At 67.3% G+C, this 47800-nt stretch carries 51 protein-coding genes and 1 riboswitch; of the genes, 23 read left to right on the top strand and 28 right to left on the bottom strand.

What is annotated here, in order from left to right; genetic code table 11:
* The first annotated feature begins 118 nt into the window (after nucleotides 1-118).
* The 11 genes from I9P22_RS06720 to I9P22_RS06670 all read left to right on the top strand — a co-directional run bounded on the left by I9P22_RS06720 (nucleotide 119) and on the right by I9P22_RS06670 (nucleotide 9006).
* Nucleotides 119-1285 carry a nucleotide sugar dehydrogenase gene (locus I9P22_RS06720; protein WP_199258587.1) on the top strand — a complete coding sequence of 389 codons (1167 nt, stop codon included), beginning with the start codon at nucleotides 119-121 and terminating at the stop codon, nucleotides 1283-1285.
* A 66-nt stretch (nucleotides 1286-1351) separates the two neighbouring features.
* Nucleotides 1352-1456, top strand: a riboswitch (TPP riboswitch).
* Nucleotides 1457-1526: 70 nt separating this feature from the next.
* On the top strand, nucleotides 1527-2354 hold the full coding sequence (thiD, locus tag I9P22_RS06715; protein ID WP_199258586.1) for a bifunctional hydroxymethylpyrimidine kinase/phosphomethylpyrimidine kinase: 828 nt from the start codon (nucleotides 1527-1529) through the stop codon (nucleotides 2352-2354).
* On the top strand, nucleotides 2351-3331 hold the full coding sequence (locus I9P22_RS06710) for an FAD-dependent oxidoreductase (protein WP_199258585.1): 981 nt from the start codon (nucleotides 2351-2353) through the stop codon (nucleotides 3329-3331). Before thiD ends, I9P22_RS06710 begins: the two co-directional genes overlap by 4 nt.
* Nucleotides 3315-3512 (top strand): sulfur carrier protein ThiS, encoded by a 198-nt coding sequence (gene thiS / locus I9P22_RS06705; RefSeq protein ID WP_024842860.1) that lies wholly within the window; start codon nucleotides 3315-3317, stop codon nucleotides 3510-3512. Before I9P22_RS06710 ends, thiS begins: the two co-directional genes overlap by 17 nt.
* A 1-nt stretch (nucleotide 3513) precedes the next feature.
* Entirely contained in the window at nucleotides 3514-4278 is a 765-nt protein-coding gene (locus I9P22_RS06700) for a thiazole synthase (protein ID WP_199258584.1), read from the top strand.
* Complete coding sequence (locus I9P22_RS06695) at nucleotides 4275-4871, top strand: thiamine phosphate synthase (protein ID WP_199258583.1); 597 nt, start codon at nucleotides 4275-4277, stop codon at nucleotides 4869-4871. The genes I9P22_RS06700 and I9P22_RS06695 overlap by 4 nt, the downstream gene beginning before the upstream one ends.
* Nucleotides 4868-5845 (top strand): HesA/MoeB/ThiF family protein, encoded by a 978-nt coding sequence (locus I9P22_RS06690; protein ID WP_199258582.1) that lies wholly within the window; start codon nucleotides 4868-4870, stop codon nucleotides 5843-5845. Before I9P22_RS06695 ends, I9P22_RS06690 begins: the two co-directional genes overlap by 4 nt.
* Nucleotides 5842-6813: an ABC transporter substrate-binding protein gene (locus I9P22_RS06685; protein WP_199258581.1), complete on the top strand. Its 972-nt coding sequence runs from the start codon at nucleotides 5842-5844 to the stop codon at nucleotides 6811-6813. Before I9P22_RS06690 ends, I9P22_RS06685 begins: the two co-directional genes overlap by 4 nt.
* Nucleotides 6810-7487 (top strand): thiaminase II, encoded by a 678-nt coding sequence (gene tenA / locus I9P22_RS06680; RefSeq protein WP_199258580.1) that lies wholly within the window; start codon nucleotides 6810-6812, stop codon nucleotides 7485-7487. Before I9P22_RS06685 ends, tenA begins: the two co-directional genes overlap by 4 nt.
* Nucleotides 7484-8278: an ABC transporter ATP-binding protein gene (locus tag I9P22_RS06675; protein ID WP_199258579.1), complete on the top strand. Its 795-nt coding sequence runs from the start codon at nucleotides 7484-7486 to the stop codon at nucleotides 8276-8278. The genes tenA and I9P22_RS06675 overlap by 4 nt, the downstream gene beginning before the upstream one ends.
* On the top strand, nucleotides 8275-9006 hold the full coding sequence (locus I9P22_RS06670) for an ABC transporter permease (RefSeq protein WP_199258578.1): 732 nt from the start codon (nucleotides 8275-8277) through the stop codon (nucleotides 9004-9006). Before I9P22_RS06675 ends, I9P22_RS06670 begins: the two co-directional genes overlap by 4 nt.
* On the opposite strand, the gene mobA is transcribed toward I9P22_RS06670, so the two are convergent.
* From mobA to I9P22_RS06635, 7 genes are read right to left on the bottom strand one after another with little or no spacing between them, the layout of a single operon-like run.
* The gene (gene mobA, locus I9P22_RS06665) at nucleotides 9003-9605 is read right to left on the bottom strand and encodes a molybdenum cofactor guanylyltransferase MobA (RefSeq protein ID WP_199258577.1); all 603 of its coding nucleotides are present in this window, start codon (nucleotides 9603-9605) and stop codon (nucleotides 9003-9005) included. The genes I9P22_RS06670 and mobA overlap by 4 nt on opposite strands.
* Entirely contained in the window at nucleotides 9602-10204 is a 603-nt protein-coding gene (locus I9P22_RS06660) for a hypothetical protein (RefSeq protein ID WP_199258576.1), read from the bottom strand. The genes mobA and I9P22_RS06660 overlap by 4 nt, the downstream gene beginning before the upstream one ends.
* Complete coding sequence (locus I9P22_RS06655) at nucleotides 10201-11019, bottom strand: ABC transporter permease (protein ID WP_199258575.1); 819 nt, start codon at nucleotides 11017-11019, stop codon at nucleotides 10201-10203. The genes I9P22_RS06660 and I9P22_RS06655 overlap by 4 nt, the downstream gene beginning before the upstream one ends.
* The gene (locus tag I9P22_RS06650) at nucleotides 11016-11735 is read right to left on the bottom strand and encodes an ABC transporter ATP-binding protein (RefSeq protein ID WP_199258574.1); all 720 of its coding nucleotides are present in this window, start codon (nucleotides 11733-11735) and stop codon (nucleotides 11016-11018) included. Before I9P22_RS06650 ends, I9P22_RS06655 begins: the two co-directional genes overlap by 4 nt.
* A gap of 32 nt (nucleotides 11736-11767) precedes the next feature.
* The gene (locus I9P22_RS06645; RefSeq protein WP_199258573.1) at nucleotides 11768-12334 is read right to left on the bottom strand and encodes a cupredoxin domain-containing protein; all 567 of its coding nucleotides are present in this window, start codon (nucleotides 12332-12334) and stop codon (nucleotides 11768-11770) included.
* Between the two features lie 27 nt (nucleotides 12335-12361).
* A complete protein-coding gene (locus I9P22_RS06640; protein WP_199258572.1) occupies nucleotides 12362-13333 on the bottom strand; it encodes a YVTN family beta-propeller repeat protein in 972 nt (323 codons plus the stop codon).
* A gap of 8 nt (nucleotides 13334-13341) precedes the next feature.
* Entirely contained in the window at nucleotides 13342-14535 is a 1194-nt protein-coding gene (locus tag I9P22_RS06635) for an ABC transporter substrate-binding protein (protein WP_199258571.1), read from the bottom strand.
* A gap of 198 nt (nucleotides 14536-14733) precedes the next feature.
* On the opposite strand from I9P22_RS06635, the gene I9P22_RS06630 reads away from it, so the two are divergent.
* Nucleotides 14734-15285, top strand: a complete 552-nt coding sequence (locus I9P22_RS06630; RefSeq protein WP_199258570.1) for an SRPBCC family protein — start codon at nucleotides 14734-14736, stop codon at nucleotides 15283-15285.
* Entirely contained in the window at nucleotides 15282-16202 is a 921-nt protein-coding gene (locus tag I9P22_RS06625; protein WP_199258569.1) for a YncE family protein, read from the top strand. Before I9P22_RS06630 ends, I9P22_RS06625 begins: the two co-directional genes overlap by 4 nt.
* Here I9P22_RS06625 and I9P22_RS06620 read toward each other — a convergent pair.
* The 14 genes from I9P22_RS06620 to rph all read right to left on the bottom strand — a co-directional run bounded on the left by I9P22_RS06620 (nucleotide 16183) and on the right by rph (nucleotide 27538).
* The gene (locus I9P22_RS06620; protein WP_199258568.1) at nucleotides 16183-16725 is read right to left on the bottom strand and encodes a PQQ-dependent catabolism-associated CXXCW motif protein; all 543 of its coding nucleotides are present in this window, start codon (nucleotides 16723-16725) and stop codon (nucleotides 16183-16185) included. The two genes, I9P22_RS06625 and I9P22_RS06620, sit on opposite strands and share 20 nt — an antisense overlap.
* Nucleotides 16722-17540, bottom strand: a complete 819-nt coding sequence (locus tag I9P22_RS06615; RefSeq protein ID WP_199258567.1) for a substrate-binding domain-containing protein — start codon at nucleotides 17538-17540, stop codon at nucleotides 16722-16724. Before I9P22_RS06615 ends, I9P22_RS06620 begins: the two co-directional genes overlap by 4 nt.
* Entirely contained in the window at nucleotides 17540-18172 is a 633-nt protein-coding gene (locus tag I9P22_RS06610; protein WP_199258566.1) for a c-type cytochrome, methanol metabolism-related, read from the bottom strand. The genes I9P22_RS06615 and I9P22_RS06610 overlap by 1 nt, the downstream gene beginning before the upstream one ends.
* 102 nt (nucleotides 18173-18274) lie before the next feature.
* Nucleotides 18275-20077, bottom strand: coding sequence for a methanol/ethanol family PQQ-dependent dehydrogenase (locus I9P22_RS06605; protein WP_199258565.1), 1803 nt, complete (start codon nucleotides 20075-20077; stop codon nucleotides 18275-18277).
* 175 nt (nucleotides 20078-20252) lie between these two features.
* On the bottom strand, nucleotides 20253-21092 hold the full coding sequence (gene fghA / locus I9P22_RS06600; RefSeq protein WP_199258564.1) for an S-formylglutathione hydrolase: 840 nt from the start codon (nucleotides 21090-21092) through the stop codon (nucleotides 20253-20255).
* Nucleotides 21089-21607 carry a GNAT family N-acetyltransferase gene (locus I9P22_RS06595; protein WP_199258563.1) on the bottom strand — a complete coding sequence of 173 codons (519 nt, stop codon included), beginning with the start codon at nucleotides 21605-21607 and terminating at the stop codon, nucleotides 21089-21091. The genes fghA and I9P22_RS06595 overlap by 4 nt, the downstream gene beginning before the upstream one ends.
* A 13-nt stretch (nucleotides 21608-21620) precedes the next feature.
* Nucleotides 21621-22256 carry an ATP-dependent Clp protease proteolytic subunit gene (locus I9P22_RS06590; RefSeq protein ID WP_199258562.1) on the bottom strand — a complete coding sequence of 212 codons (636 nt, stop codon included), beginning with the start codon at nucleotides 22254-22256 and terminating at the stop codon, nucleotides 21621-21623.
* Between the two features lie 75 nt (nucleotides 22257-22331).
* Nucleotides 22332-23459: an S-(hydroxymethyl)glutathione dehydrogenase/class III alcohol dehydrogenase gene (locus tag I9P22_RS06585; protein ID WP_199258561.1), complete on the bottom strand. Its 1128-nt coding sequence runs from the start codon at nucleotides 23457-23459 to the stop codon at nucleotides 22332-22334.
* Nucleotides 23460-23579: 120 nt separating this feature from the next.
* Complete coding sequence (gene gfa / locus I9P22_RS06580) at nucleotides 23580-24164, bottom strand: S-(hydroxymethyl)glutathione synthase (RefSeq protein WP_199258560.1); 585 nt, start codon at nucleotides 24162-24164, stop codon at nucleotides 23580-23582.
* A gap of 128 nt (nucleotides 24165-24292) precedes the next feature.
* Nucleotides 24293-24646 carry a YbaN family protein gene (locus tag I9P22_RS06575; RefSeq protein ID WP_199258559.1) on the bottom strand — a complete coding sequence of 118 codons (354 nt, stop codon included), beginning with the start codon at nucleotides 24644-24646 and terminating at the stop codon, nucleotides 24293-24295.
* A 4-nt stretch (nucleotides 24647-24650) separates the two neighbouring features.
* Nucleotides 24651-25859 (bottom strand): radical SAM family heme chaperone HemW, encoded by a 1209-nt coding sequence (gene hemW / locus I9P22_RS06570; protein WP_199258558.1) that lies wholly within the window; start codon nucleotides 25857-25859, stop codon nucleotides 24651-24653.
* Entirely contained in the window at nucleotides 25856-26230 is a 375-nt protein-coding gene (locus tag I9P22_RS06565; RefSeq protein ID WP_199258557.1) for a RidA family protein, read from the bottom strand. Before I9P22_RS06565 ends, hemW begins: the two co-directional genes overlap by 4 nt.
* Nucleotides 26223-26828, bottom strand: a complete 606-nt coding sequence (rdgB, locus tag I9P22_RS06560; protein WP_199258556.1) for an RdgB/HAM1 family non-canonical purine NTP pyrophosphatase — start codon at nucleotides 26826-26828, stop codon at nucleotides 26223-26225. The genes I9P22_RS06565 and rdgB overlap by 8 nt, the downstream gene beginning before the upstream one ends.
* Nucleotides 26816-27538 (bottom strand): ribonuclease PH, encoded by a 723-nt coding sequence (gene rph, locus I9P22_RS06555; protein WP_199258555.1) that lies wholly within the window; start codon nucleotides 27536-27538, stop codon nucleotides 26816-26818. Before rph ends, rdgB begins: the two co-directional genes overlap by 13 nt.
* 86 nt (nucleotides 27539-27624) lie before the next feature.
* Here rph and hrcA point away from each other — a divergent pair, with 86 nt between their 5' ends.
* Together hrcA and I9P22_RS06545 are read left to right on the top strand one after the other, a co-directional pair.
* Nucleotides 27625-28680: a heat-inducible transcriptional repressor HrcA gene (gene hrcA, locus I9P22_RS06550; protein WP_199258554.1), complete on the top strand. Its 1056-nt coding sequence runs from the start codon at nucleotides 27625-27627 to the stop codon at nucleotides 28678-28680.
* A 7-nt stretch (nucleotides 28681-28687) separates the two neighbouring features.
* Nucleotides 28688-29233 (top strand): nucleotide exchange factor GrpE, encoded by a 546-nt coding sequence (locus I9P22_RS06545; RefSeq protein ID WP_199258553.1) that lies wholly within the window; start codon nucleotides 28688-28690, stop codon nucleotides 29231-29233.
* 86 nt (nucleotides 29234-29319) lie between these two features.
* Here the strand turns inward: I9P22_RS06545 and I9P22_RS06540 are convergent, their stop codons facing one another.
* From I9P22_RS06540 to I9P22_RS06510, 7 genes are all read right to left on the bottom strand, one after another.
* Entirely contained in the window at nucleotides 29320-30198 is an 879-nt protein-coding gene (locus tag I9P22_RS06540) for a ParB/RepB/Spo0J family partition protein (protein WP_199258552.1), read from the bottom strand.
* Between the two features lie 9 nt (nucleotides 30199-30207).
* Nucleotides 30208-30984: a ParA family protein gene (locus I9P22_RS06535; protein ID WP_199258551.1), complete on the bottom strand. Its 777-nt coding sequence runs from the start codon at nucleotides 30982-30984 to the stop codon at nucleotides 30208-30210.
* On the bottom strand, nucleotides 30977-31561 hold the full coding sequence (gene rsmG, locus I9P22_RS06530) for a 16S rRNA (guanine(527)-N(7))-methyltransferase RsmG (protein WP_199258550.1): 585 nt from the start codon (nucleotides 31559-31561) through the stop codon (nucleotides 30977-30979). The genes I9P22_RS06535 and rsmG overlap by 8 nt, the downstream gene beginning before the upstream one ends.
* Nucleotides 31561-33420 (bottom strand): tRNA uridine-5-carboxymethylaminomethyl(34) synthesis enzyme MnmG, encoded by a 1860-nt coding sequence (gene mnmG / locus I9P22_RS06525; RefSeq protein ID WP_199258549.1) that lies wholly within the window; start codon nucleotides 33418-33420, stop codon nucleotides 31561-31563. Before mnmG ends, rsmG begins: the two co-directional genes overlap by 1 nt.
* Nucleotides 33421-33428: 8 nt before the next feature.
* A complete protein-coding gene (gene mnmE / locus I9P22_RS06520; protein WP_199258548.1) occupies nucleotides 33429-34688 on the bottom strand; it encodes a tRNA uridine-5-carboxymethylaminomethyl(34) synthesis GTPase MnmE in 1260 nt (419 codons plus the stop codon).
* Nucleotides 34689-34704: 16 nt separating this feature from the next.
* Nucleotides 34705-35976, bottom strand: a complete 1272-nt coding sequence (rho, locus tag I9P22_RS06515; RefSeq protein WP_199258547.1) for a transcription termination factor Rho — start codon at nucleotides 35974-35976, stop codon at nucleotides 34705-34707.
* 120 nt (nucleotides 35977-36096) lie between these two features.
* Entirely contained in the window at nucleotides 36097-36543 is a 447-nt protein-coding gene (locus I9P22_RS06510; protein ID WP_199258546.1) for a CopD family protein, read from the bottom strand.
* Between the two features lie 584 nt (nucleotides 36544-37127).
* Here I9P22_RS06510 and I9P22_RS06505 point away from each other — a divergent pair.
* From I9P22_RS06505 to selB, 8 genes are all read left to right on the top strand, one after another.
* The gene (locus I9P22_RS06505) at nucleotides 37128-38366 is read left to right on the top strand and encodes an aromatic ring-hydroxylating oxygenase subunit alpha (protein ID WP_199258545.1); all 1239 of its coding nucleotides are present in this window, start codon (nucleotides 37128-37130) and stop codon (nucleotides 38364-38366) included.
* A complete protein-coding gene (locus I9P22_RS06500) occupies nucleotides 38366-39442 on the top strand; it encodes a hybrid-cluster NAD(P)-dependent oxidoreductase (RefSeq protein WP_199258544.1) in 1077 nt (358 codons plus the stop codon). Before I9P22_RS06505 ends, I9P22_RS06500 begins: the two co-directional genes overlap by 1 nt.
* Before the next feature lie 164 nt (nucleotides 39443-39606).
* Nucleotides 39607-42690 carry a formate dehydrogenase-N subunit alpha gene (gene fdnG, locus I9P22_RS06490; protein ID WP_269846632.1) on the top strand — a complete coding sequence of 1028 codons (3084 nt, stop codon included), beginning with the start codon at nucleotides 39607-39609 and terminating at the stop codon, nucleotides 42688-42690.
* The gene (gene fdxH / locus I9P22_RS06485) at nucleotides 42687-43679 is read left to right on the top strand and encodes a formate dehydrogenase subunit beta (protein WP_269846631.1); all 993 of its coding nucleotides are present in this window, start codon (nucleotides 42687-42689) and stop codon (nucleotides 43677-43679) included. Before fdnG ends, fdxH begins: the two co-directional genes overlap by 4 nt.
* Nucleotides 43679-44365, top strand: a complete 687-nt coding sequence (locus tag I9P22_RS06480) for a formate dehydrogenase subunit gamma (RefSeq protein ID WP_199258542.1) — start codon at nucleotides 43679-43681, stop codon at nucleotides 44363-44365. The genes fdxH and I9P22_RS06480 overlap by 1 nt, the downstream gene beginning before the upstream one ends.
* 42 nt (nucleotides 44366-44407) lie before the next feature.
* On the top strand, nucleotides 44408-45316 hold the full coding sequence (fdhE, locus tag I9P22_RS06475; RefSeq protein ID WP_199258541.1) for a formate dehydrogenase accessory protein FdhE: 909 nt from the start codon (nucleotides 44408-44410) through the stop codon (nucleotides 45314-45316).
* Nucleotides 45316-46650 (top strand): L-seryl-tRNA(Sec) selenium transferase, encoded by a 1335-nt coding sequence (gene selA / locus I9P22_RS06470; RefSeq protein ID WP_199258540.1) that lies wholly within the window; start codon nucleotides 45316-45318, stop codon nucleotides 46648-46650. The genes fdhE and selA overlap by 1 nt, the downstream gene beginning before the upstream one ends.
* The coding region (gene selB, locus I9P22_RS06465; protein ID WP_199258539.1) for a selenocysteine-specific translation elongation factor at nucleotides 46647-47800 on the top strand (1154 nt) is incomplete at its 3' end. The genes selA and selB, both read left to right, overlap by 4 nt.

Below are 47800 nucleotides of genomic sequence, written 5' to 3'. Positions count from 1 at the left end.
ATTGCGTGCCAAGGTCACCTCCCACGTAGAGATGATCTTGAATCACAGCCAGGCGCGCAGGGGAATCCTTTTTGTCAACACAACCTAAGCCGGTCCGAAACGCAGGAAGGCTGGACAGATGACGATTGCGGTTGCCGGGCTGGGCTATGTGGGCATGTCGATCGCCGTGCTGCTGGCGCAGCATCACCAGGTCATGGCGCTGGACGTGGATGCGGCCAGGGTGGCGCAGGTCAATGCCCGCCGCTCGCCCATCGAGGATGCCGAAATCTCGGCCTGGCTGGCCGAAAAGCCGCTGATGCTGCGCGCGACCTGCGACGCGGCCGAGGCGCTGGCCGGCGCGGAATTCGTCATCATCGCCACGCCGACGAATTACGACCCGCGCTCGAACCGCTTCGACACCTCCAGCGTGGAAAGCGTGATCGCGCTGGCCCGCCGCCACGCGCCGCAGGCCACCATCGTCGTCAAGTCCACCGTGCCCGTGGGCTTCACCCAGCGCATGCGGGACGAGACCGGCCATGCGGGCATCCTGTTCTCGCCCGAATTCCTGCGCGAGGGCCGGGCGCTTCACGACAACCTGCACCCCTCGCGCATCGTGGTGGGCGACCATGGCCCGGCCGCGCATCGGCTGGCCGAGCTGCTGGCCGAGGGCGCGATCCGCAAGGACATGCCGGTGCTGTTCACCGGCTCGACCGAGGCCGAAGCGATCAAGCTGTTCTCGAACACCTACCTTGCCATGCGCGTGGCCTATTTCAACGAGCTGGACAGCTATGCCCTGGCGCGCGGCCTCGACCCGCGCGAGATCATCGAGGGCGTGGGCCTCGACCCGCGCATCGGCGATCATTACAACAATCCCAGCTTCGGCTATGGCGGCTATTGCCTGCCCAAGGACACCAAGCAATTGCTGGCGAACTACGACCAGGTGCCGCAAAGCCTGATCGCGGCGGTGGTGGACAGCAACCGCACCCGCAAGGATTTCATCGCCGACGAGATCATCGCCCGCAAGCCCCGGCTGGTCGGCGTCTACCGGCTGGTGATGAAGGCCGGCTCGGACAATTACCGCGACAGCTCGATCCAGGGCATCATGAAGCGGATCAAGGCCAAGGGCATTCCCTGCATCGTCTACGAACCCGTGCTGGCGCAGGACGATTTCTTCAACAGCCCGGTGGTGCGCGACCTGGACGCCTTCAAGGCCCAGGCCGACCTGATCATCGCCAACCGCCAGTCGCCCGAACTGGCCGACGTGCAGGACAAGCTTTATACCCGCGACCTGTTCGGCCGGGACTGACCGGACCTCGGCCCCGGAACCGGCCCTTGCAAAGCCTGCGGCCAGGGCCTAGTGTCTCGCGCACGACTTATACACTTGGGGAGTCCCGCAACGGGGCTGAGAGGTGCCGGGCACCGACCCATCGAACCTGATCCGGGTCATGCCGGCGTAGGGAAGGGTAGAGTGTCGCGGCAGGACCCGTGCATCAGCCGCCACCCGTCCCTTTCCCGAAACCGGCAGCCCGGCGCATGAAAGGCGGGCCATGTCGGGATTGCAGCCCCATCCCATCGCGCTGACCATCGCCGGCTCGGACAGCGGCGGCGGCGCCGGTATCCAGGCCGACCTGAAAAGCTTCTCGGCCCTCGGCGTCTATGGCGCCTCTGTGATCACAGCGATCACCGCGCAGAACACCCGCACCGTCGCGGCGGTCGAGGCGGTCAGCCCGGCCATGGTCGCGGCGCAGATCGACGCGGTTTTCGGCGATCTCGAAGTGCGTGCCGTCAAGATCGGCATGGTCGGCGGCGCGGATGTGATCACAGTCGTCGCCGACCGGCTGGCGGCGCTGCTGGCGGACAATCCGGTGCCGATGGTGCTGGACCCGGTGATGGTGGCGAAATCCGGCGACGCGCTGCTGGCGGATGATGCCGTCGCGGCGCTGCGCGAGCAGTTGATCCCGCTGGCGACGGTGCTGACCCCGAACCTGCCCGAGGCCGCGCGGCTTCTGGGCCACGACCCCGCCGCGACGCCCGAGGAGATGCGCCGGCAGGGCGAGGCGCTTTGCGCCCTGGGCGCCGCCCATGTGCTGATGAAGGGCGGCCATGCGACCGAGGACACATGCACCGACCTGCTGGTCGGGCCGCAGCCGCTGGTCCTGACCGCGCCGCGCCAGCGCACCCACAACACCCACGGCACCGGCTGCTCGCTGTCCTCGGCCATCGCGGCGGGGCTGGCGCAGGGCATGACGGTGCCCGATGCCGTGACCCGCGCCCATGGCTGGCTGCAAGGTGCCATCGCCAGGGCCGACGAGCTGTCGGTCGGGCTGGGCCACGGCCCGGTGCATCATTTCCATGCGCTGTGGAGCCGGACATGACCGCGATCACCATCCTGGGCGCCGGGGTGATGGGGCTGTGCATCGCCACCGAACTGGCGGCGCGCGGCACCACCCTGCCCCGCATCATCGACCCGGCTGGCAAGCCCGGCGCGCAGGCCTGCAGCTGGCGCGCCGGCGGCATGCTGGCACCCTATTGCGAGGCCGAAAGCGCCGAGCCCGTGGTGCTGCGCCTCGGCCTCGACGCCGCCGACTGGTGGCAGGCGAATGGCGCCGAGGTCGTCCGCCGCGGCACGCTGGTCCTCGCCCCCTCGCGCGACCGGACGGAACTCGACCGCTTTGCCCGGCTGACCCAGGCGCATCGGCCGGTGAACGGCGACGAGATCGCGGCGCTGGAACCGGAACTGGCCGGCCGCTTCCCGCGCGGGTTGCATTTCGCCACCGAGGCGCATCTGAACCCGCGCGCCGCCCTGCTGGCCCTGCGCGACCGGCTGGAGGCGCAGGGCGTCGCCATCGAAACCGAGGGCACGCCCGCCGGCCTGATCGTCGATGCGCGCGGTCTGGCCGCGCGCGACCAGCTTCCCGACCTGCGCGGCGTGCGCGGCGAGATGCTGGTGATCCGCTGCCCCGAGGTGACGCTGACCCGCACCATCCGCCTGCTGCATCCGCGCATACCCCTATATCTTGTTCCACGCGGGGACGGCATATACATGATCGGCGCCACGATGCTGGAGACCGGGGGAAAGTATCGCGTCACCGCGCGCTCGGCCGTCGAGATGCTGTCGGCCGCCTATGCGCTGCATCCCGGCTTTGCCGAGGCCGAGATCCTCGAGCTTGGCTCGGACGCCCGCCCCGCTTTCCCGGACAACCTGCCCCGTCTGCGCCGGCGCGGCGGCACGCTTTACGCAAACGGCCTTTACCGCCACGGCTATCTTCTGGCCCCCGCCGTGGCCCGCATGGCCGCCGATTACCTTCTCGAGGGCCGGAAACCGGAGTTCATGGATGAAGATCACCCTTAACGGCGCGGCGCGCGACCTGACTGGCCCGACCGTGCAGGATGCGCTGGCCGAGATCGGGCTGGGCGCGGCCAAGGTGGCGACGGCGCTGAACGGCGCCTTCCTGCCCGCCGCCGCCCGGCCCGCAACCACGCTGAAGGATGGCGACGCGCTGGAAGTCGTGGCGCCGATGCAGGGGGGCTGAGATGCCGGTCTTTTACGGAACCGAAGTCGCAAGCCCGCTGATGCTGGGCACGGCGCAATATCCGTCGCCCGCGATCATGGCCGAGGCGTTCCGCGCCGCGCGCGCCGGCATCGCCACCGTCAGCCTGCGGCGCGAAGGCGGCGAGGGCCAGGATTTCCACCGCCTGATCAAGGAGCTGGGCATCCCCGTCCTGCCCAATACCGCCGGCTGCCATTCGGTGCGCGAGGCGGTGACGACCGCGCAGATGGCGCGCGAGCTGTTCGAGACGCCCTGGATCAAGCTCGAGGTGATCCGCGACGACGACACGCTTTGCCCCGACGTGATCGCGCTGGTCGAGGCGGCGCGGCTGCTGTCCGAGGACGGCTTCCAGGTCTTTCCCTATTGCACCGAGGACCTGTCGGTCTGCGGCCGGCTGCTGGACGCGGGTTGCCAGGTGCTGATGCCCTGGGGCGCGCCCATCGGCTCGGGCCGGGGGCTGAACAACCCTTACGGGCTGCGCAGCCTGCGCGCGCATTTCCCCGATGTGCCGCTGGTGGTGGATGCCGGCATCGGCCTGCCCAGCCACGCGGCCCAGGCGATGGAGCTGGGCTATGACGCCGTTCTGCTGAACACCGCCGTCGCCAAGGCCGGCGATCCGGTGGCCATGGCCCGCGCCATGGCGCTGGCGATCGAGGCCGGGCAGCTGGCGCATGGCGCGAACCCGATCGAGGCCCGAGACATGGCCGCGCCTTCCACCCCCCTTTTCGGCATGGCGGTGCTGGCATGAAACTGCCGCGCTTCTATCCGATCTTCGACAGCAGCGACTGGCTGCGCCGCGCCCTGCCGCTGGGCGTGAAGCTGGTGCAGATCCGCATCAAGGACCAGCCTCCCGCCCGACTCTTGGGCGAGCTGGCGCTGTGCCAGGAGCTGTGCCGCGAACATGGCGCCACGCTGGTCGTCAACGACCACTGGCAGGCCGCCATCGACCTGGGCTGCGACTTCATCCACCTGGGGCAGGAGGATCTGGACACCGCCGACCTGCCCGCGATCCGCAGGGCCGGGCTGCGGCTGGGCGTCTCGACCCACGACCACGAGGAACTGGACCGGGCGCTGGCGCTGAGGCCCGATTACGTCGCGCTGGGGCCGGTCTGGCCGACGATCCTGAAGAAGATGAAATGGGACCAGCAGGGGCTGGACCGGGTGCGCGAATGGCGCCGGCTGGTCGGCACGACGCCGCTGGTCGCCATCGGCGGCGTCACCCCGGACCGCGCGCGCGAGGCCTTTGCCGCCGGCGCCGACCTGGCCTCGGCGGTGACCGACATCACGCTCAACCCCGATCCCGAGGGCCGCATCCGCGAATGGCTGCGGGTGGCGGCATGAACCGCTATGTCCGCCAGACGGTTCTGCCCGAAATCGGCGCCGAGGGGCAGGAGCGCATCTGCGGTGCCCATGCGCTGGTCGTCGGCGCCGGGGGCTTGGGCGTGCCGGTGCTGCAATATCTGGCGGGTGCCGGCATCGGCCGCATCACCCTGATCGACCCCGACACGGTCGAGGAAACCAACCTGCACCGCCAGCCGCTCTACCGCATGAAGGATATCGGCCAGCCCAAGGTCCGCGCCGCCGCGCAGGCCGTGGCCCGGCTGAACCCCGCGGTGGAGCTCGAGGCACTGGCGGACCGGCTGACCCCCCTGAACGCGCCGGCGCTGGTGGCGGCGGCGGATGTGGTGCTGGATTGCGCCGACAGCTATGCTGCCAGCTACACGCTCTCGGACGTCTGCCTGGCGGCAAGCAAGCCGCTGATCTCGGCCTCGGCGCTGGGGCTTGCGGGCTATGTCGGCGGCTTCTGCGGCGACAAGCGGCAGGGGGGCGCCCCCAGCCTGCGCGCCCTGTTCCCCGACCCGCCCGACAGCGGCCAGACCTGCGCCACCGCCGGGGTGCTGGGCCCGGTGGTCGGCATGCTGGGCTGCCTGCAGGCGCAGATGGCGCTGCGGCTGCTTCTGGGCACGACGCCCTCGCCGCTGGGCGAGTTCATCCGCTTCGAGAACGGCCGCTTCACCCAGTTCCGTTTCGACGCCGCGCCCGAGGCCATCGGCCCGCGCTTCATCGCCCGCGAGGAGATCCGCGAGGCCGACCTGGTCATCGACCTGCGCCCCGAGGAGGAGGCGCCGCGCAAGGCCACGCCGCAGGCGCTGCGCATCCCCGGCTACGGCGCCACCGGGCCCCTGCCCGAACCCGGCCAGCGCGCGGTGCTGGCCTGCCGTTCCGGCCTGCGCTCATGGCGCGCCGCCGATGCGCTGTCCCGCCGCTGGGACGGCGAAATCACCCTTCTTGCCCTTGGAGACGACAACCGATGAAACATCTGACCCTTGCCGCCGCCTTCGCCGCGCTGGCCTTGCCCGCCCATGCCCAGGACAAGGTGACGCTGATCCTGGACTGGTTCGTGAACCCCGACCACGCCCCGATCATCGTCGCCCAGGAGAAGGGCTTCTTCGCCGAGGAAGGGCTGGAGGTCGAGGTCGTCGCCCCTGCCGATCCCGCCGACCCGCCGAAGCTGGTTGCCGCCGGCAAGGCCGATTACGCCATCAGCTACCAGCCGCAGCTGCACCTGCAGGTGCATGAGGGCCTGCCGCTGAAGCGCGTCGGCACGCTGATCGCCACGCCGCTGAACTGCCTGATGGTCAAGGCCGACGGCCCGGTGCAAGAGATCGCCGACCTCAAGGGCAGGAAGATCGGCTATTCCGTCTCGGGCGTCGAGGAGGCGCTGGTCGGCCAGATCCTCAAGACCGCCGGCCTGACCATGGCGGATGTCGAGATGGTCAACGTGAACTGGTCGCTGTCGCCGGCGCTGATCGCCGGCCAGGTCGATGCCACCATCGGCGCCTATCGCAATTTCGAGCTGACGCAGATGCGGCTGGAAGGCGCCGAGGGCAAATGCTTCTTCGTCGAGGAACAGGGCGTGCCGACCTATGACGAGCTGATCTTCGTCGCCAATCCGGCCGATCTGGACCTGGACCGCACCCGCCGCCTGCTGCACGCCGTCGAACGCGGCGCGCAATACATGGTCAACCACCCGGAGGAGGCCTGGGAACTGTTCTCCTCCACCGCGCCCGACCTCAAGGACAAGCTGAATGCCGAAGCCTGGAAGGACACGCTGCCGCGCTTCTCGCAAAGCCCTGCGGCGCTGGACCAAGGCCGCTATGCCCGGTTCGAGCAATTCCTGCACGAGGCCGGCCTGATCGACAGCGTGCTGCCGGTCTCGGACCTGGCCCTGGACGTGGGAGCGGCAGACGCGGAAGCGGCGGACATGGGGGCGGCGGAATGAGCGTCGCCTATGGCCATGCCTTCGCGACCTGGCGGGCCGCGGCGCAGCCCGACTGGGACGCCTATACCCGGCACCCCTTCGTCGAGGGTCTGCGCGACGGCACCCTGCCGCAATCCGGCTTCCTGACCTATCTGGTGCAGGATTACCTGTTTTTGCAGAACTTCGCGCGCGCCTGGGCGCTGGCCGTGGTCAAGGCCGGCGATCTGGACGAGATGCGGGCCTGTTCCGCCACCGTCCACACGCTGCTGGACCACGAGATGGGCCTGCATGTGCAGACCTGCGCCCGCGCCGGCATGGGCCCCGAAGTGCTGGCCAATGCGCAAGAGGCGGTAACCAATATCGCCTATACCCGCTATGTGCTGGAAGCCGGCTATTCGGGCGATTTCCTCGACCTGCTGGCGGCGTTGATGCCCTGCGTGCTGGGCTATGGCGAGATCGGGCTGCGGCTGGCGCAGGAAGCGGCACCCGACACGCCCTATCGCGAATGGATCGACACCTATGCCGGCGCAGAATACCAGGCCGCCTGCGCCTCGGCCGGCGCGCTTCTGGGCAGCGCCATCCGCAAGCGGCTGGGCACGGCGCCCGAAGAAAGCCCCCGCTGGGCCGCGCTGACGGATCGCTTCGCCACCGCCACCCGGCTCGAGGTCGCCTTCTGGGAACTCGGCGGCAGATGACCACGACGACGGCCCTGGTCCGCGGCCGCGCCTGGGTCGGCGAGACGCCGCTGTTCGCCCCGGTCGAGCTGCGGCTGGAAGGCGCGGGCTGGACCTGCCTGCTGGGCCCCTCGGGCGTCGGCAAATCCACCATCCTGCGGTTGCTCGCCGGGCTGGAGACCGGCGCCCGCTTCGAGGGCGAGGTGACGCGCATCCAGCCCGTGGCGCTGATGGCGCAGGATCCCGGCCTGATCCCCTGGCTGGACGTGACCGGCAATGTCACCCTGGGCGCGCGGCTGCGCGGCAGCCTGCAGGCTTCTTTCTTGCCCAAACATCCCGGGGAACGTCGCAGCGGCCCCGTCGAGGGGCCACTGCGGCGAGGGGCAGAGCCCCCGGCCGATCCCGCCGCCCGCGCCGCGGCGCTGATCGAGGCGGTGGGCCTGGCCGACCGCGCCCATCACCTGCCCGCCAACCTGTCCGGCGGCCAGCGCCAGCGCGCCGCCCTGGCCCGCACCCTGTTCGAGGACCGGCCGCTGGTGCTGCTGGACGAGCCCTTCTCGGCGCTGGACGCCCGCACCCGGGCGCAGATGCAGGACCTGGCGGCAAGGCTGCTGGAAGGCCGCACGGTGCTGCTGGTCACGCATGACCCGGCCGAGGCCGCGCGGCTGGGCGACCGCATCCTGCTGTTGCGTGAACAGGGGCTCAGCGAATGGCCCGTCCCCGCGCCGCGCCCGAAAGCCGCCGCTCGGCCCTATGACGCGCCCGAGGTGCTGGCGCTGCAGGCCGAGCTGATGCGGGGGATGATGGCATGAGGACCGTCGCCGCGCTGATCCTAACCGTGCTGGCGCTGTGGCAGGGCGTAATCTGGCTGGCAGGCATGCCGCCCTTCCTGCTGCCCTCGCCCGCGGCGGTGGCCGAGGCGCTGTGGCTGAACCGGACCGAGATCGCCCGCCATGCCGGCTTCACCCTGACCGAGGTGGTGCTGGGCTTCGCGCTCGGCTCGGCGCTTGGCGCGGCGCTGGCGGTGGCGATGGGATTCTCGCAGAAGCTGACCGGCGTGCTGCGGCCGATCCTGACCTTCAGCCAGACCATCCCGGTCTTTGCCCTGGCGCCGATCCTGACGCTGTGGCTGGGCTTCGGCATGGCGCCCAAGATCGCTGTGACGGTGCTGATCGTGTTCTTTCCGGTGGCCAGCGCCTTCCTGGACGGGCTGATGCGCACGCCGCAGGCGGCGCTGGACCTGGCGCAGGTGATGGGCGCCGGCCGCATCCGCATCATGCGCCACCTGCGCATCCCGGCGGCGCTGCCAAGCCTCGCGACCGGGCTGCGCCTGGCGGCGGTCTATGCGCCGATCGGCGCGGTGATCGGCGAATGGGTCGGCGGCGCGCGCGGCCTCGGCGCGCTGATGATCCATGCCAACGGCCGGATGAAGACCGACCTAGTCTTCGCCGCGCTGCTGGTGCTGTCGGTGATGACGGTGATCTTCGCCCGGGCGGTCGCGCTGGCGCTGCACCGGCTGTTGCGCCGCTACGGCGTCTAGGCCAGCCGGGCGGCGCGGGCCAGGTCCTCGGGCGTGTTCAGGTTCAGGAACGGGTCCACCGGGCGGCTGTCGAACACCGCCCGCCCCGGATCATAGGCGGCCGCGAACTGGCCGATCCGGTGCAGGCCGGATTCCAGCGCCGCCCGCAGCTCGCCGGCCAGCGCCACCGGCCACAGCCCGCAGGTCGGATGGTCGCGCAGCCGCCCGGTCTCGTCGGGGCTGGCGGCGATGGCAAGGCCGCTGCGCCCCCTGGCCTCGCGCAGCCGATGCACCAGATCCTCGGGCAGGAAGGGCGTATCGACGCTGACACTGACCACGCTCTCGGCCCCTTCGGCCGCGGCCCAGTCCATGCCGGCCAGCACCCCCGCCAGCGGCCCGGCGAAACCGGCGAAACCGTCCGCGATCACCGGCAAGTCATAGGCGGCGAACTGTTCCGGATCGCCATTGGCGTTGAGCGCCAGCCCGCAGCATTGCGGGCGGATGCGCGCGATCACCCGCGCCAGCAGGGTCTCGCCCGCCAGCATCCGCAGCGCCTTGTTGCCGCCGCCCATGCGGGTGGACAGGCCGCCGGCCAGGATGACGGCGGGCGGCAGGGTCATTTCAGCCCCGCCGCGATGGCACGGGCCAGGGCAAAGACCCGCTGCTCCAGGATCACCGGCGTCTCGCAGACATAGGTCAGCGCCTGCTGGCGGTCCTGGAAGATGCGGGTATCCCAGTCGAGCTGCTCTTCCTCGGCGTCGATGGCGTCGAAATCGGGCGTCTCGGCCTTTTGCATCGCTTCCATCTTGTCGCGATGCTCCTGGATGCGCCTTGCCAGGTCGACCTGCTTGTTGCCATAGCGCGCGATCCCCGCGATCAGCGCGGCGCGGTGCGGGTCGATGCGGTCGAAGATCGCCACCATCAGCGCGGTCAGCTGCCGGTTGTCGGCGGTCCTGGCGAATGCGGCGATCTCGGCCTCGGCCTCGGCCAGCGGCAGGCGGCGCTGTTCCAGCCGGTCGGCCAGCGCCGCGATCTCGGGCGTGCGGGCCAGTTCGCGCACGGAATCGTCCGGCTCGGGCCCGGACCACATCTGGCCCAGCGACAGGTGCGGCTGCTTGCGCTGGATGCAGGGCCAGTCGGGATCGGTGCCGGTTTCGGCCTGCACCGCCGTCGCGGCCCCCGTCGCGGCCAGACAAAGCGCCAGAACCAGGTATCTCATGCTCCCCCCTTTCGCCGGGCCCAGAGCCCCTTGGCCGGATCATACATGAACACGGCCCCCGCAAAGAACAGGATCAGGCAACCCGACACCACCGAGAAGGACAGAAGATCGAAGCGCGCGTAAAGGGCAAATCGGATCAACTCAACCGCATGGGTGAAGGGGTTGGCCGCGCAGATGTCGTGCAGCAGCGTCGAGCTTTCGTTCATCCGCCACAGCGGGTAAAGCGCCGTCGAGGCAAAGAACATCGGGAAGATGACGAAATTCATCACCCCGGCGAAGTTTTCCAGCTGGCGGATGGCCGAGGACAGGAACAGCCCCATCGCCCCCAGCATCAGCCCCGAGAGCAGCAGCGCCGGCAGCACGGCCAGGTAGCCGATGGGCGGCGGCTCGATCCCCCAGAACCAGGCGATGGCCAGGAAGGTATAGACCTGGATGATCGAGACGATCACCCCCGCCACCAGCTTGCTGGCCAGCAGGAACCAGCGCGGAAACGGGCTGACCAGCAGGGTGCGCATTGCCCCGGTCTCGCGGTCATAGACCATCGACAGCGAGGACTGCATGCCGTTGAACAGCTGGATCATCGCGCAAAGGCCGGGGGTCACATAGACCTCGTAAAGCACATAGGTCTGGTAGGGCGGCGTGATCGACAGGCCCAGCACCGCCCGGAACCCGGCGGCGAAGATGAACAGCCAGACCAAGGGCCGGACCAGCGCCGCCAGGAAGCGGCCGCGCTGGTTGACGAAGCGCAGCGTCTCGCGCCGGGCGATGCCCAGGAAGGCGGTCAGCCACATGCGCGGGGTCAGCCGATGGCTCATGCCGCCTCTCCGGTCAGGCGCAGGAAGGTGGCGGTCAGATCGTCGCCGCCGATGGCACCGGCATTGCCGCTGGCCAGGACTTCGCCCTTGTGCAGGATGACCAGCCCGTCCTCGGGGCGGATCTCGTCCAGGATATGCGTGGCCCAAAGCGCCGAGACCCCGCCGCGCGTCAGTTCGCGGGTCAGCGCCACCACCTCGGCGCGGGATTTCACGTCGAGGCCCACGGTCGGCTCGTCCAGCAGCAGGATCTCGGGGCGGTGGATCAGGGCGCGGGCGATCTCGGCCCGGCGGCTCTGGCCGCCCGATAACGCCGAGACCCGCGCGTCCAGCCGGTCCGACAGGCCGACCTGGGCCAGCACCTCGGCGGCGCGGGCCCGGGCCTCGCGCCGGGGAATGCCGTGCAGCGCGGCGTGATAGTCCAGGTTCTGCCCCACGGTCAGGTCGGCATCCAGCGCCCGGGACTGGAACACCACCCCCAGCCGCGCCAGCGCCGCGCCGGGCTCGCGCCGCAGGTCATGGCCGGCGACCTCGATCCGGCCCGAGGTGTTGTCGTATAGCCGGGTAATCAGCGAAAACAGCGTCGTCTTGCCGGCGCCGTTCACCCCCAGAAGCGCAGTGAAGCCGCCGCGCGGCACGGCCAGCGATACGTCCTTCAGCGCGGCGACGCGGCCGAAACTGTGGCTGACGTTCTGGATGGAAAGCGCGGCCTGCGGCATCGGATGAGGGCGGGGCCAAGGCCCCGCGCCCTTTACTGGATGTTGAACACCGCCTGCTGGGTTTCCCCGTGCGAGCCGGGGATCGACAGCGTATAGCGGCCCGGAACGATGGCGACGAAGCTGATCGTCGCGGTGCCGGCATCGTCGAATTCCAGCGAATGCACCCCCATCGGCCGGATCTCGATGTCGTTGATGACGATTTCGTTGATCCAGATGGCGCGGAAGAAATCGCCGCCCGACAGCGCCAGCTCCTGGCTGCCGTCCGCGTTGATGTCGATGCGGTAGAAGCCGCCGGATTTCAGCTTGTATTCTGCCGTCGCCACCGGCTTGCCCGAGGCCAGCGTCAGCGGCGCCAGCTGGGTGCGGTTGTCGCGCGCCAGCATGCCCGAGAAGCCATAGTCGAACTTGGCGCCGGCCTCGTGCACGACTTCACCGGCAGCGGCTTCGCCCTCCTCTTCCTCCTCGCCTTCCTCGTCGGTGCCGGCCTCGGCCGGGGCGTCAGCCGCAGCCTCGGGCTTGGGTTCGGGCTTCTGCTCCTGCGCGACGGCGGGTGCGGCAAGGCCTGCCATGATCAGCAGGACGGTCAGCAAACGGGTCATGTGGTTCTCTCCTCCCTCTTCATGCGGTCAGTTCGGCGCGACGACCACGCCCCAGGGCTGCTGGCCCACGGGGACGGATTTGACGACCTTGTTCGCGGCCACGTCGATCACCGAGACATCGTTGGAATTGCCGTTGGTGGTGAACAGGTATTTCTCGTCGGGGGTGAAGGCCATCTGCCAGACGCGCTGGCCGACCAGCAGGTAGTCCTCGACCTCGTCGGTCTCGCCGTTGACGACGGCGACGCGGTTCGCCGGGCCCAGCGCGACGAAGACCTTCTTGCCGTCCCTGGTCACCCGCACGCCGACCGGCTGGATCGCCTCGGGCAGCACGCCGGGGATCTCGAAGCTGATCTTGCTGGTGATCTGCTGGCTCGCCGGGTCGATCACGCTGACCGTGCCGCCGATTTCCGAGCTGACATAGAGCTTGGTCCCGGCATCGTTGTATTGCGCAAAGCGCGGGCGGGAATCGACCAGCACGTTGGCGAAGATCTCGAAGGTCTCGCTGTCGATGAAATGCGCCATGTTGGTGGTTTCCGAAGTGTTGATCACCACCTTGCCGTCGGGGCTGACGCCCATGCCCTCGGGCTCGACGCCCACCGGGATCTCGGCCAGCACCTTGTGGGTCTGGGTATCGACCACGGTGACCAGGTTGTCGTCCTCGTTCGCGATATAAAGCGGATTGCCCGAGGGATGCAGCACGAACAGCTCGGGGTCGGGGCCCGAAGGCAAGGTGTGCGTCTCCTCCATGGTCTCGGGATCGAACACCCGCACCAGGTCGTCGTCCGAGGCGCAGACGTAAAGCTCCTTGCCGTCGGGGCTGATGGTGATGCCGCGCGGGCGGGCGCCGACCGGATAGGTGCCGATCACCTCCAGCGTCTCGCTGTCGAGCACGGTGACGTCATTGCCTTTTTCGTTGCTGACGAAGACCCGGTTGGCGGCGGCCGGCAGGGCGAAACCCAGGCACAGGGCCGAGGTCAGGATGGCGGTTGCAGCTTTCATCGTTCACCTCAGAACTTGCATTCGGTTTCGGGACGGTCGATGCCCAGCGTGTCCAGCGCCGAGCTCTGGTGCAGATACTGGTCCTGCGGGCTGACCGAGGCGGTGACGGAAGGCGTCGCCAGCAGGATCGGCTGGCGCAGCTGGTGGTCCCAGTCGCGGATGGTCAGCTTCTGGCCCTTGAACCCCGCCACCTCGAAGTTCTCGGACAGCATGAACTCCTTGAGCTTGGCGGGCTCGGTGCTTTGCGTGCGGGTCGCCGCCTCGCCGATCATGCGCAGGGCGATCCAGACCTGGTAATCCTCCTCGCGCATCGGGCGGCCGGAGAGCTTCTCGAACCGGTTCTGGAACTGCGTCGCCCCCCAGGCCTCCAGCGAGGGCGCCCAGGACCGCGGCACCAGCCCGGCCGAGCCGGCGACCGGGCGCGGATCCCAGGTCTCATAGGGCAGCCAGTTGGCGAAGACGTCGTTCTCATCCGCGGCGATCAGCACGTCATGGTCCGGCGCGCGCTGGGTGAAGACCGGCATCTGCTTTTGCACCTGCACATGGCCGCTGTCGCTGCGCCGGCTGCCGCCGGTATCCTCATAGGTGCGGGTCTCGACGATTTTGGCGCCGAACTTGGCGGCGGCCCGACGATAGGCATCGGCCAGCGCCACGTCCTCGGGATGGCTGCCGGCGATCAGGAACCAGTCCGGCCATTTCTTCCACATCAGGAACTGCGCCAGCGCATCGGCCAGCATGGCGTGGCTGGGCGCGGTGTGGATGACGTTGACCCGGCAATCCTTGCCGCGCAGCGCATCGCCGCGCGCCCCGGCATTCAGCACCAGCGCCCGGTCTCCGGCCTGATCGGCCAGCGCCAGGGTATCGGCATCGCCGGCCAGGGTGACGATGAAGGGAATCCCCTCGGCCAGCAGCTTGTCCATCTCGACCGGGGCGGTCTCGGGCGTGGCAACAACCTCCAGCGCCTCGAAATCCTGGCCCATGAAGCGGCCGGTGGTATCGTTGTCCTCGATGGCAAGCCGGGCGCCGGCAAAGCCCAGATCCTCGGGCCGGGTGTCCAGCCGCGAGATCGGCGGCAGGCGCGGCACGTCCACGCGCAGCACCGCGGCGCGCACGGTCTGCGTCCCCCCGGCGCCGGAGTCCTGCGCAAGCGCCGGGTTCGCTGCCGCCAACCCAGCCAAAAGTATGATGATTCTGCCTTTCATGGCTTTCCTCCCTGCGGTATCATGGCGGGCAAAAGCGCCAGCGCCAACCCGGCAAAGCACCCGGGCACGGGCGGGGAAAATCACCCGATACGTTTGTCTTATGGACGCGGCCGCCGGCTTGGGGGCATGGTCGCCCCATACTGGGCGCGCCGGTCCCGGAGGAGGTCGGCATGGCCGCCCCTCGCGAGGAGGAAAGCAATGACCCGAGTTCTGGCCCTGACCCTGGCCGCCACCATGGCGCTTGCCGGCACGGCCCAGGCCCATGGCCCGGTCCGGCTCAAGCTGACGCTGGAGCAGAAGCTGGATGCGACACCCGACGAGGTCTGGGCCGCGATCGGCAAGTTCGACGACATGAGCTGGCATCCCGCCATCGCCAGGACCGAGATCACCGGCGACGGCTCGACCGACCAGCCCGAGAAGTCCGAGCGCGTGCTGCACCTCAAGGCCGAGAGCGGCGACCCGACCATCACCGAGGTGCTGTCGAAATGGCAGCCCGAGAAGCGCTGCTATGCCTATCGCATCGAGAAGGTCGAGGTGTCGGTCCTGCCGGTGACCAACTATGCCTCGACGCTTTGCGTCAAGGACGAGGGCGGCAAGGCGCTGGTCAGCTGGAAGGGCGGTTTCTATCGCGGCTATCCCAACAACGAGCCGCCGCCCGAACTGAACGACGAGGCGGCGATCCAGGCGGTGACCGGGGTCTATCAGGTCGGGCTCGACGCGCTGGCGGAAAGGTTCGGCAAGGCGGAATGATCCGCCCGCTGATCCTGCTGCTGCTGTTGGCGGCGGCTCCGGCGGGGGCCGCCGATCTGGCCTTCGTGACCTCGCAGAACGCCGGTGCGGTCTCGGTCGTGGACCTGGGTTCGGGTGCGGTGCTGGCCGAGGTGGCGGTGCCGGGCGCGCCTGCGCCGGTGGCCTATGATCCGGCGCGGGGCCGCGCCTATGTCATCGCCGCCGAGACCGGCAGGCTGACGGTGCTGGACGAAACCGGCAAGGTGGCCGGCGGCCGCGCCCTGCCCGAAGGCGCCTTCGGCATCGCGCTGGCGCCGGGCGGCGGGGTGTTCGTCACCGAATGGTATCAGGGCCAGCTGATCCGGCTGGATGCCGATCTGCGCCCGCTGTGGCAGGTGCCGACCGGCCGCGCGCCGGCCGGGGTCGCCAGCGACGGCCGGCTGGTCGCGGTGGCGGATCGCGACGACGACCGGGTCTCGATCTACGATGCCGAAACCGGGGCGCTGCAATCGCGCGTCGCCACCGGCAGGCACCCCTATGCGGTGCTGTTTCACGACGGCCGGCTGTGGACCGCCGATGTGCAAGGCGACACGGTCAGCGTGATCGACCCGCAGGCCGGCAGGCTGCTGGGCCAGGTGCCGACCGGCAGCCATCCCTATGGCATTGCCTTTGCCGGCGGGCGCGGCTTCGTCACCGATCAATATGCCGGCACGGTGACGGTCTTCGACCCGCAGACGCTGAAGGTTCTGGACCGGCTGGAGACCGGCGACTATCCCGAAGGCATCGCCCCCCTGCCCGATGGCTCGGGCGTGGTGGTGGCGCATTGGGACAGCAACACGCTGGTCTGGATCGACGCCTCCAGCCTGGAGATCACGCGCGAGATCGCGCTGCCGGACGGCCCGCGCGCCTTCGGCGCCTTCACGGGCCGGCAGGAGTGACCGGCTCCAGGCTGCCGCCCTGTTCCTGCCAGCCCTCGACCCCGTCCGGGAACCACAGCACGCCGGTATAGCCCAGCGCCACGGCGCGCTTGCCGGCATTCCAACTCATCCAGCAGTCGCGCTTGCAGAAGATCACCAGCCGCGCGGCCTTGTCGCCGCCGGAAAGCCGGGCCAGGCCGTCGCGCAGCCGCGCCGCCTCGGCCGGGGCGATGCGGTCGTAGCCGGTATCGTAAAGCCAGGTGGCGCCGGGGATGGAGAGATGCGGCGGCGCATTCCACAGCGTGCCCTCGGGCAGGCCCTCGGGGCGGGCCTGGCGCGGCAGCACGTCGATGAAGGGCACGCCCTGGGCATGAAGCCGCATCGCCTCGGCCGCGTCGATCACCCGGGCGCCGGCCAGAGTCGCCGGAGTCTCGGCGCGATAGGGCTCGCCGCGGAAACCTTCGGGCTCGGGCACCTGCGCCAGGGTCTGGGCCGGGGCGGCAACGGCCAGAAGCATCGCCAGCACCGCCCCCAGCCGTTTCATGGCTTCAGCGCCTTGCCGTAATCGTCCAGCAGCGGCACCCCGGCCTCGCGCAGGATGGCGTCGATCTCGTCCTGGTGGCGGCGGATCAGGCTGTTCAGTTGCCGCTTCCAGACGTCCTCGCCCAGGCGCACGCCCATGGTGATGCGGTAGAACATGCGCGGCCCGCTGGTTTCCTTGAGCAGCGGGGTGAATTGCAGCTCGGGATCCTGCTTGACCAGCGGCCCGGCCAGCGGCCCCCAGATCACCGCCGCCGCCAGCTCGCCCGATTTCACCTGCGCCAGCATGTCACCCACCGGATCCTCGACCCGGCGGTCCACGAACAGATCCCAGCCCCGCATGTCCTTGGCCAGCCCCGCCCGCGCCAGGTTGGTCGCCGGCGGCGTGCCCGCGACCACGCCGATGGGATGGCCCTTCAGCGCCGGATCCTCGAGCGTCTCGACCGATGCCAGCGGGCTGTCCTTGCGCGTCACGATGCCATAGGCCGAGGTGTAGTAATGGTTGGTGTTCTGCACCAGCTCATCACCCTGGGCATAGCCGATGACCACATCGCAGACCCCGGCCCGCAAGGTCTTGCGGATGAAGCCCGAGCCTTGCGGAAACCAGGTATAGACCACCGGCAGGCCGAGCTTTTCCCCGAACAGCGCGGCGATGCGGTTCTCGAAGCCCGAGCCGTCCCGGGACGACATCGGCACGGCGGCGGGATCGGCGCAGACCCGAAGCTCGGTCGTCGAGCGCAGGTCGGCGACCTGCGCCGAGGCGGGCGGCGCAAGCGCGGCGCAAAGCCACAGCGCGGCAAGGATCAGCGCCCGTTTCATCATCCGCTCATGCAGGAATCTTCCTGCGCCGTGAATTCATCGGATTTGCTTTCCTTCTTCGCCGGCCGGCCGCGCGGCAGCTCGCCCATGCCCCGCGCCAGCAGGTAGACATAGATGTCGTCAATATAGCACCAGACGTTCCTGTTTGTCCCGAAGGCCGGCATGACCAGGTTGGCGGCCGTGTTCACGTCCTGCTTGCCCGAGGCCACGATCTCCTGGAACTCGTAATAGTCGAGCTGCAGCACCGAGTTCTTCAACGCCGGCGCATAGGTCGATCCCTCGCCGTCCGGGCCGTGGCAGACATGGCATTCCGCCGAATAGCGACGATAGCCGGAAAAGGTTGCGTAATCCACCGTCCCGTCCTCGGCGATCTTGAAGGTCGGGATGTCCTCGGCCGTGTACCAGCGGCCATTCTCCATGTGGTCGGGGGTGATGTCCTGGCCGTTGGGCAGCGCCAGCTTGCCGCCCGCGGCGGCCTCCGCCCCGGCCTGGGCCGGCGGGGTTTCGGCAGCGGGTTCGGTGGCTGGCTCGGCGGCGGTTTCGGCGGTCTGGGCAATGGCCGTCTGGGTGATGGCACCCGTCGCGCATGCGATGCAGATCGCCATCAGACTGGCGGTCATCTTGCTGGTCATGAATATTCCTCCCTGGGCTGTCACCCGAAGATGATGGCGCCGCCCAAGGTAGCCCCTGGGCGGCACGTTTCGAGTCACAGTTCGTATTTCTGCACCAAAGTATTAGCCCGGCAGCTCGAACACGGTCAGCTGACCGCCCAGTTCGGTGTATTGCGACAGCGAGGCATAGCCGCCCACCGCGCCCAGGCCCTCGTTCGGGTTGGTCAGGCCGGCCGCAAGACCGATGCCCGCCCAGCCGCCGACGCCCGAGAGGATGCCGATATACTGCTTGCCGCCATGCTCATAGGTCATCACGTTGCCGATGATGCCGGAGGGAGTCTTGAACTTGTAAAGCTCCTTGCCGGTCTCGGCATCCACGGCCTTCAGATAGCCTTCCAGCGTGCCGTAGAAGACCACGCCACCCGCGGTGGCCAGGGCCCCCGACCAGACCGAGAACTGCTCGGGCAGCGACCACTTGATCTCGCCCGTGGTGTTGTCCCAGGCGATGAAGTTGCCCATGCCGCCATGGCTGTTCGGCGCCGGATACATGGACAGGGTGGCGCCGACATAGGGCTGGCCGGCGGTATAGGCGACGCGGAACGGCTCGTAATCCATGCAGACGTGGTTGGTCGGCACGTAGAACAGGTTGGTCTGCGGCGAGAAGGCCGCCGGCTGCTGGTCCTTGGTGCCCAGCGCCGCCGGGCAGACGCCGGTGGTGTTCTCGTCCTCGCCGTTCTGGTCGGTGGAGTATTCGGCGACCACGGCCGGACGGCCATAGGTTTCCGAATTCGGGTCCATGTCGACGCCGGTGGTCCAGTTCACCACCGGATCGTATTTCTCGGCTACCAGCAGCTCGCCGGTCTCGCGGTCCAGGGTATAGGCCAGGCCGTTGCGGTCGAAATGGGTCAGCAGCTTGCGTTCCTGGCCGTCGATGGTCTGGTTGGTCAGGATCATCTCGTTGACGCCGTCGAAGTCCCATTCGTCATGCGGCGTCATCTGGTAGAACCATTTCGCCATGCCGGTATCGGCGTCGCGGGCCATGATGGTCATCGACCACTTGTTGTCGCCCGGGCGCTGCGCCGGGTTCCAGGTCGAAGGGTTGCCGGTGCCGTAATAGACCAGGTTCAGGTCCGGGTCATAGGAGAACCAGCCCCAGATCGTGCCGCCGCCGATCTTCCACTGGTCGCCTTCCCAACTTTGCAGCGAGCTGTCCTTGCCGATCGGCTTGCCGAGATGGGTGGTCTTTTCGGGATCGACCAGCATTTCCTCGTCCGGGCCGGTGGAATAGGCCTTCCAGGCCACGCTGCCGTCCGAGAGGTTCAGCGCCGTCATCCGGCCGCGCACCCCGTATTCGCCGCCCGAGATGCCGACCATCAGCTTGTCCTTGACCGGCATGGTGGTGGCGGTCAGCGTCTCGCCGATGGCAGGGTCGCCGACCTTGGTGGACCATTTCACTTCGCCGGTCTTGGCGTCCAGGGCCACGACGGTGGTGTCGGCCTGCGACAGCAGGATCATGCCGTCGGCATAGGCCAGGCCGCGGTTCACGGTGTCGCAGCACATCACCGCGATGACGTTCGGATCCTGCTGCGGCTCGTAGCGCCACAGGATCTTGCCGTTGTCGTTCAGGTCCAGCGCGAAGACGTTGTTGGGGAAGGGCGTGTGGACATACATCACGTCCCCGATCACCAGCGGCGAGCCTTCATGGCCGCGCAGCACGCCGGTCGAGAAGGTCCAGGCGACGCGCAGGTCCTTGACGTTGTCCTTGTTGATCTGGTCCAGGGTCGAGTAGCGCGTGTTCGCGTAATCGCCGGTCTGGATCGCCCATTGCTGGGGCTTGGCGATCTCGGCCAGGACGCTTTCGTTGGCCATGGCCGCCGAACCGCACATGAGCAGCGCGAGACAGGCGCCATTCATAAGTTTTTTCATGGATTTTCCCTCCCATAACGGTGCCGGCGCCCCTCCTCGGGCGCCCTCACCTTCATGCGGAAGGTTCGGACCCGGCCGCATTTGCGTCAACGAGCGCGACCGGGTGCTGATACGAAAGTATTATGGAAAATAGGCAATTGGTATGGGGTCGATCGCCCGGATCGACCCCTGCCAGTCACGCGAGCCGCTCGGCATGCCAGCGCAGGTGATCGGCCATGAAGGTCTGCACGAAGAAATAGCTGTGGTCATAGCCTTGCTGCATGCGGAATTCGCCGGGCTGGCGGCGCTCGGCCATGGCATGGGCCAGGGTCTCGGGCTTCAGCAGGTCCAGGAACTGGTCATTGGCGCCCTGGTCGATCAGCACCTCGCCCGGATAGCCCCTCTCGCGCATCAGCAGGGTCGCATCGTGCCTTTCCCAGGCCGCGCGGTCGGCACCCAGATAAGCCTGGAGCTGCTTGCGGCCCCAGTCGGATTCGGTCGGATTGGCGATCGGCGCGAAGGCCGAGACCGAGCGATAGCGTTCCGGGAAGGTCATGGCGATGGTCAGCGCGCCATGGCCGCCCATGGAATGGCCGGTGATGCCCTGCGCGTCGCGGTCCAGCGGGAAATTGGTGAAGACCAGCTCGGGCAGCTCGTGGGTGATATAGTGCCACATGCGGAAATGCGGCGCCCAGGGCGCCTCGGTCGCATCGACATAGAAGCCGGCGCCCTGGCCCAGGTCATAGGCCTCGTCATCGGCCACGCCCTCGCCGCGCGGCGAGGTGTCGGGAAAGATCAGCGCCATGCCGTATTCCGCCGCCCATTCCTGCGCGCCGGCCTTGGTCATGGCGTTCTCATGCGTGCAGGTCAGGCCCGACAGATACCACAGCACCGGCACCTTGCCGTGTTCGGCCTGCGGCGGCAGGTAGACGGCGAAGGTCATCGGCGTGCCGGTGGCCTGCGACGGGTGGCGATAGACGCCCTGCACACCGCCGAAGCTGCGGTTCTCGGATACGGTTTCATAGGCCAGACTCATGGCTCATTCCCTTTCGTCAGATCATGGAACATGACCAGCGCATCGACATAGCCATGCCTGGGGTGAAGAAACGCGCCGGGTAGGCGGCCGACAATATCGAAACCGGCCTTCTGCCACGAATGAACGGCATCGGCATTGGTCGCGACGACGAAGTTGAACTGCATCGCCCGGAAGCCCTGCGCCCGCGCCCAATCCTTGGCGTGGGCGACCAGCCGTCCGGCGATACCGCGGCCGCGCGCGTCCGGATGGGTGGCGAAGCTGGCATTGGCGACATGGCCGGCGGGGCCAGGCCGGTTGCGGCCGACATGGCTGGTGCCCAGCACCCGGCCGTCCAGTTCGGCCACGAAGGCGGTGAAGGGTGCGGCGAACCAGTCGGCCAGCGCCTCCTCGCGCGAGATGTCGGGCGGGATGCAATAGGTCTCGCCCGCGCGATAGACGGGTTCCAGGATCGTCCAGATCGCCTCGTGATCGGAAGGCGCGGCGGGACGGATCAGGATGCCTGTCCCGCCCGCCATCAATGCTGCCCTTTCATTTCAGCTCGTCCACCGAGCGGATCACCTTGCCCAGCAGGCCGTAATCCAGCGCCTCCTGCGTGTTCAGCCAGAAGTCGCGCTGCGTGTCCTTCTCGATCCGCTCGACGCTCTGGCCAGTGGCCTCGGCGAAGATCTGGTTCAGCCGGTCGCGCATCAGCCGGACCTGCTCGGCCTGGATCATCATGTCGGTCGAGGTGCCGCCGATCCCGCCCGAGGGCTGGTGGATCAGGAAGCGGGTATTGGGCAGGCAGAAGCGGTTTTCCTTCTCCGCGCCGACGAAGATCAGCGCCCCGGCCGAGGCGACCCAGCCCGAGCCGATGGTGCGCACGGTCGGACGGATGAACTTGATCACGTCATGGATCATGTCGCCGGATTCGACATGGCCGCCGGGCGAGCTGATCAGCATGTTGATCGGGGCGTCGCTGTCCTCGGCCAGGGCCAGCAGATGCGCCACGGTGCGCTGCGCCAGCTTGTCGGTGATCGGCCCGGCGACGATCACCGTGCGCGACTTGAAATAGAGCTTGCCGATCTTGTCACCCTCGGGCAGGCCGAGCCCCTCGTCCTTCTGACCCTCCTGGCGGCGCTCGTCCTCATCGTCGTCATCGTCGTCCAGGTGGAAATGCTTTGCCATGATCGGTCCTTTCATGTTGACGGCGGGCACGGTCGCCCGCCCCCGCCGTCCTTTTAACTAAGCAGGCCTTTACGATCAGTAAAGGACGACCGAGCGGATGGATTCGCCCGAATGCATCAAGTCGAAGCCCTTGTTGATCTCGTCCAGCGTCAGGGTGTGGGTGATCATCGGGTCGATCTCGATCTTGCCGTCCATGTACCAGTCGACGATCTGCGGCACGTCGGTGCGGCCGCGGGCGCCGCCGAAGGCCGTGCCCTTCCAGACCCGGCCGGTGACCAGCTGGAACGGCCGGGTGCTGATTTCCGCCCCCGCGGGCGCCACGCCGATGATCACCGACTGGCCCCAGCCGCGATGGGTGCATTCCAGCGCGTCGCGCATCACCTTGACATTGCCGGTGCAGTCGAAGCTGTAATCGGCACCACCGATCTGGTCGAACGGGGTCTTGGTCAGGTTCACGATCTCCTGCACCACGTTCTCGCAATTCTTCGGGTTGATGAAATGCGTCATGCCGAAATGCTCGGCCATCGGCTTCTTGTCGTCGTTCAGATCGACGCCGATGATCATGTCGGCGCCGGCCATGCGCAGGCCCTGCAGCACGTTCAGGCCGATGCCGCCCAGGCCGAAGACCACCGCCTTGGCGCCGATTTCCACCTTGGCGGTGTTGATCACCGCGCCGATGCCGGTGGTGACGCCGCAGCCGATATAGCAGATCTTGTCGAAGGGCGCGTCCTCGCGCACCTTGGCCACCGCGATTTCCGGCAGCACGGTGTAGTTCGAGAAGGTCGAGCAGCCCATGTAGTGATGGATCGGCGTGCCGTCGAGCATCGAGAAGCGCGTGGTGCCGTCGGGCATCAGGCCCTGGCCCTGGGTGGCGCGGATCGCGGTGCAGAGATTGGTCTTGCGCGACAGGCAGGAGGGGCACTGCCGGCATTCCGGGGTGTAGAGCGGGATGACATGGTCGCCCGGCTTGACCGAGGTGACGCCGGGGCCGACCTCGACCACCACGCCGGCGCCCTCATGGCCCAGGATCGAGGGGAAGAGGCCCTCGGGGTCGGCGCCCGAGCGGGTGAAATCGTCGGTGTGGCAGATGCCGGTGGCCTTGATCTCGATCATCACCTCGCCGGCCTTGGGGCCTTCCAGGTTGACCTCCATGACCTCGAGCGGCTTCCCGGCCTCCAGGGCGACGGCGGCGCGTGTTCTCATGGCTTGCTCTCCTTGCGTATGGGCCGGGATGGCCTTGGTCTTCTCATGTCACAGTTGTCTTCATGGCAGAGGGGCCGGTAAACCGGCCCCCGAACTTGATCCCTGCCGAAACGGTCCCGGTCAAGCCGGCAATGCGCCAGATCGCTTGGCGATATGCGTCGCGATGGCGTCCATCAGCGGCGGCGACAGGGCGTCATAGGGTTCGAGCCCCAGTTCGCGCAGGCGGGCGCGGATGCCGTCCATGCGGCCGGGATCGACGCCCGATTCGATCACCGAGCTGACGAAGGCGGCGAATTCCGGCGCCGACCAGCCTTGCTCGTCCGACAGTTCGGTATGGACGAAATCCAGCCCGTAGAAGGGATGGTCCCTGTTCTCGATCCGGCCATACATGTGCACGCCGCATTCCTTGCAGCGATGGCGCTGGATCGGCGCCTCGGCATTGACGATTTCCAGCTTCTCGGCGCCTTCCAGCACCTCGATCGCGTCGCGGCCGACCACCGCCACCTGCGAGAAGATCGCGCCCTCGGGCTTCCAGCATTTGGTGCAGCCGCAGACGTGGTTATGCGCCGTCTGCGCCCGCACCGCGACCCGGACAGGGTTCGAGGCGCATTTGCAATGCAGCGTGCCGCCGGAAAAGCCGGGCTGCGCCGGCTTGATGCCGTTGTCGACGGCCGGATGAATCTTCACCCCAGAGGTATCAACCATGGTCCTAGTCCTCCCCGCGAACCTAGATGGGGCGAGGTTCGCGCCATGGCCGGCCGCCCGCAAGTGGGCAAAAGGTTGTAATCGCTGCCCGGAGCGCCATTGCCGGCCGCCGTTGCCGGGTGGCGGGATCAGGCCTCGGGGCGGGTGACCAGCCAGGCGCCGACGGCGGTGCAGGCCGCCGCCTGCACGGCGATGAGCCGCGGATCGAGGCCCAGCAGGATCGTCCAGCCGACGCCGCAGGCCATGGCGCCGACGGCCCAGATCTTGGCGGTCCGGCTGATGATGCCGGCCTTGCGCCAGGCCCGGATCGGCGGGCCGAATTTCGGATGCCGCATGATCCGCGCCCCGAGCCGCGGCGAGGAACGAGCGAAGGCCCAGACCGCCACCAGCAGGAAGGGCACCGTGGGCATGACCGGCAGGAAGACCCCGATCACCCCCACCGACAGGGTCAGCCAGCCGGTAGCGAGCCAAAGGTAACGCATCTTGTTATTCCGCCAGTTCACGCAGGATACCGTTCAGCACCGGGCGCCCGGCCGCCGTCGCCGCCAGCCGCTCGGGCCCCAGGGTCACGAGGCCCAGCCCGGCCAGGTCCTCGACCCTCTGCCGCAGCAACCGGGCGCCATGGGCGAGATAGCGGGCGATCTCCATGCCCTCGGCCAGCCGCATGGACATCAGCAGATATTCCAGCGCCCGGTCCGAGAGGCTCAGCAATTCACGCCGGCTGTCGCCATGGCCGCTGGTCTCGACGGCGTCCAGCCAGGTGCCCGGCGCCGGATGCGCCTCGGTCGCCCAGCGGCCCGAGGCCAGCGTCAGCCGGCCATGCGCGCCCGGCCCCACCGCCGCCCAGTCGCCCTGCCGCCAATAGACCAGGTTGTGCCGGCTTTCCGCACCGGGCCGGGCATGGTTCGAGACCTCATAGGCGGGCATGCCGGCCGCGGCGCAGATCTCCTGCGTGTCCAGATACAGGTCGGCGGACAGGTCGTCGTCGGGCAGGCCCTTCAGCCCGCCTTTCGCATGGCGGGCGCCGAAGGCGGTACCGGGCTCGATGGTCAGCTGATAGGCCGAAAGGTGATCGACGGCCATGCCGAGCGCCTGGGTCAGCTCGCGCCGCCAATGGGCGCGGTCCTGATCCTGGCGGGCATAGATCAGGTCGAAGCTGACCCGCGTGAAACAGTCGCGAGCAATGTCGAAGGCAGCGCGAGCCTCGGCCGCCGAATGCATGCGGCCCAGCCGGCGCAGATCGTCGTCGTTCAGCGCCTGCACGCCCATCGAGACGCGATTGACGCCGCCGTCGGCATAGGCGCGGAAGCGGCCCATCTCGACGCTGGTCGGGTTGGCTTCCAGCGTGATCTCTATGTCGTTGGCAAGGGGCCAGGCGGCGCGGGCAGCCTCGATCACCCCGGCGACGGTTTCCGGCGCCATCAGGCTGGGGGTGCCGCCGCCGAAGAAGATGCTGTTCAGCACCCGTCCGGGCAGTTCGCGGCCCAGCCGGGCAATCTCGGCGCGATAGGCGGCCAGCCAGCGCGGCTGGTCGATGCTGGCGGCGACATGGCTGTTGAAATCGCAATAGGGGCATTTCGCGGCGCAAAAGGGCCAATGGACGTAAAGCGCAAAGCCCCCTGCCCGCCAGTCGTCAGACAGGCTGGTGCTGGCGGCCGGGTCCGGCAAGGCGGCAGCTGGCAGGTCCAGAGTCATTCCTTCAGCGCGGTGACTTCGATTTCGATCTTCATCTCGGGTCTGATGAGCCCGGCCACAACCATGGTCGCGGCCGGTAACGCATCTGTCATCGCCTCGCCCAGAACCGGCGCGATCTCGTCGAGGATCGCCGGGTCGGTGATGGTGTATTGCACCCGCACGATGTCGGCGGGCGCGAAGCCCGCCTCGGCCAGGGTGGCGAAGATGGTGGCGAAGGCGTTGCGCGCCTGTTCGGCGGCACTGTCGGGCATGGCCATGGCCGCGTAATCGTAGCCCGTGGTGCCCGAGACGAAGCACCACGGCCCCTTGACCACCGCGCGGCTGTAGCCGAGCGTCGCTTCGAAGGGCGAGCCGGTCGAGATCCTACGCAAACAGCGTCTCCAGCTTGCGGAAGGCGCGGGCGCGATGGCTGATGGCGTTCTTCTGCTCGGGCGCCATCTCGGCAAAGGTCAGGTCATGGCCCTCGGGCACGAAGATCGGGTCGTAGCCGTGGCCCTGCTGGCCGCGCGGCGGCCAGACCAGCCGGCCGGGGGCGACGCCCTCGAAGATCTCCTCGTGCCCGTCGGGCCAGAGCAGGATCAGGGTGGCACGGAACTGGGCGGTGCGCGGCTCGGGGACGCCGCGCTGGTCCAGCTCGCGCCAGGTGCGGGTCATGGCCTGCATGAAGTCGCGGCCCTGCGGCGTCTCGGCCCAGTCGGCAGTATAGACGCCCGGGGCACCGTCCAGCCCGTCCACGGTGATGCCGCTGTCATCGGCCAGCACCGGCAGCCCGGTGGCCTGCATGGCAGCGCGGGCCTTGATGCGGGCATTGCCGATGAAGCTCGACTCGGTTTCGGGCGGCTCGGGCAGGCCCAGCTCGCCGGCCGAGGTGACCTCGATGCCATGCGGGGCCATCATGGCGCGGATCTCCTCGAGCTTGCCGCGGTTGTGGGTGGCGACCAGCAGCTTCTTCTCGGTCAGCTTGCGCATGCGATGGCCTCGTTCTGGGCGCGGACCAGTTCGGCAATGCCGGCTTCGGCCAGGTCGAGCAGCTGGTTCATCTCGGGGCGCGAGAAGGTGGCACCCTCTGCCGACATCTGCACCTCGATCAGCCGGCCCGAGCCGGTCATGATGAAATTGCCGTCGGTGCCGGCCTCGCTGTCCTCGGCATAGTCCAGGTCCAGGATAGGCTGGCCGGCATAGATGCCGCAGGACACCGCCGCGACATGGTCCATGATCGGGTCGCTGGTGATGATCCCGGCCTTCAGAAGCTTGTTCACCGCCAGCCGCAGCGCCACCCAGCCGCCGGTGATCGAGGCGCAGCGGGTGCCGCCGTCGGCCTGGATCACGTCGCAATCGATGACGATCTGCCGTTCCCCCAGGGCGCGACGGTCGACGCCGGCGCGCAGCGCGCGGCCGATCAGGCGCTGGATCTCCTGCGTGCGGCCGGATTGCTTGCCCGCCGCCGCCTCGCGCCGGTTGCGGCTGTTGGTGGCGCGCGGCAGCATACCGTATTCCGCCGTCACCCAACCCTGCCCCGAGCCCTTGAGGAAGGGCGGCGCCTTCTCCTCGATGGTGGCCGAGCAGAGCACCCGGGTATCGCCGCAGGAGATCAGGCAGGAGCCCTCGGCGTGACGCATGATGCCCGTTTCGATTGAAATCGGACGCATATCACTTAAATTCCGGCCAGAGGGGCGCATCTTTCATTCCTTTCGGGGGTTTTGCCGTTCAGATACAGGTCCGACGCCCATGACCGCAACCCGTGAACGCCCTCAACAGAACGCCGATGCCTGAAACTCCGCTGCTTTCCGACCTGAACGACCGCTCGCGCGAGGTGTTTCGCCGCGTGGTCGAGGCCTATCTGGCCACGGGCGAGCCCGTCGGCTCGCGCACCCTGACCCGCGACATGACCGAAAAGATCAGCGCCGCCACCATCCGCAACGTCATGCAGGACCTGGAGCATCTGGGCCTGCTGGATCATCCGCATGTCTCGGCGGGGCGGCTGCCGACGCAGCTGGGGCTGCGGCTGTTCGTGGACGGGCTGATGGAGGCCGGACCCGTCTCGGCCAGCGACCGCGAGATGATCGACGAGACGCTGGGCCCGGACAGCGGCGATACCGGCGCCATGCTGGACCGGGTCAGCACGGCGCTGTCGGCGCTGACCCACGGCGCCTCGCTGGTGCTGATGCCCAAGCAGGAGGCGCCGGTCCGGCATATCGAGTTCGTCAGCCTTGCGCCTGACCGGGCGCTGGTGGTGCTGGTCTTTGCCGACGGCCGGGTCGAGAACCGGGTCTTCGCCCCGCCGCCGGGCCAGACCGCCAGCTCGATGCGCGAGGCGGCGAACTTCCTGAACGCCGTGGCCGAAGGTCGTACCCTGGCCGAGTTGCGCCGCAGCGTGACGCGGGAGATCGAGGCGAGCCGGCAGAAACTGGACAGCATCGCGGCGGAACTGGTCGCCTCGGGCCTGGCGCTGTGGGACGGCGAAAGCAGCGATCCGCGGTTGATCGTGCGCGGCCGGGCCAATCTTCTGGCGGACGAACTGGCCGATCTGGACCGCATCCGCACCCTGTTCGACGACCTGGAGCGCAAGCGGGACATCGCCGAATTCCTGGAACTGGCGGAACAGGGCGAGGGCGTGCGCATTTTCATCGGCTCCGAGAACAAGCTTTTTTCACTTTCCGGTTCCTCTCTGGTGGTTTCGCCCTATATGAATGCCGACCGAAAGATTGTTGGCGCGGTCGGCGTCATCGGTCCGACGCGGCTGAACTATGGCCGCATCGTGCCGATCGTGGATTATACTGCGCAGCTTGTCGGCCGGATGATCTCTGGCCGGAAAGGATGATGAGGACATGACGAAGGAAAACCCGAACGGCAGCCCGCTGGACGAGGAGATCATTGACCCGCCGGCCGATGATGAGGCGCCCTCGCCCGATGTCGAGGCGCTGATCGCCGAGCGGGACGATTACCGCGACCGCTTCATGCGCGCGTTGGCCGATGCCGAGAACGCCCGCAAGCGCGCCGACAAGGAGCGCCGCGATGCCGAGCAATATGGCGGCTCGCGGCTGGCCCGCGACCTGCTGCCGGTGCATGACGCGCTGAGCCGGGCGCTGGATGCCGCCGGCGAAGAGCAGCGCGCGGCTGCAGCCGCGTTGATCGAGGGCGTCGAACTGACCCTGCGCGAGCTGAACAACGTCTTCGCCAAGCACGGCATCAAGGTCATCACCCCGGCCATCGGCGACCGTTTCGACCCGCAGATGCACGAGGCCATGTTCGAGGCGCCAGTGCCCGGCACCATGGCCGGCAACATCATCCAGGTCATGGATAACGGCTTCCAGCTGCATGACCGGCTGCTGCGCCCGGCCAAGGTCGGGGTCAGTTCCACCCCGGCAAGCTGAACCGAAAGAAAAACCCCGGATGTTCCGGGGTTTTCCGATGTGATCGCGTATTTTGTATTTGGTAGGTATCGAAATACAAGATATGGTCAGTTTCCGGCAAGGATCTGGCAAAGCCGATCAAGCTGGTCTAGGTCGCGATAGGTGATCACCAGCTGCCCGCCTTCCCGGCCGGCATGGTTGATCGCCACCTTCATCTTCAGATGCGCCGAGAGATCGCCTTCCAGGGCGCGGGTATCGGCATCCTTTTCCGGCTTGGCGGCCTTGGGCGTCGCCGGCCCTGCCCCTTCGGCCTGGCGGCGGACCAGATCCTCGGTCTCGCGCACCGACAGGTTCTTCTCGATCACCTTGCGGGCCAGCTCGACCGCGTTCGGCGCGGTGATCAGGGCGCGCGCATGGCCGGCGGTGAGCTTGCCCTCCTTGAGCCAGGTCTGCACCTGCTCGGGCAGGTTCAGCAGGCGCAGCAGGTTGGCGATATGGCTGCGGCTCTTGTTCAGCGCCTCGGCGACCTTTTCCTGGGTATGGCCGAAGCGGTCCATGAGCTGGCGATAGGAGGCCGCTTCCTCGATGGCGTTCAGATCGGCACGCTGGATGTTTTCGACGATCGCGACTTCCAGAACCTCGGTGTCGCTAAGCTCGCGGACGATGACCGGAACCTCGTGCAGCTGCGCAATCTGCGCCGCGCGCCAGCGCCGTTCACCGGCGACGATCTGGTAAAGGCCGCGATCGGTCGGATGCGGCCGCACGATCAAGGGCTGCAGCATACCGCGATTCTTCAGCGACTCCGCCAGTTCCTGCAGCGCCTCGGGGGCAAAGCTGCGCCGCGGCTGGTCGGGATTCGGCGTCATCTGCTCGACCGGCAGCATCTGGCGCGGCGCTGGCCGCTCAGAGGGGATCAGGTCCACATCGGCCATCAGGGCCGAAAGACCCCGGCCCAGGCCACGCTTTTCCAGCTTGTTTTCGGACATTTTTCCTCCCTAGGCGGTCGCGAGTTGACGGGACAGGAACTCCTTCGCCAATTCGCGATAGGCGACGCTTCCCTTGGAATTCGGATCGTACTGCAACACCGGCATGGCATGCGAGGGCGCTTCGGACAAGCGCACATTGCGCGGTATCACCGTGCGATAGACCAGGCCGGACAGGGTACTGCGCGCATCCGCCTCAACCTGCTGCGACAGGTTGTTGCGATTATCGGACATGGTCAGCAGCACGCCCTCGATGCGCAGGTCGGGATTGGCGGTCTGACGCACCTCGCGCACGGTCATCAGCAGCTGCGACAGCCCCTCCAAAGCATAGAACTCGGCCTGAAGCGGTACCAGCACGCTGTCCGCCGCCACCATGGCGTTCACCGTCAGCAGCCCCAGGGCCGGCGGGCAATCGATAAGAATGTAATCAGATTCAATGGGATGCGACAGCTTGCGCCGCAGAAGTTGAGTGCGGCCCGGCCGGCTGGACAGCTCGAAATCCGCCGAGGCCAAGTCGCGATTCGACGGCACGATGCGCAGATTGCCGATATCGGTGTCGTGCAGGGTCTGCTCCAACGGCTGCTCGCCGGTCAACAGGTCATAGGAGGTCAGGTCGCGCTCTTCCAGCGGAACACCCAGCCCGGTCGAGGCATTGCCTTGCGGGTCCAGGTCGATGACGATGACGCGCTGCCCCCGTTCAGCCAAGGCGGCGCCCAGATTGATCGCCGTGGTGGTTTTTCCCACCCCGCCCTTCTGATTCGCGACGGCAATGATGCGGGTTTCAGGCATGACGAATTCTCGCAATTTCAAGAATGGCGGCGTCCGGTTCCGTGGAGCTGGGATGGGCTTTCACGTCGAATCTCCAGTCACGTTGCGCCTCGCTGACCTCGGCTTGCCAATTCCGGCCCTTCATCAACCAGGCGGTGCCGTCGGCGCGAAGGTGCCGATCCACATATGCCATGAGCTGCCCCAGCGGGGCAAGCGCCCGTGCGCTGATCTGGGCAGCTTCAAGCCGATCCGTGGCCTCGATGCGCTTGTTGATTACCTCGGCATTGCCAAGCGCCAGCTCGCGTAAGACAGTGCGTAGGAACACCGCCTTGCGCTGGTCACTCTCTATCAGCGTGACGGCAAGATCCGGGCGCAAGACGGCAAGAACGATCCCGGGCAGCCCTCCGCCGCTACCCAGATCCACCCAGGTGCCGGTCGCGGATTGCGCCAGTTCCACGAGTTGGCGGGCATCGGCGATATGGCGCGATTCGATCTGCTCGACCGTGGACGGCGCGATCAGGTTGATGGCCGGATTCCATTTTCGCAGCAGATCGGCATAGCAGGCCAGCTGCGCCTCTGTTTCACGTGAAACACTCATCATGCACTGCGGCGTTGGCCGGCGCGAATGACCGCCAAAATCAGGGTCAGCGCCGCTGGGGTCATGCCCTCGATCTGCGATGCCGTCGCAAGGCTGGCAGGTCGCAACGCCTCCAGCTTGGATTTCAGCTCATTGGAAAGCCCGGACAGTGCCCGATAGTCGAAGCCAGGTGGGATCTGCACGGCTTCCTCCTTGCGCAGCATAGCGGCATCGCGGCCCTGACGCTCGGTATATTGATGATAAAGTGCGTCCGTGGCGAGCTGCCGGATGGTCTGCGGATCATGGTCGGAAAGCACGGCATCGAGCGCAAGCACCTGATCTTGCGGGATATCCTGTTGGGCCAGCAGAGAAAACAGGCTGCGGCGCGCGCCGTCCTGGCGGACTTCGATGCCCTTGCGCGCCAGCTCCGAGGGCGTGAAGGAAATCATCTCGGCCCGATCTCGCGCCGCCTCATAACGCTGCATTTTCTCACGGAAAGCCTGGCGGCGACATTCGCCAACGCAGCCCAGTTCGATTCCCAACGACGTCAGGCGTTGATCGGCATTATCGGCCCGCAACGACAGCCGGAACTCGGCGCGCGAGGTGAACATGCGGTAGGGTTCGCTTACGCCACGGGTGACCAGATCGTCGATCATCACGCCGATATAGCTTTGTGAACGGCTGAAATGCTGCATCGCCCGGCCCTGTGCCTTCAGCGCCGCGTTCAGGCCCGCCACCAGACCCTGTGCAGCGGCCTCCTCATAACCGGTGGTGCCGTTGATCTGCCCGGCCAGGAACAGGCCGGCAAGCGACTTGACCTCCAGCGCCGGGCTGAGCGCACGCGGATCGACATAGTCATATTCCACCGCATAGCCCGGCTGAACGATGCGCGCCTGCTCCAGGCCGCGGATCGAGCGGACATAGACCAACTGCACCTCCTCTGGTAGCGAGGTAGAAATGCCGTTCGGATAGACCAGATCGCTGTCAAGCCCCTCGGGTTCCAGGAAGATCTGGTGCGAATCCTTGTCCGCGAAACGGACGATCTTGTCCTCGATCGACGGGCAATAGCGCGGCCCGACCCCATCGATGCGACCGCCATACATGGCAGAGCGACCCAGGTTGTCGCGGATGACCCGGTGCGTCTCGGCATTGGTATGGGTGATGGTGCAGCTGATCTGCGGCACCAATGGCGCCGTATTCATATAGGAAAACATCACCGGATCCGCATCGCCCGGTTGCTGTTCTAGCCTGTCCCAGTCGATGCTTGCGCGTTCGATGCGCGGCGGGGTGCCGGTCTTCAGCCGGCCCAGCGGCAGCGAAAGCGGACGCAGTGATTCGGCAAGGCTGACCGAGGGCGCACCGCCCCAGCGGCCGGCGGCGCGCGTCACCTCTCCGATATGGATCAGCCCGTTGAGAAAGGTGCCCGTGGTCAGGATGACCTGGCGCGAGCCCAGCTCGCTGCCATCCGCCAACCGCAGCCCAAGGACCTGCCCGGCTTCGTGGATCAGCTCCGCGACCTCGCCCAGGATCAGGGCCAATCCTTGCTGATTTTCAACGGCTTCTTGCGCCGCTGCCCGATAAAGCTTGCGATCGGCTTGCGCGCGCGGTCCTTGCACCGCCGGCCCTTTGCGGCGATTGAGCAGCCGGAACTGAATGCCTGCCGCGTCGGCCAGTCGTCCCATTACGCCGTCCAGGGCATCGATCTCGCGCACCAGATGGCCCTTGCCCAAGCCGCCAATGGCTGGGTTGCAGGACATGGTGCCGATATCGTCCCGCTTCATCGTCACCAGCGCCGTCTGCGCGCCCATGCGCGCCGCGGCCATCGCCGCTTCGACGCCGGCATGCCCGCCACCGATTACGATTACGTCGAAATGTTTCACGTGAAACCCTACTTCCCGATGCAGAACGAACTGAAGATCTCGTCCAGGTAATCCTCGGCCCCGACCCGGCCCACCATCATCGCCAGGGCCTGCGCCGCCTGGCGCAACGCCTCGGCCAGAAGCTCTGGCGGCGTGTTCCCGTCCACCTCCAGCCCCGCAAAGGCGCGCTCCAGCGCTTCTGCCTGCCGCTTATGCCCCACCAGACCGGAATCGGCTGCCCTGGCTCGCAGCCGATCATAAACCAGATCGAGCAGTTCCGCGACCCCTTCCCCGGTCAACCCGGATATCGAAATGCCGGATCCGCGCGCCAAGTCCGCCTTGGACCGCACCACGATATCGTCGGCGCCCGATGCCTCGACAGCCTGGCCTTCGGTTGAGAGATGGATCCGCAGATCGGCCTCCTGCGCCCGTTTCATCGCCCGGGCCACGCCCATCGCCTCGACCGGATCGTCACTGTCGCGCAGTCCGGCCGTGTCCAGGAAAGTGACCGGAAGGCCGCGCAGATCGGTGCGAAGCTCCAGAATGTCGCGCGTCGTTCCGGCGATGTCCGACACCAGGGCGATCTCGCGCTGGCCGATCCGGTTCAGCAACGTGGATTTCCCGGCATTCGGAGGTCCAATGATCGCCACCTCATAGCCTTGTCGCAGTCGTTCGGTGGCCGGATAGGTCGCCAGCATGGCGCGGATTTCGTTCCGGACCGTCGCGATCAGCGTGAAAACCTCGTCGGGGACGTCTTCCGGCACGTCCTCGTCGGCGAAGTCGATGCTGGCTTCGATCAGCGCTCCGGCGCGAACCAGCAAGGCTCTCAGCATGTCGGCCGTTTTTCCCAGTTCTCCTTCCGTGGCGCGCATGGCCAGCTTGCGCTGCGCCTCGGTCTCGGCCGAAAGCAGATCGGCAAGCCCCTCGGCCTCGGCCAGGTCCATGCGGCCGTTCAGGAAGGCGCGGCGGGTGAACTCCCCCGCTTCGGCCCGGCGCAGCCCGCGCGCCAGTAGCGCTTGAGACAAACGGTTGGCGATCACCGGCGCACCGTGCAGATGCAGTTCGGCGACTTCCTCGCCGGTGAAGCTACGCCCCTCCTCGAACCATAGCACCAAAGCGCGGTCGATCAGATCCTCGCCATCGCGCACCGCCCGCAGCGCCGCAACCCGGGGCGCCGTAACCGGTCCGACCAGCGATTCCAATGCGGCGCGCGCCTGCGGTCCGCTCAGGCGGACAACGGAAACGCCCCCCCGACCGGGAGGCGTCGCCTCGGCAAAGATCGTGTCCACCGCATCCTCCGCGCCGTCAGGCGTTCATCGAGTCGAAGAATTCGCTGTTGGTCTTGGTCTGCTTCAGCTTCGAGATCAGGAACTCGATCGCATCCGTGGTACCCATCGGGTTCAGGATGCGGCGCAGCAGATAGGTCTTCTGCAGATCCTTGGCATCCACCAGAAGCTCTTCCTTGCGGGTGCCGGATTTCAGGATGTCCATGGCCGGGAAGACGCGCTTGTCCGCAACCTTGCGGTCCAGCACGATTTCGCTGTTGCCGGTGCCCTTGAACTCCTCGAAGATCACCTCGTCCATGCGCGAACCGGTGTCGATCAGCGCCGTGGCGATGATGGTCAGCGAGCCGCCCTCCTCGATGTTCCGCGCCGCGCCGAAGAAGCGCTTCGGCCGCTGCAGCGCGTTCGCATCGACACCGCCGGTCAGCACCTTGCCCGAGCTCGGCACCACAGTGTTAAAGGCTCTACCAAGTCTTGTGATGGAATCCAGAAGGATTACAACATCTCGCTTGTGCTCGACCAGGCGCTTGGCCTTCTCGATCACCATTTCCGAAACCGCGACATGCCGGCTGGCGGGTTCGTCGAAGGTCGAGGAGATCACCTCGCCCTTCACCGAACGCTGCATGTCGGTCACCTCCTCGGGTCGCTCGTCGATCAGCAGCACGATCAGGTAGCATTCGGGATGGTTCTTCTCGATCGAGTGGGCGATGTTCTGCAACAGCACCGTCTTGCCGGTGCGCGGCGGTGCCACGATCAGCGAGCGCTGGCCCTTGCCGATCGGCGCCACCAGATCGATGATCCGGGCCGAGCGATCCTTGATCGTCGGATCCTCGATTTCCATTTTCAGCCGCTCGTTGGGATAAAGCGGCGTCAGGTTGTCGAAGGCGACCTTGTGGCGCGCCTTTTCCGGATCCTCGAAATTGATCCGCTCGACCTTGGTCAGGGCAAAATAGCGCTCGTTCTCGCCCGGCGCGCGGATCACCCCCTCGACCGTGTCGCCGGTGCGCAGCGAATGCTGGCGGATCATGTCGGGGCTGACATAGATGTCGTCGGGGCCGGGCAGATAGTTCGCCTCGGTCGAGCGCAGGAAGCCGAAACCGTCCTGCACCACCTCGAGCACGCCGTCGCCGCCGATCTCGAAGCCTTCCTCGGCATGTTCCTTCAGGATCGAGAACATCATCTCGCCCTTGCGCATGGTCGAGGCGTTCTCGATCTCCCATTCCTCGGCCATGGAGAGCAGGTCGGCCGGGCTCTTGGCCTTGAGATCGGACAGGTTGAGACGTTCTTCGGTCATCGCTTGCCTATATGCGCGATGCCCGACGGGATCGGGCCGCACTGGAAACTGTGTCTGGAAAAGTCCCGCCGGACGGCGGACCGCCCTCACATAGGAAGAAACCGGCCGCGAGTCAATTCTTCAGAACTTCACGATCACCGAAAACACGATCACCAGCATCAGCAGCGTCGGCAGCTCGTTCATCATCCGGTAGCGCCGCCCGCTCAGGCCGCGCCCGGCCAGCAGCGCCTTGCGCTGCGCGGCCAGCCACAGGTGAAACCAGCTCATGCCCAGCACGGCTACCGCCTTGCTCCAGGGCCAAACCATGGTCCAGTCGACGATGCCCGGGGTCAGGACCAGCGCCAGCCCGGCCGCCCAAGCGACCGCCATGGCGGGGTTCATGATCATGCGAAGCAGCTTTTCTTCCATGATGACAAAGGATTGAACGGGCTCCTGGCCGATCTTTCCGCGCTCGGCGTGATAGACGAACAGCCGCGGCAGATAGAACAGCCCTACCATCCAGGAAATCACCGCCATGACATGCAGGGCTTTGATCCACGGGTAAGCAAGCGCCAGGAAATCGGTCATCGGACACCTCCGTGGCCATCTCCTCCAATAAAAATGGATAAAGATAAAGGAAGATGGTGTTGTGGTTGGGCCTGTGGATGACGGGAAATCCCGGTTTCGCGGCAAGCTTCCCCAGCCTGCCGGGCCTGGGGAGAAAAATCTCGTTAACGGCCTGTTAATGAAAAAATCGGTACTTTTCATAATGTTGCAGCAACATGTTCTGTGGATAAACTTGTGAGGATTTATCTTTTCCACAGCATGTGGATCCTTTGCCACAGGTTTTGGACATGTGGAGAAACCGCCGCCGTTCGCGACCCGTTCCGGCTGTCCGTCCACCGGCCCCGGGGGCGCCGCGATCCCTCCACAGGACATGCCTCCCGAGTCGCCGGCGCTTATCCACAGGTTTGTGCAGACCGGCCGGCTCGACGCCGGTGCGGCCGCCCCGGGACCTCATCCAGAGATGTCGCCCAGAATGCCGGGCCGCGCGGAAACGCGATCCGCCGCGGTCCGTTTCCGTCATCCGCGCGTCGCATTTGGAGAATTGCCCGCCGCAAAACGGGTGCATTGCTGAAGACAGACGTCTCTTTAGCCAGCGGAATCATGCCATGCTGAACACAGCCGAAATCCTGAACGCGCTCGCCAACCGGCAGAAGAACTTCTCGCTTGGCCGCGAGCTTTACTGCGATGAGGGCGTCTTCCACGCCGATCTGGAGAATCTCTGGTATCGCGAATGGGTTTTCGCCATCCCTTCCTGCGACATCCCCAAGACCGGCAACCACGCCACGCTGCAGATCGGCGAATATCCGGTGGTGATCGTGCGCGGCGCCGACGGCCAGATCCGCGCCTTCCACAACGTCTGCCGCCATCGCGGCCAGCGGCTCTGCCCCAAGCAGAACGGCACCTCGCCCAAGCTTGTCTGCCCCTATCACCAGTGGACCTACGACCTGGACGGCAAGCTGCTGTTCGCCCGCGACATGGGTCCGGATTTCGACCCGTCGAAATTCAGCCTGAAGCCGGTGCATTGCCGCACCGAGGGCGGCATGGTCTTCGTCTGCCTGGCTGACAACCCGCCGGATTTCGAACACCTGGGCGGCTATCTGCGCGACTATGTCGGCGCCAGCGACCTGTCGAACGCCAAGGTGGCCTTCACCTCGACCATCGTCGAGAAGGGCAACTGGAAGCTGGTGATCGAGAACAACCGCGAATGCTACCATTGCGGCGGCAGCCACCCCTCGCTCTGCCGGACCTATTCCGACAACCCGCTGATGACGGTGATGGAAGGGCCGAACGCCGCCTCGCCCGAGATCCTGTCGCATTGGGATCGCTGCGACAAGGCCGGCCTGCCGGCGCGCTTCGTGAACGAGCCGGGGATGCAATGGCGCTTCGCCCGCGTGCCGCTGCTGAACAATGCCGAAAGCTTCACCATGTCCACCAAGGCGGCGGTGAACCGGCGCATGGGCACGATCCCGTGGAACGATGCCGGCAGCCTGATGTTCTATCACTTCCCGTCGAGCTGGAACCACTTCCTGCCCGATCATGCCATCGTCTTCCGGCTACTGCCGATCTCGCCGACCGAGACCGAGGTGACCTCGAAATGGCTGGTCCACAAGGACGCGGTCGAGGGTGTCGACTACGACCTGCAGAAGCTGACCGAGGTCTGGCTGGCCACCAATGACGAGGACCGCCGCGTGGTCGAGGAGAACCAGAAGGGCATCCTGTCCCCGGCCTATGAGCCCGGCCCCTATTCGCCCCACCAAGAAGAGGGCGTGATCCATTTCGTCGACTGGTATGTGCGGCAGATGCTGGATCGCCTGTCGCCGCGCCCGGCCATGGCGGCGGAATAATGGCGGTCCTGGTCAAGGCATTCGGCGACAAGCCGTGGAAGGACGACGAGCCGCTGGAATGCGTGATGGTGGTGCCCGAGACATCGGACACCGCCACCTTCACCTTTCGTGCGCCGTCAGGGGCCTATTTCGACTACCAACCCGGCCAGTTCGTCACCCTGGACCTGCCGGTGCCCGGCGGCAACGTGCAGCGGACCTATACGATCAGCTCCAGCCCGTCGCGGCCGCTGTCCATCTCGGTCACGGTCAAGGCGCAGCCGGGCAGCGTCGGCGGGCGCTGGATGATCGACCATCTGCGGCCGGGCATGCGGCTGAAGGCCTTCGGGCCGGCGGGGATCTTCTCCTTCGTGCGGCACGAGGCGCCGAAATACCTGTTCATCTCGGCCGGCTCGGGCATCACCCCGGTGATGTCGATGACCACCTGGGCCTGGGATTCGGGCGAGATGCCGGACATCGTCTTCGTCCATGCCGCCCGCAGCCCCAGCGAGATCATCTTCCGCCAGCGGCTGGAGGGCATGGCCGACCGGGTGCCGGGCCTGCAGCTGCGTTTCACGGTCGAGGAATCGGACCCGTTCCGCACCTGGCACGGCTATCGCGGCCGGTTGAACCAGATCATGCTGGGCCTGATGGCGCCGGATTACCTTGAGCGCGAGGTGTTCTGCTGCGGCCCCGAACCCTTCATGCAGGCGGTGCGCGACATGCTGATCGCGCTCGGCTTCGACATGGACCATTACCACCAGGAAAGCTTCGGCGCCCCGATCCGCAACGAATCCGAGGCCCCGGTGCTGGACGACGTGGTCCCGGACGAGGACAGCGCCGCGCAGATCACCTTCGAAAGCTCGGGCGTGGTGGCGAAATGCCACGAGACCGACACGGTGCTGGCGGTGGCCAAGGCCAACGGGCTGAACATTCCCTCGGGCTGCACCTTCGGCCTGTGCGGCACCTGCAAGGTCCGGAAGACCGCCGGCGAGGTGCACATGGTCCATAACGGCGGCATCACCGACGAGGATATCGAGGACGGCTATATCCTGGCCTGCTGCTCGCATCCGATCGGCGCCGTCTCGGTCGAGGTCTGACCGGCCGGCGACCAGGGCGCAAGCCTGACAAAAACCCCTTGTTTTCTGGGGAAAATCGGGCGGGCCGAAAGGTCCGCCCCTTTCCTTGCCAAGCTTGACATGGCTACCATACCGCGCGATCCTGACCCCGTACCTATCTCTTCGACAGGCAAAAGGGGGCACCGATGAACATCGACCTCTCACGCCGCGGTTTCCTGAAACTGGCGGGTGCGGGCGTCGCGGCGACATCGCTGGGGGCCATGGGCTTCGGCGAGGCGGAGGCGGCGGAACAGGCGCATGTGCGCGCCTTCAAGCTGGCCTCGACCACCGAGACGCGCAACATCTGCACCTATTGCTCGGTCGCCTGCGGCATCATCATGTATTCCAAGGGGGATCTGAAGGCCGGCGAAAAGGCCGAGCTGATCCATATCGAGGGCGATGCGGATCACCCGACCAACCGCGGCACGCTTTGCCCCAAGGGCTCGGCGCTGAAGGATTTCGTCCGGTCCGAGACCCGCGCCACCAAGCCGCGCTATCGCGCCCCCGGCGCCAGCGACTGGCAGGACATCAGCTGGGACGAGGCCTTCGACAAGATCGCCCGCGCCATCAAGGACGACCGAGACGCGAACTTCATCGAGAAGAACGCCGAGGGTCAGACCGTCAACCGCTGGACCACCGCCGGCTTCCTCGCCGCGTCCGGCAGCACCAACGAAACGGCCTGGGCCACCTACAAGGTCGTCCGTTCGCTGGGCATCGTAGGATTCGACAACCAGGCGCGCGTCTGACACGGCCCGACGGTGTCCAGTTTGGGCCCGACATTTGGCCGTGGCGCGATGACCAACGCCTGGACCGACATCAAGAACACCGACCTCGTGATCGTCATGGGCGGGAACGCGGCCGAGGCGCATCCCTGCGGCTTCAAATGGGTGACCGAGGCCAAGGCCACGCGCGGCGCCCGGCTGATCGTGGTCGATCCGCGCTTCACCCGCACGGCCAGCGTGGCGGATTACTATGCCCCGATCCGCCCCGGCACCGACATCGCCTTCCTGATGGGGGTGATCCGCTGGTGCATCGAGAACGACAAGGTGCAGTGGGACTATGTCCGCCACTACACCAACGCCGCCTTCCTGGTGAAGGAGGGCTATGGCTGGAGCGAGGGCCTGTTCAACGGCTACGACGCCGACAAGCGCGCCTATGACATGAGCGACTGGGAATACCAGATCGGCGATGACGGTTTCGCCTTGGTGGATCCGACCCTGCAGGATCCGCGCTGCGTCTGGAACCTGCTCAAGGCGCATGTCGATGTCTACACCCCGGAATTCGTCGAGCGCGTGACCGGCACGCCCCGCGATCGCTTCCTGCATATCTGCGAGGCGATCGGCGAATGCTCGGCGCCGGACAAGGTGATGACCTCGATGTATGCCCTGGGCTGGACCCAGCACGCCAAGGGCGCGCAGAACATCCGCGGCATGGCGATGCTGCAGCTGATCCTGGGCAATATCGGCATGCGCGGCGGCGGGGTGAACGCGCTGCGCGGGCATTCCAACATCCAGGGCCTGACCGATCTCGGCCTGATGTCGAACCTGATCCCCGGCTATCTGAGCATCCCCCGCGACAGCGAGGTCGATTTCAAGACCTACATGTCCACCAAGGGCAATGCGCCGCTGCGGCCGGGCCAGACCAGCTACTGGCAGAACTACCGCAAGTTCATGGTCTCGTTCCAGAAGGCGATGTGGGGCGATGCCGCCACGGCCGGCAACGATTGGGCCTATCACTACCTGCCCAAGCTGGACGTGCCGACCTATGACATCCTGCGCATGTTCGACATGATGGCCAGGGGCGAGGTGAACCTGTATTTCTGCCAGGGCTTCAACCCGATGCTGTCCTTTCCCAACCGGGCCAAGGTCACGCGGGCGCTGTCGCGGCTGAAGCTGCTGGTGGTCATGGACCCGCTGCAGACCGAGACCGCCGCCTTCTGGCAGGATCATGGCATCTACAACGACGTGGACCCGGCTTCGATCCAGACCGAGGTGATCGAGCTTCCCACCACCTGCTTCGCCGAGGACGAGGGTGCGACGATCAACTCGGGCCGCTGGCTGCAATGGCACTGGGCGGGCGCGACTCCGCCGGGCCAGGCGCGGCCGGACACCTGGATCATGGGCAACCTATTCCAGCGCCTGCGCGAGCTTTACCGGACCGAGGGCGGCGTCTTCCCCGATCCGATCGTCAATCTCAGCTGGGACTACAAGGATCCCCATGAACCCAGCGCCGAGGAACTGGCGAAAGAGATGAACGGCCGGGCGCTGGCCGATCTCTACGATCCCAAGGATCCGGGCAAGCTGCTGGTTCCGGCCGGCGCGCAGCTGTCGGGCTTCGGCCTCTTGCGCGACGATGGCACCACCATGTCGGGCTGCTGGATCTTCACCGGCTCCTGGACCCAGGACGGCAACATGATGGCGCGGCGGGACAATTCCGACCCCGGCGATGCCGGCACCTTCCCGAACTGGTCCTTCTCCTGGCCGGCGAACCGGCGCATCCTCTACAACCGCGCCTCGGCGGACCTGTCCGGCAAGCCCTGGGATCCCGACCGCAAGCTGATCGAATGGGACGGCCAGCAATGGACCGGCTACGACGTGCCCGACATCGCCGTCACCGCCAGGCCGGAAGAAGTCATGCCCTTCATCATGACCAACGAGGGCACCGGCCGGCTGTTCGTGCGCAAGCTGATGGTGGACGGGCCCTTCCCCACCCATATGGAACCCTTCGAAAGCCCGGTGGCCAACCCCCTGAACCCGAAGCTGCTGGGCAATCCGGCGGCACGGATCTTCGAGGAGGACCTGAAGCAGCTCGGCACCAGCGACGCCTTTCCCTTCGTCGCCACCTCCTACCGCCTGACCGAGCATTTCCACTTCTGGACCAAGCACAACCGCATCAACGCGGCGCTGCAGCCGGAATTCTTCGTCGAGATCAGCGAGGAACTGGCGGCCGAGAAGGGCATCGCCCGCGGCGGGCGGGTGCGGGTCTGGTCGAACCGGGGCGAGGTCTGGGCCAAGGCCGTGGTGACGAAACGCATCCGGCCGCTGACCTGCGACGGCAAGACCGTGCATATCGTGGGGATCCCGCTGCACTGGGGCTTTACCGGCGCGGCGCGCAAGGGCTTCGGGCCGAACAGCCTGACGCCCTTCGTCGGCGACGCCAACATCCAGACGCCCGAGTTCAAGGCGTTCTTGGTCAATATCGAACCCGCTGAAGGGGAGGCCGTGTCATGACGACGGATCCCAGCCTCGACAGTCCGCGCACCGCGGTCTCGAACCCGCCGGTGCAGCCGATGAAGGCCAATCTGGGGCCGGGCGACGTGATCCGCGCCTCGGCCATGCCCGATCTGCCGCCGCCCGAGCGCGAGCTGACGCCGGTGGCCAAGCTGATCGACGTGTCGAAATGCATCGGCTGCAAGGCCTGCCAGGCCGCCTGCGCCGAATGGAACGACACCGAGCCCGAGATCGGCTACAACACCGGCGTTTATGAGAACCCGCACGACCTGACGCCCGAGATGTTCACGCTGATGCGGTTCTCGGAATACGAGAACCCCGAAAGCGGCGAATTCGAATGGCTGATCCGCAAGGACGGCTGCATGCATTGCGCCGATCCGGGCTGTCTCAAGGCCTGCCCGGCCCCCGGCGCCATCGTGCAATATACCAACGGCATCGTGGATTTCATCCACGAGAACTGCATCGGCTGCGGCTATTGCATCACCGGCTGCCCCTTCAACATCCCCCGCGTCAGCAAGACCGACCATCGCAGCTACAAATGCACGCTCTGCTCGGACCGGGTGGCGGTGGGACAGGGCCCGGCCTGCGCCAAGGCCTGTCCGACCCAGGCCATCGTCTTCGGCACCAAGGAGGACATGCTGACCCATGCCGAGGCCCGCGTCGAGGACCTGAAGTCGCGCGGCTACGACAAGGCCGGCATCTACGACCCGCAGGGCGTGGGCGGCGCGCATGTCTTCTACGTGCTGCACCATGCCGACCAGCCCGCGCTTTATTCCGGCCTGCCCGAGGATCCGCAGATCTCGCCGGTGGTGCGCGGCTGGAAGGGCGTGACCAAGACCATCGGCCTTGCCGCCATCGGCGCGGCGGCGGTCGGCTCGGTCCTGCACGGTCTGCTGGCCCGCGCCAACAAGGTCTCGCAGCAGGACGAGCACGAGGCCGAGGAACTGGTCGATCACGGCATTCCCCGCGCCGGGACCGAGAGGGTGTGATGGAAAAGCGTCTCTATTCGCAACCGGGCGACCATATCGAAACCAGGGCGCCGGTGACGGTCAGCCGCTATCGCGGCTTCACCCGCGCCAACCACTGGCTGACCGCGGCCAGCCTGATCGTGCTGCTGGTTTCGGGGATGGCGCTGTTCCACCCGTCGCTTTACGGGCTCACGGCGCTGTTCGGCGGCGGCCAGGTCACGCGCTGGCTGCACCCCTTCGTCGGCGTACTGCTGTTCTTCAGCTTCCTGGTGCTGTTCCTGCAGCTATGGCGGCTGAACCTGCCGCGTCCTGAGGACGTGACCTGGGTCGAGCATATCGGCGAGGTGATGAAGGGCGAGGAGGAGAAGCTGCCCGAGCTGGGCAAATACAATGCCGGGCAGAAATTCGTCTTCTGGGCGATGTCGGTGCTGATCGTGGTGCTGATCGCCTCGGGCGTGATGATCTGGGAACAGTATTTCCCGCATCTGGTCTCGATCCCGGTGCGGCGCTGGGCGGTGCTGGTGCATTCGCTGGCGGCGGTGGCGATCATCCTGGTCTTCATCCTGCATGTCTATGCGGCGATCTGGACCCGCGGCACCATTCGCGCCATGACGCGCGGCACCGTCACCGGCGGCTGGGCTTGGCGCCATCACCGCAAATGGCTGCGGGAACTGGCTGGACGCGACGGCCGCGGCCCGGCAGAGTAGGGCAAGCAAGCCCAAAGGTGGCCGGTCGGCCCGAAGGAAGCGATGTCAGCAAGCCCCAAACCCGACCCCTCGATGATCGGCGGCGTCGCCAAGGTTCCCCTGGCGCGCCTGCCGGACCCCGAGGCGCTGTTCCTGACCCGCGCCGGGCGCTTCGATTTCCTGGCCGGGCACAATGCCAATCTGGCGCCCTATCTGCGTTTCCTGGCGGCGATCTGCCGGGCGCAGGCGGAACTGGCGCGTGAGCTGCCGGCCCCGGCGCCACCGGATGCCGAGCGCATCGAACTGGCCCGGGCCGCGCGGATGCCGCCGCTCGACCGCGCCCGGATGCGGGGCGACCTGGACCGGGCGATGCAGCGGCTTTTCGTCAAGCTGGAAGCCGTCGACATGCCGCAGCCCGCCCGGCTGGCGCTTGACGCCCTGCGCGCGGCCGAACCTGCCGAGCGCGACTGGGTGATGGCGAACCTGCTGGCCGACACCATTCCCGAGGACAGCGTGGCGCCGCATCTTTTCGCCGCCGCCGCGCTTCAGGTGGTGGCGGCGCTGGCCGCCTCGGTCCTGTCCGGGGACAAGCTGGTGGCGATCCGCACCGGCACCTGCCCGGCCTGCGGCGGCCGCCCGGTCGCCAGCCTTGTCACCGAAAGCATCGGCGCCGAGGGTGCGCGCTATTGCGCCTGCGCCACCTGCCAGACGCTCTGGAACGAGGTGCGGGTGAAATGCACCCGCTGCGGCTCGACCCAGGGCATCACCTATCGCTCGGTCGAGACCGAAAAGGCGACGGTCAAGGCCGAATGCTGCCGGGAATGCGGCCAATGGGTCAAGATTTTGTATCAGAACCAGAACCCGACACTGGAAGTTGTAGCAGACGATGTGGCGAGCCTGGGCCTCGACCTGATGATGCGCGAGACGGAATGGCAGCGCGGCGGCTTCAACCCGTTCCTGATGGGCTATTGATGGGCGGTCTGCGCGCGCTGCCCTCGGTGGACCGGCTGCTGGCCGATTGCGGACCGCTGATCGCCGCGCATGGTCGGGCGCCGGTGACCGAGGCGCTGCGGGCCGAACTGGCCGCGATCCGCGCTGTGCCGCCCGATCCGCTGCCGGATGCGCCGGCGATCCGGGATGCCGCCGCCGCCCGGCTGGCGGCACAGGCGCAATCGAAGCTGCGCCCGGTGCTGAACCTGACCGGCACCGTGCTGCATACCAACCTGGGCCGGGCGCTGCTGGCCGAACAGGCCATACGGGCGGCGCTGGCCGCCATGCGCGCGCCTGCCGCGCTGGAATTCGACCTCGACAGCGGCGGCCGCGGCGAACGCGACAGCCACCTGCGCGGGCTCCTGTGCGCGCTGACCGGGGCCGAGGACGCCACGGTCGTCAACAACAACGCCGCCGCCGTGCTGATCGTGCTGAACACCCTGGCCCGCGGTCGCGAGGCCGTGGTCTCGCGCGGCGAGCTGATCGAGATCGGCGGCGCCTTCCGCATGCCCGCGATCATGGAGCAGGCCGGCTGCAAGCTGCGCGAGGTCGGCACCACCAACCGCACCCATGCCCGCGACTACCGCGAGGCCATCGGCCCCGAGACCGGGCTGCTGATGAAGGTCCATACCTCGAACTATCGCATCGAGGGTTTCACCAAGGACGTCCCCGCCCCCGAACTGGCCGCCATCGCCCACGAGGCGGGCCTGCCCATGGTCAATGACCTGGGCTCGGGCACCCTGGTCGATCTGCGCCGCTGGGGCCTTTCGCCCGAACCCACCGTGGCCGAGGCGGTGGCCGAGGGCGCCGATGTCGTGACCTTTTCCGGCGACAAGCTGCTGGGCGGGCCGCAGGCCGGCTTCATCGTCGGCCGGCGCGAGATCATCGCGGCGATCAACCGCAACCCGCTGAAACGCGCCCTGCGCCTCGATAAGATCCGCATCGCGGCGACCGAAGCGACGCTGCGCCTCTATCGCGACCCCGATCGCCTGGCCGAGCGCCTGCCGACCCTGCGCCTGCTGTCGCGCCCGCAGGCCGAGATCAGGGCGCAGGCCGAACGTCTGGCGCCCCGCGTCGCCGAAGCCCTGGGCTGCACCGCCACCGTCAGCGATTGCGCCAGCCAGATCGGCTCGGGCGCGCTGCCGACCGAGACCATCCCCAGCGCCGGCCTGGCCCTGACCCCACGGCCCGAGGCGCTGGCCGAACGGCTGCGCGGCCTGCCGACCCCGATCATCGGCCGCATCCATGACGGCGCGCTGATCCTCGACCTGCGCTGCCTCCCGGATGACGCGGCGCTGCTCGACGCGCTGGCATGATCGTCGGGACGGCCGGCCATATCGACCACGGCAAGACCGCGCTGGTCAAGGCGCTGACCGGCACCGATACCGACCGGCTGGCCGAGGAAAAGGCCCGCGGCATCACCATCGAGCTTGGTTTCGCCTATGCCGACCTGGGCGGCGGTCGCATCACCGGCTTTGTCGATGTGCCGGGGCACGAGAAATTCCTCCATACCATGCTGGCCGGTGCCGGCGGCATCGACCTTGCCCTGCTGGTCGTCGCCGCCGATGACGGCATCATGCCGCAGACGCGCGAGCATCTGGCGATCCTCGACCTCTTGGGCATCACCCGCGGCATCGTCGCGCTGACCAAGGCCGACCTGGCCCGACCCGCCCGCATCGCCGCGCTTGGCGCCGAGATCGCGGCGCTGCTGGCTCCGACCGGCTTGGCCGGCGCGCCGGTCTTTCCGGTCTCGTCCCTGACCGGCGCCGGGATCGAGCCGCTGCGCACCGCCCTGGCCGAGGCCGAGGCGCAGACCGCTGCCCGCGCCACCGGGGCGCGCTTTCGCATGGTCGTCGATCGCAGCTTCACCCTGGTCGGCGCCGGCACCGTCGTCACCGGCACCGTGCTTTCCGGCCGGGTCGCGACCGGCGATCATGTGGCCATCAGCCCCTCGGGCCTGGCCGCCCGGCTGCGCGGCATCCACGCCCAGAACCGCAAGGCCGACGCCGGCCTTGCCGGCCAGCGCTGCGCCCTGAACCTGGCCGGAGAGGGCGTGACGCGCGAGGCGATCCATCGCGGCGACGTGGTGCTGGACCCTGCCCTGCACGCCCCGACCCAGCGCCTCGACGTCAGCCTGCGGGTGCTCGACAGCGAGCCGAAGCCGCTGGCCACATGGTTTCCCGCCCGCCTGCATCTGGGCGCGGCCGAGACCGGCGCCCGCATCGTGCCGCTGCAAGGCCCGATCGCCCCCGGCGCGACCGGCCTTGCACAGATCGTCCTCGACCGCCCCGTCGCTGCCGCCTGGGGCGAGCGTTTCATCCTGCGCGACACCTCGGCCCGGCGCACCATTGGCGGCGGCAGCCTGATCGACCTGCGCCCGCCCGCCCGCCGCCGCGCCCGGCCCGAGCGGCTGGCTGTGTTGCGCGCAATGGCGCTGCCCGATCCGGGCCGGGCGCTGGCGGCGCT

The organism is Paracoccus binzhouensis (assembly GCF_016446475.1).
Lineage (GTDB): Bacteria > Pseudomonadota > Alphaproteobacteria > Rhodobacterales > Rhodobacteraceae > Paracoccus > Paracoccus binzhouensis.
The sequence above is the reverse complement of the archived record's forward strand: the minus strand, read 5'-3'. Positions and strand labels throughout refer to the sequence as shown.

Excerpts from the sequence above, each read along its gene's own strand:
- I9P22_RS06720 (WP_199258587.1), top strand. The coding sequence starts at position 119 with ATGACGATTGCGGTTGCCGGGCTGGGCTATGTGGGCATGTCGATCGCC.
- thiD (WP_199258586.1), top strand. The coding sequence starts at position 1,527 with ATGTCGGGATTGCAGCCCCATCCCATCGCGCTGACCATCGCCGGCTCG.
- I9P22_RS06710 (WP_199258585.1), top strand. The coding sequence starts at position 2,351 with ATGACCGCGATCACCATCCTGGGCGCCGGGGTGATGGGGCTGTGCATC.
- thiS (WP_024842860.1), top strand. The coding sequence starts at position 3,315 with ATGAAGATCACCCTTAACGGCGCGGCGCGCGACCTGACTGGCCCGACC.
- I9P22_RS06700 (WP_199258584.1), top strand. The coding sequence starts at position 3,514 with ATGCCGGTCTTTTACGGAACCGAAGTCGCAAGCCCGCTGATGCTGGGC.
- I9P22_RS06695 (WP_199258583.1), top strand. The coding sequence starts at position 4,275 with ATGAAACTGCCGCGCTTCTATCCGATCTTCGACAGCAGCGACTGGCTG.
- I9P22_RS06690 (WP_199258582.1), top strand. The coding sequence starts at position 4,868 with ATGAACCGCTATGTCCGCCAGACGGTTCTGCCCGAAATCGGCGCCGAG.
- I9P22_RS06685 (WP_199258581.1), top strand. The coding sequence starts at position 5,842 with ATGAAACATCTGACCCTTGCCGCCGCCTTCGCCGCGCTGGCCTTGCCC.
- tenA (WP_199258580.1), top strand. The coding sequence starts at position 6,810 with ATGAGCGTCGCCTATGGCCATGCCTTCGCGACCTGGCGGGCCGCGGCG.
- I9P22_RS06675 (WP_199258579.1), top strand. The coding sequence starts at position 7,484 with ATGACCACGACGACGGCCCTGGTCCGCGGCCGCGCCTGGGTCGGCGAG.
- I9P22_RS06670 (WP_199258578.1), top strand. The coding sequence starts at position 8,275 with ATGAGGACCGTCGCCGCGCTGATCCTAACCGTGCTGGCGCTGTGGCAG.
- mobA (WP_199258577.1), bottom strand. The coding sequence starts at position 9,605 with ATGACCCTGCCGCCCGCCGTCATCCTGGCCGGCGGCCTGTCCACCCGC.
- I9P22_RS06660 (WP_199258576.1), bottom strand. The coding sequence starts at position 10,204 with ATGAGATACCTGGTTCTGGCGCTTTGTCTGGCCGCGACGGGGGCCGCG.
- I9P22_RS06655 (WP_199258575.1), bottom strand. The coding sequence starts at position 11,019 with ATGAGCCATCGGCTGACCCCGCGCATGTGGCTGACCGCCTTCCTGGGC.
- I9P22_RS06650 (WP_199258574.1), bottom strand. The coding sequence starts at position 11,735 with ATGCCGCAGGCCGCGCTTTCCATCCAGAACGTCAGCCACAGTTTCGGC.
- I9P22_RS06645 (WP_199258573.1), bottom strand. The coding sequence starts at position 12,334 with ATGACCCGTTTGCTGACCGTCCTGCTGATCATGGCAGGCCTTGCCGCA.
- I9P22_RS06640 (WP_199258572.1), bottom strand. The coding sequence starts at position 13,333 with ATGAAAGCTGCAACCGCCATCCTGACCTCGGCCCTGTGCCTGGGTTTC.
- I9P22_RS06635 (WP_199258571.1), bottom strand. The coding sequence starts at position 14,535 with ATGAAAGGCAGAATCATCATACTTTTGGCTGGGTTGGCGGCAGCGAAC.
- I9P22_RS06630 (WP_199258570.1), top strand. The coding sequence starts at position 14,734 with ATGACCCGAGTTCTGGCCCTGACCCTGGCCGCCACCATGGCGCTTGCC.
- I9P22_RS06625 (WP_199258569.1), top strand. The coding sequence starts at position 15,282 with ATGATCCGCCCGCTGATCCTGCTGCTGCTGTTGGCGGCGGCTCCGGCG.
- I9P22_RS06620 (WP_199258568.1), bottom strand. The coding sequence starts at position 16,725 with ATGAAACGGCTGGGGGCGGTGCTGGCGATGCTTCTGGCCGTTGCCGCC.
- I9P22_RS06615 (WP_199258567.1), bottom strand. The coding sequence starts at position 17,540 with ATGAAACGGGCGCTGATCCTTGCCGCGCTGTGGCTTTGCGCCGCGCTT.
- I9P22_RS06610 (WP_199258566.1), bottom strand. The coding sequence starts at position 18,172 with ATGACCAGCAAGATGACCGCCAGTCTGATGGCGATCTGCATCGCATGC.
- I9P22_RS06605 (WP_199258565.1), bottom strand. The coding sequence starts at position 20,077 with ATGAAAAAACTTATGAATGGCGCCTGTCTCGCGCTGCTCATGTGCGGT.
- fghA (WP_199258564.1), bottom strand. The coding sequence starts at position 21,092 with ATGAGTCTGGCCTATGAAACCGTATCCGAGAACCGCAGCTTCGGCGGT.
- I9P22_RS06595 (WP_199258563.1), bottom strand. The coding sequence starts at position 21,607 with ATGGCGGGCGGGACAGGCATCCTGATCCGTCCCGCCGCGCCTTCCGAT.
- I9P22_RS06590 (WP_199258562.1), bottom strand. The coding sequence starts at position 22,256 with ATGGCAAAGCATTTCCACCTGGACGACGATGACGACGATGAGGACGAG.
- I9P22_RS06585 (WP_199258561.1), bottom strand. The coding sequence starts at position 23,459 with ATGAGAACACGCGCCGCCGTCGCCCTGGAGGCCGGGAAGCCGCTCGAG.
- gfa (WP_199258560.1), bottom strand. The coding sequence starts at position 24,164 with ATGGTTGATACCTCTGGGGTGAAGATTCATCCGGCCGTCGACAACGGC.
- I9P22_RS06575 (WP_199258559.1), bottom strand. The coding sequence starts at position 24,646 with ATGCGTTACCTTTGGCTCGCTACCGGCTGGCTGACCCTGTCGGTGGGG.
- hemW (WP_199258558.1), bottom strand. The coding sequence starts at position 25,859 with ATGACTCTGGACCTGCCAGCTGCCGCCTTGCCGGACCCGGCCGCCAGC.
- rdgB (WP_199258556.1), bottom strand. The coding sequence starts at position 26,828 with ATGCGCAAGCTGACCGAGAAGAAGCTGCTGGTCGCCACCCACAACCGC.
- rph (WP_199258555.1), bottom strand. The coding sequence starts at position 27,538 with ATGCGCCCCTCTGGCCGGAATTTAAGTGATATGCGTCCGATTTCAATC.
- hrcA (WP_199258554.1), top strand. The coding sequence starts at position 27,625 with ATGCCTGAAACTCCGCTGCTTTCCGACCTGAACGACCGCTCGCGCGAG.
- I9P22_RS06545 (WP_199258553.1), top strand. The coding sequence starts at position 28,688 with ATGACGAAGGAAAACCCGAACGGCAGCCCGCTGGACGAGGAGATCATT.
- I9P22_RS06540 (WP_199258552.1), bottom strand. The coding sequence starts at position 30,198 with ATGTCCGAAAACAAGCTGGAAAAGCGTGGCCTGGGCCGGGGTCTTTCG.
- I9P22_RS06535 (WP_199258551.1), bottom strand. The coding sequence starts at position 30,984 with ATGCCTGAAACCCGCATCATTGCCGTCGCGAATCAGAAGGGCGGGGTG.
- rsmG (WP_199258550.1), bottom strand. The coding sequence starts at position 31,561 with ATGAGTGTTTCACGTGAAACAGAGGCGCAGCTGGCCTGCTATGCCGAT.
- rho (WP_199258547.1), bottom strand. The coding sequence starts at position 35,976 with ATGACCGAAGAACGTCTCAACCTGTCCGATCTCAAGGCCAAGAGCCCG.
- I9P22_RS06510 (WP_199258546.1), bottom strand. The coding sequence starts at position 36,543 with ATGACCGATTTCCTGGCGCTTGCTTACCCGTGGATCAAAGCCCTGCAT.
- I9P22_RS06505 (WP_199258545.1), top strand. The coding sequence starts at position 37,128 with ATGCTGAACACAGCCGAAATCCTGAACGCGCTCGCCAACCGGCAGAAG.
- I9P22_RS06500 (WP_199258544.1), top strand. The coding sequence starts at position 38,366 with ATGGCGGTCCTGGTCAAGGCATTCGGCGACAAGCCGTGGAAGGACGAC.
- fdxH (WP_269846631.1), top strand. The coding sequence starts at position 42,687 with ATGACGACGGATCCCAGCCTCGACAGTCCGCGCACCGCGGTCTCGAAC.
- I9P22_RS06480 (WP_199258542.1), top strand. The coding sequence starts at position 43,679 with ATGGAAAAGCGTCTCTATTCGCAACCGGGCGACCATATCGAAACCAGG.
- fdhE (WP_199258541.1), top strand. The coding sequence starts at position 44,408 with ATGTCAGCAAGCCCCAAACCCGACCCCTCGATGATCGGCGGCGTCGCC.
- selA (WP_199258540.1), top strand. The coding sequence starts at position 45,316 with ATGGGCGGTCTGCGCGCGCTGCCCTCGGTGGACCGGCTGCTGGCCGAT.